The sequence below is a fragment of the Sphingobacterium sp. SG20118 genome, from assembly GCF_044740685.1.
In the GTDB taxonomy this organism is placed as follows: domain Bacteria; phylum Bacteroidota; class Bacteroidia; order Sphingobacteriales; family Sphingobacteriaceae; genus Sphingobacterium.
The window spans coordinates 1,787,818-1,845,488 of sequence record NZ_CP172826.1 but is presented as its reverse complement, the minus strand read 5'-3'; the positions used below and the strand labels follow the sequence as shown (position 1 = coordinate 1,845,488).

Sequence of the window (57,671 nt, the reverse complement as noted above, 5' to 3'; positions counted from 1 at the left end):
GCTTTTATGAGATAAACTTCACTTGTGGTGAGCCCAACGAATAGATTCGCCATTCCATTATCATAACTCCCTTTAAAACTATATGAACCTAATGGATAAGTATTCTCTTGAAAGAAAATAGCCTTCCGCAGATCCGTAGATTCATAGCTTCTATACAGCATCGTATCAACCAAACCATTATTGAGACTCATTGGGCCTGCAGAAGCCGATATAGCCGAAAATAAGACCTCTACATTGAATCGATCAATCGGAAAATCCCTGTATTCATCTAAGTCGTTAAAATCCATCAGGTCACCTTTCAATTGTAAACAAGAATCCGCATAAGCGTAAGCCTGATCAAATTTCCCCATCACCAAATAAGTCCTGGCCAAACCGGCATAAGCACTGGCTCGAAAAGGCCTACCTTTAATCCCTTCGTTAAGTGGCAGTTGATATGATGACTCTTTGTAATCCTTTATAATTTGACCGTAAGTTTCCTGTACCGATGCGCGGACAGAAGGCTCATCAATACCTGGAGTCAATCGTAATGGAATACCCATTTCAGTAGAAGCTGTTGCTACCTGATATGCAGGAGCAAACACTTCCACCAATTGCTGAAAGGCAAATGCGCGAAAGAAATACGCCACCCCCAGTAGGTCTTTAGCTTTCACGGTATTCTTCCCTTCTTTAATAATGATTTCTATAGCTTGATTGGCGTTGAATACTGCTTTGTAAGGTCTTTGCCACTGGGCTACATCATCATAAATCACTTCCATCCATATATAAGTATTACGTTGATCAAAATCTAGCATACTATCGAATGTTTCAGACGCTACATAATATTCATCCGCAGAAAGCTCACCGTTTGCAGGATATCCCATATTCATTGTAGAATAATCATTGAGTAAAAGCTCAGCGTCCTCCAAACTATTCGGAATAACCATTTTAATATCTGGTTTGACTTCTAAAAATTTAGTGCAGCAACAAAAAAGCAATATCGCAGAGATGCCACAGGTGGAAATATATATTTTCATGATTTCTCGAATTAAAGATTAAAATTGACACCTAGGGAAGATTGCAGAGCATCAGGAATATTGAATCCATACTCCGTGTCTATCCCCAACTTATTGCCGCGCCAGATAGTACCAACATTTTGCACATAAGCATATATCCTACAGTTCTTCAATTTAAACGAATTAGCAAATGGAACGTTTATACTTAACTGTATATCCCGCAATTTAATCTGCCCGCCATTTTCCAATAAGGCAGACGAACGCATAAACACTTGACTACCTTGGTCAGATGGGTATTTAAAAGCAGGTACATCAGTTTTCAACTCATCTCCTGGCATTTGCCAACGCAAAGCATAATCCTTGTGCCCGATATCACTGTTTAAGAAAAGTAGATTGTCAAAGGAATTACGCAAGAACTTATGGCCCAATTGATAAGAAATATTCCAAGAAAGCTCCAAAGCTTTATATCGAATACTGTTCCGCCAGCTCCCTGAATACAAAGGCACGGTCGAACCGTAATTTTCAAGATCATGCACTTTCATTGCTAAGATAGCGCTATAATCTTTGGACACCTCCCCATTCAGATAAGCGCGTGCCTCACCCGTTTCAGGATCCAAACCCGCCCACTTATACCCCAAGAGGCTGTACAAATCCATACCTTCAATGGCCGTCCTTGTAGTAGATTGCGCTGAACCGATAAAATCTTTACCATTTTCATTCTCGATATACGATTGTAATACTTTGGTACGGGCATAAGTAAAAACGAAATTATTGTTCCAAGTCCAGTTCTTGCTTTGAATAGGAATAGCATTTAAGGAAATCTCCCAACCTTTGGTGCGAATATTCCCACTATTGATCATCAAGGTCGTAAAACCCGTACTCGGATCGACGCGATCTGGAGCGATCAGGTCTTTTGCATTTTTCACATAATACTCCACACTCCCCGAAAGTTTATTACCTTTTAAGGCAAAGTCAAGTCCTAGATTGGTGATGGCTACCCGCTCCCAACGTAAACCCGGGTTGGGAGGTGTAACGATCGTCCCATAGTTTTCATTGGTGATATAATGTGCTTCACTCTGGATGGAAATAACTGGATAAGCTGAAACACTATTGTTCACATTTCCATTATAACCATAAGTACTTCGTAACTTCAGAAATTCAAATGAGCTGTGTTCCATAAAGGGTTCGCTAGATATTATCCAAGCTCCCCCAAGTGACCAAAAAGGTTGCCCACGATCATTACTTTTAACCCCAAACAGATTGGAAGCATCTTTTCGATACGAACCACTCAACAAATATTTAGTTAAATATGTATAGCCAACATTGGCGAAATATGAATAAAAGTTATTTTGAAATAGTTCATAATGATTTGAATCATCAATCTTAGAAGTTCCAAGCATCCCATTCAACATCGGCAATTGCACACCAAATGGTACAGATATATAGGATCCTGTCTCGGGAACGAATCCATAATATTGACTGGATGTTACATTTTTCTGAATTTCCCGAATCTCTACACCAGAAAACAGGGAGAGTTCATGCCTATCATTCCATTTTTTATGGTATTCTGCACTCCCACGACTTTGATGTGTGCGATTATTCCATTTTATAATTTTTGAATAATCACCTTTAGGAAGATTCCAGATAATCGAATTTTCATCCCAACTGGCAAAACCATTAATAAGTTCTCGTTGTATCATTGAACCAATACCTCTCCAAGTATCGATTTCGGTAGAAGAACGCTGATACGCATACAATAGGCTTAATTTTAAACCAAAATCAAAGTTATAATCGGCCTTCATCGTGGTGAAATACTCATTTATTCTCTGTATTTCCTTCGTCTCATCCAATTCATTCAAAGGATAATATGCCCAATCCAATAAGCGACCGCCGGCTACTGTATCCTTGAAAACGGGGTTTAAACCGCCCATATTTACTTCAAAGGGATTTCCTGCATCATCTGCTAATTGCATATAAGGGTAATTTTGAATACCCTTTGCCAGTCTGTTATACCCAACACCCAACAAGGACTCTTGATTTTCACTTTCAGTATACAGTACACCTATATCCAATACCATATTTTTAATGGGTTTGAACTGGGTATTCGATTTCAGATTCAAACGATTGTTAGAAGAAGTAATCTTATCATTTAAGTTCTTATCATAGCCTACAGAAAAGAGTGTATTAACTTTTTCACTGCCCGATTGTAATTGTGCATGATATTGCTGGTTGAGGGCATTCCGATAGATGTATTTCAAAAAATCATCCCGCAAGTCAGTGTTCTTCATATTTGCAATTTCTTTATCGAACTCCAATTCAGATATATCCTCATTCCTTCTATTATACATGACCCATAGCGCTGGTTGCGGATTTTTGAACTTATTCCTAAACCAGCTGTTGTATTTACCTTGTTCAAACAAATATTGTTGCGCATCGATATAATCGGAAGTTGCCATCTGTGGGTAATAGTATAGATCTGGCTTAGCCTTGATGCTGATATTGGAGTTAAAGCTCAACTGTGTACGTTCATTAAACTTCCCCCTTTTTGTCGTAATCACAATGACCCCATTTCCAGACTGCGCCCCCCATATAGAAGATGCAGCAGCATCTTTCAATACGGTAATACTCTCGATATCATTCGGATTAATATTATTAAAGGCTCCTTTGCCATAGTCAGCATTTCTATTTTCATATGGTACACCATCTATGACGACGAGCGGCCAACTTTCTGACCTCAGGGTGCTTAACCCTCGAACATTTATGTTTAATAAATTGCCTTTATTTTCCGGGTAAATTTTAGAAGACGTTATGCCCGGTACCACATCCTCTAGCCTACTCACGAAATCCGTTGACACTTTTCTATTAAAAAGCTTGTTGTCTACAAATTCAAATGAACCCGTAGCACGTTCTTTCGGGATTTTCTGAAAACCAGTTGATACTACTTCGACTTCTTCGAGTGTATTATCTTCAGGTATCAATTTCACGCTTAATGATACTCCTGCGGTATAATTAAGTTCTTGGCTTTTGAAACCAACGTAACTGAACTTAACGAGTCCCTTTCTATGCTCGACGTTCATGCTGAAGGTTCCATCTTTCTTGGTGGAAGCTCGCCCCTTTTCAGCTTCGACTTTGATGGATACACCTTCGAGTGGTTTACCGTCTACTGCTGATAAAACAGTGCCTTTTAGTAGGTAATCTACTTGTACTTCCGCCTTATTTGCTCCATGTGCATCGTGTACACCTTGTACATCGTGTACATCAGCCTTACTTTCAGCATGTACATCTAGTACAACACCAAACATGGATATGGGCAGTATCAATAATAACATCAACATTTTGCTGATAACCAAAAGGCTTTCGCCTCCTGGTTTTAAGAGCGTCTGGAGATATTTCCAGAGCTTGTTTATATGGTTTATTTTTCTTTTCATAATTTGTTTTTTTAGGCATAACACTCCCCTTACCCTTTTTCAGGTTATATATTACTGTTGTATTACAGGGGGTCAAAAAGCTTATGATCCTTTTTCCTTAAATACTTGCAGCCAATCTATTTTCTATTGATGCTGCCACTAGTCCACGTTTCGTACGCATGATCATCGTTGGCTGCTCTTGCCAGATGAGCTCGACGGACTCTCCGCGTTTGGTTATGATCTGCCGACTGTCTTTCACGATGGAAAGCTTTTCTACTCGGACATCCAACTGAAAGTGTTCGTTCAGATCGTTGAGCATCCGTTGTCGGTATTCTTCCCTTTCTGTATTTGCTGGAACGCTTAGCTCATAATCGTACAGATGCTTTTCACTTTGAGGGCAGATCTTACATGGAATGTATTTGGTTCGTTCGTATCCATAAACGATGATCTGCTCTGTCGGAAAGTTGGCAGGAAGTCCAAGTGCAAACAGGTAGCACTCATAGATAGCCATGTGCGTAAGTGTTATCCGGAGTACATCGCTACGGTCATCACGCACGACGGCACTGTAAGAACTTACCTGTTCTTTGGACGGATTCAGAAACGAATAATAGCGTTCCTTTGGTCTTACATTCACAAGACTCTTCAGTGCATGTGCATGACGTCCTTCATAAGGGACTGGTACTGGTCTCTTCAATAATCGCATGGGTAAATCTGTTATCATAATTGGTTTTTTGATAATTGAAACACATTTGTTAAGCATAATTGAAGACAGTTCTTCCCTTGGGGATAGCGCATAGCTCTCCCCTGTGCAAGATTTTTGCATTTTTTTAGAGTTTAAATTGGTTCCCTTAAGACCTTACTAATTGGACATAGCATTGGCCTTTAAGGAAACCAGGTTAAAAAAATAAATAAGAAAAATGCAATTTTAAGTCTTCGTCAATTGGTTATAATAGGGTCTTCGTTATTGCATAATTAGGGTTAAAGAACTAAACCGACTATCCATTTTTGGTGTATCACAATAAAAGGTGACGACAATAATTTGCTTTAATAAAGGAAAGATTGTACTTTTAGAGTTACGAATTGCAAAAGTAACAACTGATTCCGTTTTATTGTATACAATATTGTCTACCAATAGAATATTATCAGTAACATAAGCCATATTTTGATGGGGACAAGCTGATATTAACCTATCAAGGGTAAGACATCTTTAGTTTTGAGTCTGGTGTATACGCCCTACTTAATTGCTAATGACCTCGCCTTTTGAATTGGTATGAGCTCCTCCTATCCTATTTGGACTATGTTTAAATTTAACGGCTTATTGCGGCGCGCAAAACTTGTTCTTTAAAATTTGGCAAAAGCCGAACCGTGGACTCTGATCCTGGATCAGGTGTGGGATGGTTCTTTGAATGGTGACTTTTCGATTCATCATAATTCTTTTTTATGGTTATGAAACGATGTGACCCTATAAAGTTTAAGGATAGCAACTGGTAAAAAACAATACCAGTACGCGTCCTCGCAACTTAAGTTCATGGTTCCGCCAGAAACCTCCTTTTCATCATAAGATTCAAGGTTGCCACAGAAGTTAACGAGGAACGCCATACTGGAATATATCACGAAGATAGAAAATTCCAGCAATAGGCGATCACTCAATCAACTCGTGGCAATCTGGCGGATTTAGAACGAGTCGACATCGTTAGTGTAGGATTGCTCCATCACTTAGTGTCGCTTTAAATTATAAATCAAAGATAATTAATCATTTCCATTTTTCAAAGTAAAATAAAAAATGGAACTCATATTTTTTTAACATCATGAACATACCTAATTCTTTTATCAAAAATGTGAGTATCGCACGAAAGCATATAGATCTTTCTGAGGAAGACTTGGACAATTTACTTCGTGAAGTCGGGTTAATATACTCTGGCATTGAAACTATGGCTAAAAAATCTGTATCGATAGAGTTAGCTTATCACTTATCAAAAATTTTCAATAAAAACATTGAGTATTTTATTTGTGATCATTTTACTCCCTTAGATTTAGAATACGTCAATACGAAAACCCAAAACTATATTAAACAAAATAAAAAGACGAATAAAGACCCGAAACTAGTAACGAAGTTTATAAATGCTTATGTAATAATATATATAAGAGATTTTGCAAAGGGAACAAAATTTACGAATACGGATATAATCCCAAATCTACCACCTATTTTAAATTTAGAAACCTCGATTGATTGGAGCAGTGGATTACTAAAAGGGCTAGTGAAAAATACAAAAACATATAGAAAATCTCCAGATGATATTGACCCAAAGAACCGAGGAGAAGTAATCTATGTATTAGAAGACCAAGTTCCTGATTCGATAATTGAAAAAGCTATAAAAAAAGTAGATGCGGAATGGTTAATTCAACAGTACGAAAAATCAGACAAATAACATTTGTGATAGTAAAACCACAAAATATTTTTTTATGATTGAAGATATACATTCAGATTTATTTAAAACAATTGGTTCTAACCTTAAAAATAAACGGATAGAATTAAAGCTATCTCAACAGGATCTGGCTGATAAAATCCCTAAAATGGATAGAGCAAAAATCAGTGATATGGAAAATGGTAAAGAGGATTTTGTTTTCTCAAAACTTTTGAAACTATGTGATGCGCTGGAGTTAACATTAATAGAGGTTATAAAAGAATAAAACTGATAAAATACCATCAGGACAAAAAAGAACCGAAGAAGAAGCCTGAGGGGTCCCCTGTCCAAGTTAATGGTAAATGTAATCATTGAAATATTTTAACCTACTTATTATGGCTGAAAAAGGTGAATCCAATACTGAACTAAACAAAAATATATGCATGTTCATCAAACAGAAATACTTTGCCCCATTTAAAATTAATGGTAGAGAAGCTACTCAAAATAAATATGCTGAAGCTTGTGATTTATCATCATCAACTATTTCAAAAATTAACAAAATTTCAAAAGATTAATTTAGATAAATTCTTTACGGAATTTTTAATTGAGTATCCAAGACACAGAGCAGATTTAAAAACAGAATAAGGGGTAAGAATTTTATAAAAACTTTGCTCGAAGCGTGGAAAGATAATCTTGATTATAAAGAATCAAATTTTTGCGTAAAAAATGGCTTCACAACTGAAAAATTGTAAATTGAGAATTAACAACTTCTTATTCCTATACCGCAACAGAATCTGGTAATGGATTTTAATCTGAAACAGAACGCTGGTTATTAGACTTCTGGATTCTGATTATGAAAGACCTGTCATAAAGGGTAGCTTCTAAGAAGCTACCCTTTATATGCGATGGGTAAACAAGAAGGTTTTACCCAACTAACATTACAAAAATAATCATATTTCAAACGTATGATAAATTACAAAATACTAATAAAATAAGATAGAATGTCAAAGTTAAAAGAACACTTTATAAATTCATTCGCTACAGAAATCGGACAGATCAATGGAACTGATTTCGAATATTTATGCAAACCTTTATTTGCTCTTATTACTAGTCAGGATGTTTTGCACAAAGGACATAATTTAGATACTAAACCTGTAGGTTATACTGCAGACTTTATTTCTTCTGATTTAAAAATATTTGGACAATGTGGCACAGATCCTAGCTATTTCACTGATTTTGACAAACCATTTCATGATATAGAAAGAAGTTTAGAAAATCATAAAAGGTGCGATAAAATAATCTTGTTCGCAAATAGAAGAGAAACAGGTGGACAAGTTTCACAACTTAACATCTTAATTAATGCAAGATGGCAAAACCTATTAGTTGACACATATGATTCTGAAAGGATTGCTAATTGTATTTTAAAGCATATGCATAATACTCCATTAGTGGAGGAAATTTTAGAATATCTACCTAAAACTTACGAATATTATAGAATCTTACCTCAAACAAATAAATTACCGTCATTTAAAACTAAATATTTTCAAAGAAAAGAAGAATCAGAAATAGTAGAAAAGTTAAATAAGCAAGATTGTCTTCAAATTTATGGTATTAGTGGAATTGGTAAAACAGAAGTATCAATCAGTGTTGCTAACATACTGCAAGAGGAATTTGATAGTGTCCTTTGGCTTGATGGGAGTTCTTTTGGAACTGAATTTCATAACTTATCTTCAGTTCATATAAGTAAATTCAAAAACACCTTAAATCTTGACTATTTTCTTCAAGAATGTAAGGTTTTAATAATTGTTGACAATCTGAATGTGAAAGTAAAAGATTTTGTTTCACTATTTACAGCTTCTAATAACAATGGTTCAAAATGCCTTATTACTTCACTTCAACGAAATCTAGAATCTATAAGCTCATATAATCTCTCATTTATAGAAACAGAAATAGCAGAAAAAATACTCTTAAGTGCAAAAAATCGACCAAGCGACAGTCAAATAAAAACTATTGTAAGTGAAGTATCGGGTTATCCCTTGGTTCTCAATTTAATCATTTCTGCAATAGACGTTGACGATTTTTCATGGAACGATATTATTAACGAATTAACAAATCTAAAAGATTTTCCCGATTCAAAAAACAAAAGATTATCTGAAAGAATTATTGGAAAGTTCAAAAGTGTCATTAGTAATGAATTACAATGGTTAAAGCAGATAAATAATAGAAAAATTAGTAGACATTTTTTATCAGAAACTATAGGTAAAAAAAGTGTTTTAGAACTCGAAAAACGATCATTAATCAGAATTGAGGATTCATTCTTTTTTGATACACATCAATTAATTCTCGATTCCATTATATCTGAAATCACAATAGAGAATAATATATTTATTTTAGTAGGCCTAGAAAAATATTTATCCAAATTCAACGAAATAAAAAATATTGACTATTTCCATTTCTTGTTGAATCATAACAGTTTAGTTCGAGAAATTTATGCAGGGATATCTTTTACAAAAAATTTAAAGAAAACCATTCTTTATGCACTAATACAAGCAACTGACTCCTTTAATTCTGCAGTGTGGTTTCTTAAAGAGTTAAACCAAATAGAATATGAACCTAAAATAAATTATTACGATCTATTATTACTCATCGAAAAATCAGAAATTGAGTTATATCAACTTGACAAATCCTCTGATGTTTATCGAGATAAATGTCAAGAAATAATTAATGAATTAACAGAAGTATTAAATGATGTAAAAGAATCAAACTTCAAAATCGTATTGAATCACCATATTGGGAAGTTTTTCTCAAGACTTAAAGATGAAAAAAAAGCAATTGAGTATTTCAACAAGGTAATAGCAGAAGACATTAATGCAGATTATAGCAGATTGCAACTGGCAAGAATTTACCTAAATAAAAAAAACATTGAAAACGCAAAAGACGAAATTAAAAAGGTCTTTTCTAGGGAGATAGATTTTCAAAATCAGTCATTATCAATTTTACTTTCATTCTATGAGCTATTATCTCGTAACGAATTACAAAATGAGAGAACTAAATTTCTTGATGATAGAATAGAATCATTTATAAAAGTAATACTCAATTCAATTGACTCTAATTTTGAACAACCATATATGGTTCTTGAAAAATTATCAAGCCATTTAGGCTATTTACAAAAGGAATCATTCAATGAAATTTGTGAGGCATTGCCTTTTCCTTCAAATATTGATGAAAATAAAAGATTAAGATTAGCATTTGCTAGAATAAAACTTAGTCAATATAAAATGTTGAAATACTCTGACCAGTTATCTAAAGATAATATGGAGGTAGTTTTAAGTGTTGCTGAAAAGTATTTTAACTCAATTAAATTTGAAAATGATATCGAAAGAAAGCAACAACTTGACCTTTATATTGCTTCTGAACAATATGACAAAGCTCTAGAATTTGCAGAAAAGTTTGAAGATAAAAATGAGCCGTTTTATTTACAGAATTTAAGTAAAATATTGCGTGGCAAAAATAATTTAGAAGAAGCATTAATATCTATTGAAAAAGCATTAATTAATGACAAAGTTGTGGCTAATTATTATAAAGCTGCTTTTCTGAATGATAAAGCTGAAATATTGTTTATGAAACGAGATAGATCCTGTATTGAAACTTTGAAAGATGCTATTAATAACCAAAATACAGAAAGGACAAAATTAAGCTGGAAAGCTAAAAAAGAAAAATGGCTAGCAGATTTTGAGAAAAGAGAAAATGAAAAATAAGTTATCAATTCATTTTAAAAACCACACTATAGGTCATTCTTAATTAGATTGACAAGGTAATGATATCTTTAGAACCAAAATTTTATGGAAAAATGTATTTATAGGAGATCCATTAGATAATCAATTGAAAACGAAAATTTCAATGTTGTTTATAAAACCGAGGAATATTATAAAGGAGAAGCAAGCCTTTAACAGTATTATAAGCATTTAAACCATATTATTCATTAACGAACAGCGAAATAATTTTATATAAAAACCATGACCGGATTTAGACTTTTTAGCATAACTCTTGAAACTAAAACAGTAATTACTAATAAAATCAATTTAATTGAAAATTTAGACAATATCGAAGACAACTACTTTTCTTTAATCGTTGGCAACAATGGAACTGGCAAAAGTCGAATTTTGAGTAAAATAACAAGGTTTTTCAATGACTTAAATCTAGACACTCATCGCAACTTCCAATTTAATGACCAATTGTTTGAATATAATAAGCTCCCTTCCAAAATAATTGCGATAACAAATAGTATATCCGACAAATTCCCTATTGATCAAGGCTTTAGACGTTCCAGTCGAGCAACTCACCCTACAAAACACAAAGATTTTATATACAACTATCTAGGGACAAGAAATACACTTAATAGCTTTTCAAATCGAGCGCTTATGAATCGAGCACTTGAAATAGTTTTCGAAAATTATTCTGAACTTGATGTCTCAAGAAGCTATAGACACATATTCGACTACCTAAATTATGAGCCTGTCATAAAGTTGAATTATAAGTTCAAAAATATCTTCTTCAAAGATTCTCAAGAAATGACTCCAGATTTCTTAGTGGACTATGCATATCACAAAATGCGTCCATCATATTACACAAATGATAGACTAATTGAAGAGATAAAACTTCGAGCTAATGAAATCTGCAATTTCCTAACCCAAAAAGTACTGTACGACAATATGTCTGAAAATGAGATTACAATAAATTTTTCAGAAAAAAACATAGGTCGTATGAAGGATGACAATTCATTATATTTTAATAATGTCAATGAATATGAGATAATCAACTTACTTAAAAAAATGGATTTAATCAGAAACGTGGAGATTCAAGTTTTTAAAAAAGGAGGTTTTGCGTTCAATTTTAGAGACGCCAGTTCTGGGGAAGCAAATATACTATCTACTTTACTTTCGCTAATACCCTTACTAAAAGATAATTCTTTAATTTTGATTGATGAACCTGAAATAAGTTTACATCCGCAATGGCAAGTTAAATACATTGATTTATTAAATAAGATTCTGGAAAAGGTTAAAGGTTGTCATGTAATTATTGCTTCACATTCTCCATTTCTAGCATCAGATTTGAAGCCTGATAATTCATCCGTTATTTCACTAAAGAACAAAAAGGGAATAATTTATTCCAATACAATTGATAATTCAACCTATGGATGGTCGGCTGAAGATATTTTATTAAACGTCTTCGAAATGCAAACAACAAGAAATAATAAGCTATACCAAAGCATATCTAAAGCGCTAATTCTATTATCACAAGACGACAGATCGTATGAAGAATTGAGAAGTATACAAAACACTTTAAAAGAGTTTTATGATTCAATACTGGAATCTGATCCAATCAAATCGATTATTAAAGCTATCATTAATGCATCCTAATGAATAACATATTAATTCCCTACCCATTCAACAAATCAGAAAAATCGCTTATTGCAATACATAGTAAGACACATGATGATTGGACTAAGACAACATTTGATGCAATTAAGTCAAACATTATTTCACACTTAAGATTGCAACAAAGTAATCTATGCTGTTACTGTAAGTATCCATTAGGATTCGATATAAAACAAGTCGATATTGAACACATTGTGCCAAAATCCCAATATCCAAAATTTAGCTTCCACTGTAAGAATTTAGCGTTAAGCTGCCCTGCTTGCAATACTAAAAAGAGTACAAAATCTGTTTTGAATAAAGCTATTACAAACTATCCTCGAAACGGAAGTAATTTCAAAATAGTACACGCTCACTTTGACGACTATTCAACCCACATAGATATTTTTGATAACTGTGTCTTCATTGCAAAGACAACCAAAGGTAGCGAAACCATAACTTGTTGTGAACTTTTCAGACTATCTACGGTGGAACAAAGAGTAAAAGCTTTTAAAGTACCAGAAGAAAGTCTAGTTCAACGGTTAATAGTCGAGTTAACAGATGAAGGCTCTAATGCATTAGATAGTCTAATATCCATTATTAGACCACTATTAAAATAAGATAAGAAGTTCGGTATCCTAGTGAATTCCGAACTTCCTCTGGTTCATTTTTTGTTGTATCGTCCATTGACAAGAATACCAGATCAACTCCAGCATTGCTTTTTTACGCCGTTTGGATAGATTATTTCAATCTTTTGGATCGTATTGTTTGTTGGTAGGACCTCAATAAAACCTGACGAGCTATTTTCTTCTTTGCTGACACCGATCTAATAAGATAAAGTATGAAGCTTAATGCCGTAAAAAAAACAAAACTCTTGCTGTATCTGTCTACTGCCAAAGCCACTTCTCAACTAAGGAGAGTATCTGACTCCGTTTTTCTTGTGCTGTATTCATATTAACAAAAGTAACAACCACTAATGGTCATTCAAATATGTACTTGCTAGGAAGGATACGTTTATCCGAAGATTTGGCTTCCTTAATCCCAAACTGCTTGTATTCATATCAACAAAAGTAACAACCACTAATAGTCATTCAAATATGCACTTGCTAGGACGGATACGTTTTACTCTTGTTTAACTAGTTTGAATTCGTTATTTTCAAGTATTAAAATAGCGTCCCCACCGAAATGCGTCAAACCACCTCGTATTCTTCCCTCTTCATATTTCAATACAATTGGATCCATTAGTGTGTACGAAATAGCATCATAGTTATCATTGTAAAGTCCGTCTCTGCTAACAGGATAATTATTGAACATCTCTTTATTGTAAGATGGTTGCATTGCTTTTATTAAAGCCTTCTCAGCGTCAAGAAATACTACTTCTTGTTTTGGGTAATTTTCTCCGAGCAATGAAGACACCATATCCTTAATGTCAGCTCCTTGTCCAAATGATTGAATTTGCAAATTATCTTGAAACTCAAATGGAAGAATTACAATTTCATTTGCTGGTAATTGTTTTTCAGTTACAGGTGATTCCAATGAAAGAATATCTTGAAATGTCGAATGTCCTCTCAACCGATTTAATATACTTTGCTTTGTCGCTTTACCAACATAATGAACTTTATAATGTAAAAATGATTTCCAATCCCCTTCAATTTCGCATTCAATTATTCCTTTCCACCAATTCTGCAGAAGTTTTTCAGGTGAAAACCAAATAAGAAATTCTTTTTCTTATTTTTTGTGCTTTAATAAGGAAAACCCATGAATGTTATTAAATGATGTGTTAGTTTGCTTAATTGTCTTGTCCAGATAATTAAATGCTACGTCAACCACATTGTCCTCCATTAATCCAAATATTTCTTGGTCAAAAGGTAATTTACATTTTAAAATATTAGAATTACCTCTTTGATGAATTTCAAAGTTCAATTGGTAAACTGTTTCGTCGGGAATTACATTTTCAAAAGTAATAACAGGTCTTTGTCCAATTATATAAAGACCTGCTTTATCTAATGCCCTTTGAATTGATTTTTCATTCTTAACTACGGCGAATTCATAAGCTGTCAAAGGAGCATAAGCTAATTCCAGTTGATTTAATAGACTTTTTCGGTTCATAAAATTGTAAATACGATTTGTAACTACCCGTTGTTAATGATTTAAAGACACTTCATAGTCATTCAAGCACAAGCTTTAAGAGATGCAAAAAACTTGATTTATTACTAAAGATCATTTAAGAAAATGTAGTTGAATTTTGCACTTCATCCCATCTGACGTCCATGTGACAATATTATTTATTTGTTGTAATTATATTTGTCTTTAATATACTTCGCATAATCTTCAAGTTCCGGAAATAATGTACTATTGTTTATTCCTAATAAGTCAAGTTCAGTAAGAATGTTCTTTTTTGCTTCTTTTGGTACAATTACGCTCTCGCTATTTGGTCTTAAAATCCATTCGGCATTTATCTCAGCACAGTTTGTTTTTCCACTCATCCCTTCATCACTTTTTTGTATTCCGAAAATAAGGAATGCACCATTTTGTTTTATTATTCTTGGATTGTCAAGTTTTACTTGAACAGCAAATACACCCTCAATATCTTTGGGGTTTATTATATCGTAAAAATGTGGCTTGTCTTCTTTTATTGAGTGTAGTAAATATCCAAAATAGGTGTTATTAATTTCTGCTACATCGTCATTATTAATATAATCAATATCATCATTAAAATCAAAACCAAAATCCACTTTTTGTTTTGCGATATTTGCTAAAATAGTAACCTTATCACTGTCGTAAAAACGTACAGATTTGATTGGTATATTTAACAAAATAACCTCTCCATTGACGTTGTCGTTTTCGCAACAAGCAAAATACAACGCCACCAATGGATTTCTTGTTATATCAAGAAGTCTTGTCGGAATCCCGTAATGTTGCATTTTCACAAGGACTTCGATTGCTTTTTTACATTTATAAAATTCTTGTGGACTGTTTACAATAGTTTCTTTATAAATATTATCTTCATTTATGTAAAAATTTTCTTTTCTGTATAGATTTGGTTTAAGCTTGTATGTCTCATCAGAATGCCCTCTAAAAAAAAGTTGTTTATTATCGATTTTAGATAGAACATTAATATATTCTGATATGTTATTTATTGTCATAATAATAAGTCCAGTACAATATTTCACAAAAAATAGAACCGTAAAAAGCACATTTTAATGATTTTTCCAACATGATTTGGTCCACGCACGTCCGCAATACTATCCTATTTAAAGCCCTAAACTAGGTCGTATATACTCAAAAACAGGAGAAGCAATCAAATTTGAGAATACACCAAGACCGATCTCCTTCATTAAAGAACCAATATTTATAAGTTGAGGTTGTATATCTTTATCTTTTACAAGTTGAGTTGATGCATAGTTTATTTCTAAACAAAACTCTTCTCTAATTTTTTTGTCTAAATTTTGTATATCTTTTGACAGAAGGTCAAAAAATGTTTTAATATCATCAAGTTGATATTGGTTATGCTGCGTCTGAACCGAATTATTTGAATTTTGTTGAAATTGTATCGGAGCGTTAATGTTACCCATCTGGATTGTATTGTTAACAATTGAATTTTCTCGTGGTACCTGCACTGAAGGTATTTTCATTTCAATCCATTTTTCCAATAAATCAATGCGAATTTCACCATCATTTACCTTTCTCAGATACGGAACAATTACGTACATCATGTGCTTGATGAACTTGTCATTTTCATTTTTTAAGTTTAAAATATAAAACTTATAGTGATGATCTAATAAACGATCTAACTCATAAACAGGAGTAAATTTCATTACTTTGTCTACAAACAATTTATCATAATCTTCCGGTACAGTGTTGGTGTAATGCGTAGAAACTACCGCCTCCCCGACTTCCTATCATTGCAAATATTTTTCTCGGCCCAAGATTACGCAATTGATAGCTATCATTTGACAAATTTTCGTCATTACTTATATCAAAAAATGTATTCATTAATATTTTATTTTATACACTAATATAATGAATCACGTAGTAGAAATAACCTCAGAACAATACAAAATAAATAAGCACCTCGAAATAAGCTAATTAAATATTTTTCAGTCTTTATATAATTGTCCCCGAAACCTTTACAAAAAATGAGCATCATAAAGCATGAAAAGTCTTCCGTTAAATTTGTAAATTATAGAATGTTCGTCAAATTGGGAATACAGACTTTAAGCTATCAAATAAACAAATCAGGTGAAAGCTGAACCTCGTCCAAATAAGATTCACCCCCCACACTGCTTTTAATTAACTCTACTTCAGGGACAAGAGATTCAAATGCTACAAAGTCAGAAAATATTCGTCTTTAATAAGAGGTTTCACTCGCGTCCTATATAATATTAGAGAATGTTCAATAGTCTCGAAGCAATTGCTTTTTACTAATGTATATGACGATTCTGTTCAGAAAGACAAAGACTTCTCCAGATGTAGGGTTGTGCTGCATACCCGAAAACCAAGCCATATAGCCCGTCAAAACTCTTACGCATATCGCAATGGCCTTGATAAAGGTAGAACCTGTGCGGTGAACCTAAGGAAAACATACTTAATAAAGGTGGATAAGTTTGGATACCAGGTTCAGATCAACTCCAGCATTAACTTTTACCCCGTTGGGATAGATAACTTCGATCTTTTGGATCGTATCGTTTGTTGGCAAGACCTCAATAAAACCTGACGGTACTTTCTCTTCTTTGCTCACACCGATCCAATAAGATAAAGTATGGAGTTTGATGCCGTCAAAAGAACAAAACTCCTGTAATGTCTGACCACTGCCACGCAACTTTTCAACCAAGGAGAGCATGTGAATCCTTTTCTTGTGCTGTATGTATAGCAACAAAAATAGCAACCACTAATGGTCAATCAAATATGTACTTGTTAGGACGGATACAGTGAAAAACCAAAAGTAGACTGAAAAATAAAATCAGCTAACTAAATAACGGAACAAGTAAGTAGGTCGTGCATACTAAACACTTACTTGTTCCGTTTCAGCTATTATAATGGTTTTTTTAGACCAGCTTCGCCCTTTCTTGGGAGCGGCCCAAAAGTTTGCCTACTGTTTGCCTAAGCCATCCAGAACAAAGGGTGAATATGGTGGTGAACTACTTTTGCTAAAAATTGATGAAAGTAAATTTGCTATTTACAATTGTATGCACTTAACGATCCAGCACTTGGTTTACAGGCAGATGCAGTTCAAACAAACTTTAAACTGTGGATTGTTCAAAATTTCTTACTCAGTCCTGCTCAGGCAACTGTCCTGACAGGGATCGATGATCCGCTTCACGTTACTTCGCGCAACAGTGTTCCATTTGCTTTCAGCACAGGCTCGAAATTGACCTGATTTATCTCTTACCTCCTATTAATCAAGGATACGTCAAGTGGCCTGTCTCAAACAATACGATAAAGGTTGAGGTAGATGGTACAGGCTAGGTGATCGCATCTGGCGCACTTACATTTACGATGACTTACAGATAAGGTCAAATTTCTTTTTAGATGAGGCTACTGGAAATATTCGGTTGCCTTTTTATATGGAGAAATCGAATAATGACTACCATATGTAATTCTCTGATTAAACTTTCGTAGATTTAACAGCATTAATAATCAACATATTAACCAATTTTATAATAAGAAAACCCTAAACATAGAAACATGATAAAACTTTACAAATTACTTACCCTGTTCCTGATCAGCACTTGCTGTTACGGACAAAGCAAAACAATGGTCATTGAACTTGATCCGGCATTGTTCCAAAAGGACTTTGCAAAATATGAGTCTACTACGGCTTTATACTGCGGCCAGCTATCCGAAATGGCTTACTGGAAGAGCGATCTGGTGACTGAAGCTTATGAAAAAATAAAGAATACCTATCCAGAAAACAACCTAAATTTCACCTTCCTTGATAATATAGAAACACATGCTCAGGCACTACTTTGGTGTACAAATGAATTTTTGGTCATTTCCTTCAGAGGTACCGAACCTTCAAAAATAAAAGATGTGATTACGGATATCAAGCTATGGAATTATTCAAATATTCCCTCGGAAAATGACAGATATGCCAATATGCCTTCCGGACATGGTGGATTTCGTAAATCCTTGATGGAATTGATTCGTTCAGAAAATATTTTTGATGAAATCGACGCTATAATCGCCAAAACTAATCCCGATGCTAATAGATCCACCTTTCCAATATACTTGACGGGGCATTCATTAGGAGCCGCAATTTCGCAACTATTCATTGAGTGCCTGAACTATAAAAAATATAATTTCTCTGGAGCATATCATTTCGCTCCACCATTGGCAGTATCATGTGAAATGAATGAATATATGCGACAATCATATGGTGATAAAGTGTATGATATTGTAAATTACAAGGATTACATTCCTAGAGCGGGTAGAAATGGAGTGGCACACTTTGGACAATTCCTTCGGATTTGCAATGACGGTTTTCTGTACAAAGAACGTAGTGCTTATGTGAAATTTACAATAAAAGAATATTTTTCAGCCCTGAAGTATCATAAATTGGATAATCATCTGATAACGATACGTGATCCTGAAAATTCTTTAACGAATATAATAGATCGTTCAACGGGCGAGTTTCCGTGCATGGGTGACAATATAAAATACATTAATCCATGTTCACCGATTGTTAATAAAAATTAATCATCACCTTACTTCTTTTTACGATAGAGCGTAGCTTTTTTTGAAAAAATTTGTACCTTTAGATGAAGTCATTTTTCGTACAATAAACAATTAGAATCTAATTATTATTTTGAAGATGACTTTTATAATATCCTATTTAACTTTAACGCATATTCGATAATTATAACATTTTGAATTACAGCTTCCCTAATCCATCATGAGAACCAACGTATATAATGAACAGTAAATTTTATCAGCAAAAATTTGAGCTTAGCCAAGAAAGAGAAGAAAAATTATGGAATGACTCCGTGATAGTATTTGATACATCTGCTCTCATAGATTTTTACTATTATCCGGAAGATACTCGAAAGGAAATTTACAATAAAATTTTAAAAATACTGAAGGACAGATTATGGATTCCACACCACGTGCAATTCGAATATTTAAAAAATAGGAAAAACGTAATAAGAAAACCTGTTGAAGAAAAATATGGACCCCTAAAAAAGGAGAAAATAAAAAATTTGATTGGTGCGAAAGATTTGATAATGCAAATTTCAGAACAGATTCATAAAGATACTAAAAAGTCAGAAAAACACCCATTCTTACCCCAAAATAAGATTAACGAATTTCTTCATTTTACAGAAGAAATCGATGATAAGGTAAAACAGTTTGAGAAAGATCTCCTTATGGAGATAGACAAACAAGAAACGCAAATCAAATCTTTACTGGTTAATGATACAATTTTATCAACTTTTGAATCCTTTTTAAAAGTTGGAGAAGAATTTAATTTTTCTAAAATAATGGAAATAGTGTCTGAAGGAAAACTTAGATATGAGTTCAAAATTCCACCTGGGTATTTAGATGCTAAGGATAAAGTGGGGACACAAATTTTTGGAGACCTAATTGTATGGAAACAGATATTGGAATTCTCTAAAAGTGAAAACAAAAACATCATATTTGTCTGCAATGATCTAAAACTTGATTGGTGCTATACAGATTCAAGAAAAAGGATAGAAAGCCCTAGACCAGAATTAATAAAAGAATTTTATGATTATACCAGTAAGGAATTTTGGATGTATGATCAGTCTCAATTTCTGGTCAAAGCGAATAATTATCTTAAAACCAATGTAGAAACTCGTAAAATAGAAGAAATCTCAAAAGTTATAGATACGAGAAACGAAGTTGATCTAAGTTTTAGGTGTGGAAATTGTGGACATATTAATAAGATACCTTTCGAACAATTGAATTTAGATTTTGATTGTGTTGATAGCTCGCCAAGAAATATGGGAGCTGAAAACCAATATCAATCAGATGAGACATCATTATGCGCTAAATGTGGACATCAGATCGACATTTTTTTACAGATCTGGGAATATCCAGAAGGCGTTCATAATTACGAAAACATAGAAATAGAAAATGGAGAAATAATTGACAGTCCAGGTTTTGTAGGTCATTTTTGGAAGAATTATTAAATTCAAATAAACGCATGGAACAAGACCGATGAACTGTTGGTAGAAAATACCGTTCAGGACGTTCCGTCACACGCTTTCTTTCATCTTAAAACTGGATAGCTCAATGAATCTTTAAATCCGCATTTACGACGATAGTTTTATAGATGTTATTTAATCTTAAATCAAAGTTATGAGATGTATTGGAATCGATGTGAGCAAGATCAGTTTTACAGTTGCTTACCCTACAGAAAATGCCTATCGTTTGGAAATCTTTAAGAACGAGAATAAAGGCATTAGAATGTTTATCACCACACTTCATGAAGATAATTACCATTGTGTCCTAGAAGCTACAGGCACTTATAGTACTCTTTTGGTCTATTTGCTCCAAGAAGCACAGATAGCTGTATCTATGGTAAATCCTAAACAGATTAATCACTTCGCTAAGATGATGCTAAGTGTCACGAAAACCGACAATCTAGATGCAAAGTTGATTGCTCTGTACGGAGAAAAAATGAAACCTGATATCTATAAGATGCCAAGCCTGACCATTCAAGGGCTTCGGCAAAAACGGACTCTACTTAGGCAATTTAAGAAGCAATTACGTATGCTTTTAAATGTTCAGAAATCATTCCTAGCACTACCTAAAGTCGATAATACGGCAAACAAAGCTCTAAAAAAGAGTATTGCTTTCATTGAAAAGCAGATACAAGAATTGAATCTTGATATGGTCGCCGTAACCCGTGCTCAATTTTCAACCCAGCTGGATCACCTTACATCTATTAAAGGTATAGGAAATGGGGTTGCGACGGCACTTATAATGGCAACAGGTGGTTTTGAGTACTTTGATTCAGCCAAAAAGTTTGCAAAATACATAGGCGTGTTCCCCAGCTATCAGCAATCGGGAACATCAATAAAAACTAAAGGATTCATTACTCGACATGGCGACCCAGAAACTTCGCTCGCTACTTTATATTGCCACTTGGTCAGCAATCCGATTTAACACCCCTTGCAAAGAATTATACGAGCGCTTAAAAAGCAGAGGCAAACCAAGCAAAGTGGCGTTAATGGCCGTCATAAATAAGCTATTAAGACAAGCCTTTGCAGTGATTATATCGAATACGGATTACGTTGACAATTATGCTTGTTCAACAGAATAAATAGCTGTAAAAAAAAATGGAATTTAATATAGTTCGTACTGTAATAGCAGAGTATATACTATCAAAAACATGCATGCATTTATCATAAGTACGCTTGTGAGGTCTATCTTTTCAAATATTCGTGAGTAATTTTATATCCTACTTTAGGATTACTTAATCAATTTACTCTTTATTTCGGCGCTCAACTCATAGATTTTTCTAATTTGAGGTTGGAGCTCTTTATCTAAGATATCAATTTCAGACTGAACGAAGTATAGGTTGCTAAATTTCAGTTCATCTAAAAGAGTAGTCATCAAACGTAGCTCATATATAAAATACTGTACTATCTCTGATGGTGCCTTTTCTTTTATTTCTTCGAACATTGAATGGAGTTGCTACATTTGAGTAGACAATAAGTTAAGAGAATTTGATAACTTAACAGAAATTATGTCACGAGAGAGAAAAGCATACCCAAGAGAGTTCAAGGTGATGAGCGTTGAATTGAGTAATACCCGCAGAGATTTGGGGGCACTTGCCAAAGAACTGGATATCAGTCCAGCGTTATTGTACCGCTGGCGGAAAGAGTTTTCAAGCAAACAAGACCGTAGTTTTCCAGGAAATGGAAAAGTCATACTCAGCGCAGCTGAGCAAGAGTTGGCATTATTGAAGAAAGAGCTACGTGAGACACAGATGGAGCGCGACATTTTAAAAAAGGCTATCAGCATTTTCTCCAAGGGCGACAACAAATATTCGGGTTCATAAAGGATCATAGCAGGGTATTTTTAGTTGGGAAGATGTGCTCAGTATTTAAAGTGAGTAGAGCTGGATTTTACAAATGGTCAATCAGCAGTCCATCAAATAGAAGCATTGAAAATCAAATGGTTGAAGCAGAGGTTTTACAGGCTTTTGAAAATAGTAAAAAGATATATGGTAGTCCTAGGATTACCCTAGAGCTTCGTAAAAAAGCGATTAGGATATCCAGACCAAGAGTTGCCAGAATCATGAGAAAAGCAAAGCTGAGAAGTATTGTGAAGAAGAAATTTAAGATTACTACAGACTCTAGTCATAAATTCCCTGTGCCGGATAATGTATTGGACCGCGATTTTAAACCAGGTACTTTGGGCGCTGTATGGGTATCGGATATTACTTATATCAGGACTAAGCAAGGCTGGCTGTACCTGACAACGGTGATCGATCTGGGTGATAGAAAAATCATTGGCTGGGCATTAAGTACGACGATGAAAGCGAATGATACGGCAATCCCGGCCTTTAAAATGGCGCAATCAAGAAGACCGGTTACTCAGAAGCTCATTTTTCATTCTGATCGTGGAGTTCAATATGCCTGCAATGAATTCCGAGGGTTACTGGAAAAAAATCCATTGATCACCAGGAGTATGAGCAGAAAAGGTAATTGCTGGGACAACGCGGTGGCAGAAAGCTTCTTTAAGACACTAAAAGCTGAATGTGTATATCAGCACAAGTTTACGGATAAAGAACAGGCTGCCCGCATCGTTTTCGAATACATTGAGACTTGGTATAACCGTAAAAGACTACATTCTACACTGGGATACATGTCCCCAGAGGAATTTGGAAGAAACTTAAATAAACAAAATATTGCAGCTTAACCAAATGTCTACTTTATTGTTGCAATTCCAACAAGACAATGCAAAAGAGTAAATTAAAGTGAACAATATTTATTACATATCAAATAATTCTATGGCAAAAATACTTTTCAGTGTATTATCGTCTTGAATTGAAACTTCCGATAACTTACTAATTGCCGCTTGTGATAAATAATTATGTACTTTGGAATTAATGTCTTTATAAAAAAGCTCTAAAGAACTTATGTCTTTGTCAGTATTGTCAAGATAATTATAAGATGTGTAGCCCATTTTATCTCTTTCAAAAACCACATAGTCTTTCTTTAATAAATATGAAGAGTCTATACCGGCAATAACATCCGGAAGATGCTGAAAAGTATCATGATCGAATTTCTGGTATTCAGTAGAATGTTTAAAAGAGTGAAAGTAATCTCCTAGCCTACTAACATCTGCAGAATTATAAATGAATAGATATTTAGAGGTATTCGAGTGCAATTGTTTTGATATGGAATTAAAATATTTGATTATATCATGAAATGCAGTTTTACTTTTAACAGTAGTTTTTACTTCAATGATTGCAATTACTGAATTATTTGGTACAATTACAATATTGTTAATTCTATAAAATGGCGCAAACAATTGACTATCATAAATTATTATATCAATCTGCTTTGAAAGCACCCCCGCATTGTCTACAACAAAACCTTGCTCAACAGAAACTCCCTTTGGCAAATACGTCAGCAAGAACTTCCTAAGTATTTCTTCTGTTAAAGTTCCTATTGTTGGATTGTGTTTTTTAATAAATGTCTTTACCTGTGACAGTTCATTAAGTAGTTCTTCAGTTTTTAAGCGATAAAATTCATTGAACATATTGATTTACAATTAATCAGTAAAAATATTAAAAGCAATTTAGTTTTAATCAATTCGATGCATCACTGTTAAAGACATCTAAATAAAGTTCTATATTGCTGGATTAAATGTTCTGAAACCATATTTCCTCTCTCTTTTCTTGAAAGCTTCCTCTCCACCTTCAACGATATCGGCAATATGTTCCTTGATACCCATTGATTTTAAAAGATCAGTTTCATTTATGTCAAATAAAACCGAATTCTCAATAGAACCATTTATATAATCAAATTGATAAGGGCTTGTAGTTTCTTTATCATTTTGTCCTTTTTGATTTGCCACAATAACATTCTCAGCGTCAGCATTAACGACAACATTCGCATTATGAGTTACAAGGATTATTTGTCTTTCAAGTTTTTTATTTCTCAAATACTCGACCAGATTTTTAGTTATTGACCGATTATCCAAATTATCTTCTGGTTGATCAATTAGTATTGGAGATTTAGATTTACTTAGTCCAACGATTAGCATCAAAATTACGAAACTAGCTTTACCGGTCGACATTTTTTTAAGTTCGTCGTCATCATAAATAACATCCCAGTAATCAAAAAAATAATCATATAAAAGTGTCTTTACTGTTTCTTTTAAATCAGCTTTACTAACAAACGGATAGTCCTCCTTCTCTACCATAGATTCAAAAACTATCTTAAGATCAGAAACGATTTGATCGATCTCGATTATCTCAAGATTATTCTTCCTTGGATCCAGAATATTAAATCGTTCTGAATTCAATTTTCTGCCATCGGTTCTCTGAAATATACGTTCTCTCATTTTGGAAAAGTTATATTTAGGTGTCCCAATTATTTTTAAATTATCATTTTCAAGCATTTCCGCTCTTTCTTTAAGGTCGGAGATTACTAAATCGTATTCTTCAAAATTACGTTTGAATGTATTGAATAATTTGACCTTCTCGACTTCCATTGCTTTAGAATTTTTACCAATTTCAATAGTTAATTGATTAATCCCATTAATTTTTTGTTTGTCTGAAGTCACTAAAATCTCTAAACCTTCAATCTCCTTTTTAATTACTTCATTCTGTAGAAATGGCTTTAAGTCTGTTCTAAGTTGACTTGATCGTTTTCCTCTTTGTTGAAATTGATCTTTGAAAATATTTTCCGCTATAAAGCGTCGGTTGTCATCGAGTTTAATTTCAGCAATTAGTTTCTCAATAGCTTCAAAAGCATTGTCAAGCACCTTATATGTGACCTTTAATTTCTGCCCAATCTCTTTGTTTTCTATAGATGCCAATAACTGAATTTTCTTTTGAATCAACCCGTCTAGAGTATTTTTGGTATTTGTATTAAATGAAAATACTTTACCATAATCGGAACGAATTTTAGTAATTTCCAACTCTATTTGTTCTGACTCTTTACTTAGAATACCATATTCATTTATCTCCTTGGGCGATAAACCTGCCTTTTCATTCAGATTCTTAATCTTGGCTTCATTTGTTTCAACATTTGTTTGCAGAACAGTTTTGTCACCTCGTTGAATCAAATCGACCTTTTGCAAAGCAATTTGATCTCTAATCTCAAAATAGTTATTAATGATACTTTCTCTCTCTAAATCATTTGATTTCAAACGACTTTTAAATTCATTATATAACAAATTTGAATCTTCATCCTCTAGTAGTAGACCTCGAACAAGTTTCAGAAGTTCATTTCCTTTTTTGTTTTCTGGCTCAGCTAATTTGGAAAGGTAATTCTGAGGAATGTATTTAATTTCAGATAGTATACTAGGTTTCTTCATCACCTCTATTAATAGTCTGGGTATGTCCAGAAGCAATTTTCACTTCGAAGTCAAAATCAAATGGAAATTCGTACTTATACGAATGACCACTATTATCACGTTTTAAGATTGACCTATCTGGTAAAAGAGTTTTTGCAATGGCGAAAAGCAAAATAGATTTACCTGAAGACTTTCCTCCAATTATTACATTAAGATTTTTATTAAGCTTAATAGATTTTGGGGTGAAGCTGTTTTCTTTAGTAATAAAGCGGACTTCTTCTATAACTAATTTATCCTCTTTTAAATCTGGTTCAACATCCTGAATTTTCACTCGTTGATCCGGCTCATAAATAATCTGTTTCAGTCCTTGAAAATTTAGCTCTCCTTTAATCCAGGTAAATCTATTGAATAATACACTTTCATTATGCGCGTCACAACCAACAAGGCAAGCTTTAAGCGAACCCCTCTCCTTGATAACTAATTGTCTTTCTGCAATCTTTTGTACCTCTGTACAGCTTTCATTTTCATCCAAACGTTTCCCCAAAAAATATTGGATATCTTTATCTCTAGCAGAGAAAATTGCGTCAGAAAGTAGATAGATTGAATTTCTGACACCATCAAGAGCTCCAGGTTCCCCTGAAAACATTTCATAATGTCCTTGAGTACCTGACGCTCCGTCTTTATTTGAGTTACTGATAATAACGATAGTATTGTCTCTCAAATTGGGCTTATTCTCAAACAGAGTCTTTAGCGTCTTAGGATCTATTACATAATTATCTACACCTAAATTATAGAGTTTTTTAATGTCTGAAGTTGTAGAATCAAAAGTTTTCCCATAAGCTATTAGGTCAGCTCTGTTCATCTTATAGCCTGCTTGATTTTCGATAGAATTGAAAAAATCATTTTCTAAACAATCAAAATAATCAGGATTGAATATACAATGGATATTTATTAACTTTCCTGAGCTAGTAGAAGGTAACATTCTTAATTCTACATTGGGAAGAATAAATATTTTTTGAATCAATTCGCTCTCATTTTTAGTAAAAGCAAATTCTCCCCCGGACATCTTACTATTTATCTCTTTTAAAAATTGAACAGCAATTTTATAATTATCAATTGAAAAATAATCCGTTATACCAATTGCATTAATTCCATTCTGCAAGGCAGCTTTAAAAAAATGAATATAAAATGCATCAGGATCTCGTAAAGAGAATTGATCATTTTTATTTGTACCTACAGTATGAACATGAATATTCCATTTATTCCATTGTGAACCCTTCATGAATATTTAATTAAATAGGATTATTAAAAGTTTGTTTAAAATCCTAAAGTAATAGTTTTTATTCATAAATATGGTATTTAAAGTCACCATATTTTATATGAAACTATTAATAATTGTACTATAGAATAGTAAATAAAAATCAAAAAAATGGATTGAAAATCGAGGAGGATTTTGCAACTAAAATGGTATTCAAACCTCTGACTGTCCTTTTTACTTTACCTTTTTTAGGTCCGAGGCTCATGAAGCGAGATCTTCAGAAAGATGATTACCCAGTTCATCTTCCATCATGGATGCCAGTAAACACCTCATTAATAGAAATAATGCACCATCATCTGGAGGTAAACTTTTGCCTCTATAATGGCTCTGCATAGCTTCGTTTTTAAAGCGCTCGGAATGGCTAAGCCCTCTATATTATCCCCCTTCGCAAAGTCTAGAATATCCTATTCTAATACTTTTAGCATTGATAAGTACTTTATCCTTATCAGATACGTAAAGAGTAAGACCAAAATTTCAATTTATTTCAAGCACCTATCCTACCTGGTGTCCCAAAAGGAACCCCACGATAAGTCCATAGGGAGTAAATGTAGCCGGTATCGTTCAACAAGATTTTCATTTTTCTTCTTTTAGCCGCAACGAAAACTTAGTTGTTAGCGATTATTATATTCATCGCATAAAGTTCTTTAGTTTCTGTTTTATTGTTTCTTCGTCAAATTTCGGATTTCTTTTTATTCGCTTTTGTTTGTCATAGTTAAAGTCAGAGAACGAAATTTCAACCAAGATGATATTATGTTTAGGTAAAATATACCGTCTACGGTCATCATAAATTTTTCTTTGTTTCCCTCGATGAACACCGCTGACTGTCATGCGGTTTGGTTTATCAAAGAAGTTTACACTTTCTGTATGTTGTCTTTCACGATACTCAACAACAAGATTAAATTCTTCATAGAAACTATCAACTGGAAGTTTAGCTGAAATGCCTCTTGAATTTGGATCGCCAAGCAGAAAATCAAACTTATATTGTCGTAAAGAAGTTAATCCCAAAATCTTGTCACAGAAGTCAAGCACATAATGTTCATCCTTGTCAAAAACTTTCGGTGTCTTTGAAATTAACATATTTGAATCTTTTACTACTTTAACTAACTACTGTTCTGCAAGTTATGCACGGTAAACAATTTCTAGTCTTTAGTTTAAAATATTAAACCTAAATTTTATAACTGTTTTTTTGGAAAGACTGACTTTATATAACGCATACATAAATCTCCATCTTTGTGACAAGATATATTCAAATTTCCATCTTTATCTGACACAAAAATTCGCATATCCGAATTTGTAAAAGCACTCAAATCAATCGGTACTCGTGCATAAGGATTTACAAACAGACGTAATCCATCTGTCAAAGACTCGTTATAATTAGAAATATTTTCTTCGATTTTTATTGGGGTAAAATTATCTTTAATTCGAATTGCATAACAGGTGATGTCACCATTTACGCGACTTAAGACCCGTGCCTTACCGAATGTCGCTAAAGAACTATACAAAACTGCACTAACATCCTCAAATGCATTTGATCTAAATAATCCAAGATTTACCTTACTACCATTACTTTTTAATATAGTCTCCTTTTCTAAAACATCATATAGGAGCCATTGTAAGGGTACATCTCCATGTAAATTGAAATCCTGTCTAGTGTAATTTGAAATGGCGATGATAAATGGTTTATCTTTTACATGATTTAGATGTGAATAGCTTTCTTGAAACTTTTTCACCTTAGCTACGAACGCATTCGATAATCTGATAGCAGAAAGTCGAAAAACCTCAAAAGAATTTTCACGACCAATCGTTTTTATGTTTTTTTCCCATTCTGGCACATCATCCTGAGCATGATTTGCTACAGTGGCTTCAATTACGATACCACATTTACTAACAAAATCAGGCGCAGAGTAAGAAAAATCCATTTCCATTTTCAGCTCCTTCAATACTGCATATAAATAAAGTTCCCAAAAACTCGAATTGTATGTAGTTTGGAATTCTCTAACAAATTTACCATCTCTGTCTTTAAAACCTTTAGCCCAGTTTTTAATAACTTCCCTAACTCCAGAAGCATGTGGAGCAAGTGTGGCTAGAAAATTTGGGTGGAGTTTATCTCTTTGAAGTATAGGTGTGAAAAGATCAAGCATATGTAAAAAATTATATAACGTTTAATGATTACCCATTGATCCCCCTTCAATAATATAACCCACATAACACTTTGCCGGGTAAACATCTAGATATAAAGATGTTAAATGGACTTTGAATCCGAACTTGCACGTTATTGCGCGTTGGTATTGAACTTCAAAAGTGTATTCCTTATCCACCTTGTCCTTTTCGTCTACAATTTTTAACAAACTCCTTTCGATTTCATTCTCCGGCACCAACGTTATGTGACATTGTAAATGCCCTGTCTTTGTTATTTCATTTTTAAGTTCTTCTAAGTACAGTAAAATAAATATACAAAACTTAAAATTCTTTTCAAACATTAAAAGACTACTAAAAGTGAATATTCCGGAGAAAATACACCACCCATTCCGAGCGAAAGTGCACCAGATTTAAGAATTCCATTGACTCTTTCCGCAATTGGGTTCCCATAGGCTTCCCCACTCTTAGTCATACTGATTTTGATACCAGCTTTTTTTAATCGTATAATATATTCGAAACAACAATATTGTACCCCACGATCTGAATGGTGGATCAAGGAGTCTCAAACATCTAAATCGTCAGCATAATCACAATCATTGCATTAAGACCGTAAATTAGCACATTGGCTTTCTCCAATGCTTTTTCAAGATCCTTAATCCGCTACTTCAATAAAACCGTGTCGTTGATCTTTGGCTTTTCCATAGGAACTAAAGTTACGGCTCATTTTTTAATTTACTCTTGTAATTGTTAATCCAGTTGATCAAAATATGAATGTTGGGTAAGTCGTATTTCTTAGCGACTTGTGCGGCTGATACGTTCTTGTAAACAACCGATTCTACCAGCTTGTAAACAACCGATTCTACCAGCTTTTCTTTAAATTCCTCAGGGAACTCAAATCTTGATAATGACTGTTCTTTCATATTGCTTTAAGTTTTTCCAGAAAACTGTAAAGCAATACGCGGATAAGACTCAACTTATCATTGTAATTTTACAATAAACTTTTTCACAAGCCATTTTCTTTCAAAAAAAACTTGTACTTTTGTTATTGTAAAATTACAATAGAATTTCAAATATGTCAGAAAAGTATTTTAATGTTGATGAACTCTTAAGTAGTCTTTTTCCAGATCAAAGTTTAATCACGCTATTTGATGATAGAATACAAGAACTTGGTATTGCTCCTACAAATGCCTTAGAAATCATGGATATCGAATTTAGAGCATTGCAAAAAATATTAAAAGGAACCAGTCCAAGAGTTGATACCAGAAATTTAATGAAATTATCTAATTTTTTGAATCTTCCCCTTGAGCGAGTTGTAAAACTATTTTATAGGGCCTTGGAATCAAATTTCCCTGAGATGCAAGAGTTTCCTCAAGATAAAATCGAATTTATTAATAAGAATTTTGATCTTGCTATGTTGAAAAGAATGGGTTTTATCAAAGACTTAGCAAATTATCAGCATATAGAAGATTGCATATTGCGTTATTTTGGATATAAATCTATATTTGAATTTAAACTTCCTGATCAAGATGTTGCTTTTAGTGCGGGAATAAGACCTCCAAAGAGTATTCTTTCAAAAGGTTTTTGGATAAAATCAGCTATAGATACTTTCAATATTTTATCAAATCCATATGAGTACAATAGAAACAGTCTAATGGCTTATATACCAGAAATAAGGTGGCAGTCAACTAATGTGGAAAATGGGCTTAAAAATGTTGTTAACGATCTTTATAGATTAGGTGTTACCGTTGTTTATCAAACCTCTGTCCCCTCTCTACATTTGAAAGGAGCAACTGTTATAGTTAATGATAAGCCATGTATAGTTTTGACTGATTATATGGGTTATTATACAACACTATGGCATACGCTGTGTCATGAACTATCTCACGTACTCTTTGATCTAGAAGATATTCGAAAAAGTAGATATCATATATCAGAAGATAAAAATAATGAGCTCCCTATCCAAGAAAAGGAAGATGCAGCAGATTATTTTGCTCGGGAGTTTCTTTTCTCTAAAGATAAGCTAGAACTAATCAAACCCCACATAAATAATAAAAAGTTTATTGAGGAATATGCCATGCGTAATCAGATACATGAAAGTTTTATTTATACTTATTATGCTAAAGAGCGTGGTAAAGAAGATTTAAAAGCCTGGGCACGAGTTAAATTAAAGGATCCATCATTTAAAAGTATCATGAAGTATATAGAGAACCCTTGGGATCATTTTGATCCAATTGAAAAGCATATTGAGAATCTAAAAAATAACGGTATTTATAATTAATTCAGATAGTAAGGCATGAAACAAAAGAAAGAAAAAGCGATTAAAAGCGATAATGGACAAGAAGCTGGAGAATTATCAATAGTTGATAGACAATCAGCATTAGACCTCTTTAAAGATTTAGCCGACAATAAAGCTGAACAAGTTTATCTAGCAAAACTAAAGAGAGATAAAGAAATTATTCAGCTTATTGGAGGTGGTAAAACATCTTTGTACGAAGAGCAAAGAAAAAAGGCTAAATTAATTGAAAGTTTTCCTCAAGCCTATGGATCAAAGTTCAGTCAATTCTTTGAGGAGCTTGCTAGTTTAGCAAAATGGACTGATGAACAGAAAAAATCGTTTCATAAGCCTCAAATTGCGCCAAAAATTATTAATAATTACATATATTCAAGGTTCCCCCATGAAGTAATTTCTCATATGCTGGAAAAAAACCCTTATGTTAAATGGTGTTTGAGACAGCATAAGCATTACTTATTTTTAGCAGAAGATGGAATTTTAATGCTAGAAAAATTTATTGATGACACTGTGACAGTAATGAAGGAATGTACAACAGTCTACGAGTTTGAGAAAGAATATTCAAGACGATTTGGAAAAGGATTTCAACCTGTTTTGTTCGAAAAATATCTTGGATTGATAAGTTAATTAGTTTTTAATGTTTATCTAAAAGACTTCTGACTTCGAATGCTATTGAAATAGTTATTGTCGAAGTATATTAAAAAAAATAAAAGTAATAAATCTACTTTTATTACAAAAGAGTAGCAAAAAAGGATTTTGAGTTAGACAACCTATAAAAAAAATAAATATGAATATTAAAATGATGATTGTATTAACTTAAACTTTGCTAAGTTAATACAATCATTTTTAATACAAATACCTCTAATCAACCATTCTTCTCTTGAGCAGCGCCAACTCCCCTGCTATCATATCTGGCCATCGTACGAAGCCCTGCCTAATGATATACTCACCTTCCTCTAACGTGAACAATTTGGAGATGCTAAAAGCGGACTCTCGGATCCCTGCAATCTGTCTAAAAGTTAGCTGTGCTCTGCTTTTACTTGTTTTTACAGCTGTAGGATGCTTGAGTATATATTCTTGGTGTATTTGCTTTAAATTCATCTTTCGTCGTTTTAAATTAATCGGTCATCAATTAGAAAACTCGTAAGAATTTTCCTTCTAACACTACTTCAGGCACATCTAGAATCTGCTCGATAACTACGGTAGCAGAATCCTCTTTAAACTCACCCATAAATGCCCATAGGTCATTTACTTTTGTCGGAACAAAATGCTGGACAACATCGTCCACACTGTTATCTGACTTCAGGATATTGTATCCTTTACTTTTAAGGTCCTTCAAGATTTCGATAGTCAATGGTATATGCCTCACAATTATTATTTATCTTTTCGCCTATTTCCAACAGAGTTACTTTTCTGTATAAGCCACTTTACTATAAAGTGAACTTACAGAACCCTCCCCGGCTTTAATTTAACAATATTGAACAGATTGGGCACGCCAGAATGTTGAGCAACCGGTTATCTTGCAGCGTGTCCATCCTTATTCAATATCCAAAGATAAATAATAAAACTAAATATATTAGTTTTATTATTTGCTATAAATTTTAGCTTATGTTTTTTAATTATTTAAAGTATCTGGGCTTTGGAAATACGGTTTCCCGTAAATATTTAATAAGGCTTTGATTTACATTCGCGAGATCTTAAATTTAAATTAAATAACCATATTATTAAAAATCAAGATGATTTGCTAAAAATTGAAATATAACAAAGGTTAGTACAAAATTTTTTAAAAAATTATTCTCAATAGTTTACAGAGCTTATCTTGAACATAGGAAACCCTTCCTAATTCAATGGTTCAGAAACTATAACCAAAAATAACATCAATAAAATGACAGAGCAACACCAAATTTGGTTTGATAAACTAGCGAAAGACCGAGAAGAAAGCGCCATAACACTTGAAAAGCCTTCTATGCGTGGCATTAAAAATAGTGTCGTAGAAAAATACAGCGACCAAGCACATTTTATCTATGAACTGTTGCAAAATGCTAATGATGCCAAGGCGACACAATCTTCACTCGAACTAACAACTAACGGATTATACTTCAAACATAATGGAAAAGTCCTTTTTAGTGTTTCAAATCCTGACACAGAAGACGAGGACAAAACAAATAATACTCTTGGGCACATTAATTCCATTACGGCCATAGCCAACAGTAACAAGACAGACTCTTCCATCGGAAAATTTGGTGTTGGTTTTAAAGCTGTTTTTCAATACACTGAAACACCTCATATATACGACCCGAACTTTCAATTTAAGATTGACAGATTTATTATTCCTGTGAAATTGGAAGATGATTTGCCAGACAGGCAAAAAAACGAAACTATCTTTTATTTTCCTTTCAATAAAACTGAAGTGTCCCCAGAAAAAGCACACGCAGACATTTTAGAAAAATTGAAAAAATTGGTTTTCCCTACACTATTTTTATCCAGTTTACAAGAGATAAAGTGGAAGGCAGAAAGTGAAACAGGTGAATACACCAAGAAAAGAAGTAAACAAAAACTAGCTGACGACATTACTTATGAAAAAGTCGAACTCTATCAACAAATTGGATTAAACCAGACCAACGAAAAAGTATATCTATTCACTCGCTCTACAGAAGAAAATCACAGCTATTCTATCGGCTTCTTTCTTGATAAAAAAGGTAAGCTAACACCAAAACAATTTACTGCTTTTTGTTTCTTTCCTACTAAGGAAACGACTAACTTAAATTTTATTCTACACGCCCCATTCTTACTAACTGATAGCCGAGAAGGTATTCATCGTTCGAAAGATCACAATGCTAACATGGTGGAGTTGCTTTCACAACTCGCTGCTGACAGTTTGTTGATTTTGAAAGAAGTAAAATTAATTAATGATGATATACTTGAAATAATCCCATATAAAAATATTGAATACGGTCACGATAGTTTTTTTAACGTCTTCTATCAAAAAATAAAGGAAACACTCAAGACAGAAGAAATTCTACCGGCACAAGATAGATCCTTTGCTCATAAACTAAACGCTTATTGGGCTGATGTACCAGATTTAGCAACTTTATTCTCCAATGAACAACTTGCAGATTTGGTTAAAAATGAAAATGCAAAGTGGGTTTTCTCAACCATCGGAAGAACAAAAGACAAAGAAATCACAGAGTATATAGATGGTGGTTTCTGAAAGATCTTGGGATAAAAAAGAACCTAATTTGATAAAATCAAATTTAGACTTTGAGAATAAGATTGCTGAGCTAATAACTAGTGATTTTATAAAAAGACAAGCAAATGAATGGTTACATAAATTCTATGAGTACTTATCTGAAAGAAAGTCTTATCAAGATAAATTCAAGACAAAGCCAATTTTCAAGGATACACACGGAAGTACGGTTTCAGCATTTGAACTAAACGGGAAAGAATTACACGGAATCTTATTTTTGCCATTAGATGAAGTGCACTCTTCTTACAAAACCATTGACGTTGAATTATTAAAAAATGAGAAGACAAAAGAATTTATTGAAAACTTCGGTGTAAAAAAACCAAGTTTGAAAGATGAAATTTATAATCATGTATTGCCTTTATATGTGACAGATGATGACATCGACACACGACCGCATTTTGAAATATTTTTTAAGTATTGGAAAGAAGAGGGACGACCAGAAGATTTTGTGAATCTGATAAGGGATAAATCATTTATTCTCTACAAAACAAATGATGATGAGACAAGATTTAGAGGTGAAGCAAGTGACATATATTATCCATCATCAGATTTAGAAAAGTATTTTGAGACAAAACCTGAAACAAGATTTGTTGACTTAGAAAACTATTACTCTTATATAACGGACGGAAAAGAACAAGAAATTCTGAAAGATTTTTTGGTAAAATTAGGTGTAAGGCTATTACCAAGAATATTTAAAGAAGTAATTATCGATTCGTCTATAAAACAGCAATTAGAGCTTCGTCAATCCACTTACGGCTATAATGACAGAAATACAACTATTGATAAAGTTATAGAGGGTTGTAAAGAAGTTCTAGAAAATATCGACATTGACAAATCTTTGTTGGTATGGAGGTATTTAGGTAAACTTCAAATATCGGAATTGAAAGGTCAGCATAGGTATTTTTACTACTCACAACAATACCAATCTTTTGAGTCGACGACACTTACTTTGCTAAAAACAAATAAATGGCTTTTATCTGATTGCGGTGAATTCGTAGCACCAAATGAAATCACCATAAATGAATTAGCTGATGGATATGAAAATAATCTAGAATTAGAACATCTACTTGGGTTTAAGCCATCTATTATTTTGACCGAAGCTGAAAGAATTGCTCAGAAGTTCGAAAATGAAGACGAGGCTGAAGAAGCCAAAAAAGCTCTCGCGGAAAAAAGAGAAAAGGAAAACAGAAAGATAGAACGAAAAATATCGGGGGCAAGTATTGAATATGATACAGATGATTTAGAAGAAGCTATCGAAAGCTTGGACAACCTCTCAGAATCTGTAACAAAGTTAAAAACAGAAAAGGAAAAAACAAACGCATTACCTGATTTTGACGAAGATGAAGAACTCGCAATAGGTATCGAAGGTTTAAAAAGACAGCTTGAAATTAAAAAAAACAGAGTCGATCTAGTTGATAACATTAATAAAAGCGTAAAATACTCTTACGATTGGTTTAAATCTTATTTACAGTTGCTGACTACGTATGTAGAAAAACAAGACACGAATAAACAAAAATCGATATCATTTCAAGAGATTAAGCCTTATAAAACCGGAAATAAATACTTTTTGCTATGCGGTGCAAGTAGTTACATATCACCTGAAATTGAAAACGCTAATGATTTTAAAATTTCCCTTGTTTATGGAAATGGTAAGAGAGAAAACATCACTGTTGAGGGGGTTTCTAAAAAGGGACAAGATTTGTTAATCTATTGCCGTGAACCGTTATCAAATAATACCCTTTACAGATTCTCAGAAATATTTAAAGTTGAAATCAATTTTACGCCTGTCATTGATTTACTAGACAGACTATACAAAGCTTTCACAAATGACAGTAATATTGATAAGTGGGAAGATATACAAGAAGCAATGCCTTCTCTAAATTTCATTTATGGCCCTCCTGGAACAGGAAAAACGACCACAATATGTAATAAAATAAATGAAATTTTAACTGAAAATCCTAAGGCAAAGTTTTTGGTTCTCACGCCGACCAACAAAGCTGCGGATGTCGTTTGTAAAAAACTGCAAAGCATCAACACCGCTATTTATACCATTCGTTTAAGTCGTCCCACAGATTCGGACTTGGAAGATAGTGGTATTTATGTAGATTCATTAGATAGTAAATCTCTAAAGAATGTCAATGTGGTCGCTTCAACAATTCATCGTTTACCTTATTTTGATATACATGGCGAAAAAGACGGAGAAAGCTTTGAATACAAATTCTTTAAACACAGAAAATTTGACTACATAATCTTTGACGAGTCCTCAATGACTGGATTGCATTATATTACATTCGCAATTATGTCGCTGTTCAAGACAAATAAAAATACAAAATTCATCGTGGCAGGTGATCCTAAACAGATTCCACCAGTTATAGAAATAAATGACAAAGAGTTAGAAAACTTCGACTTTCAAGACGAAAACATATACAAAATGATGGGGCTTGAAAGTTTTGACCCAAAAGAACAGAAAATTAGAGAGAATGACATAATTCAAAACCTTGGCAAACAATACCGTAGTATTCCACAAATCGGACAGCTTTTTAACGAGCTCTCCTACTCAGGTCTATTAGAGCACGACAGAGCAACGAATAGAAAAGAAACTAAACAATTGCCAGAAAAGTACAAAAAGTTGTTCTCATCAAACGTGACATTTGTTGATGTTCCCTTAAATCAAGAAAATTCTATTTATAGAGTCAACAAGCTGTTTTACAGCTCATATCATACTTATTGTGCTATATTAGTTTCTGAAATCATAAAGGATTTTGACAAAGTAAACAAGGATGAGCAGTGGACAATCGGACTAGTTACTCCATATAAAGCGCAGGCAATTTTGCTAAGTAAACTGATCACATCTTACGGTATTTCTGAAAATATAAAAGTGTTCTCTGATACCGTTCATGGTTTTCAAGGAGACGAGTGTGATATTGTATTATTTGTTTGTAATCCAAACGGATATCATTACTCTGGACACGAAAAAGCACTATTATCAAAAGAATACATCTACAATGTAGCAATCAGCAGAGCAAAAGACCATTTGATTATTTTGCACCCATATACCGCTATTAAAAGCAATAGTTTCATTAACAAAATTGGGGGTTCGTATAAAAGCAACTTTGGTAATGCAAAAATATTAAGTGCAAAGGATATCGAAAGATTACTGTTCAATGACGAAAAATACATTGAGAAAAACAGCTATGCATCAGGGCATGAAAATGTTAATGTTTTTGGTACATCTGAAATGAAGTATTTTATCAAAGCAAACGATACGGCAATAGATATACAATTAGACCATTTAAAGAATTCAAAATAAAGCTTTACAGTCTCAGTAAATAACAAAATTACTGAGACTGTATGTATCCTGTTAAGCAAGTCCATATTTGAATGACAATTAGTGGTTGCTACTTTTGTTGATATAAATACAGTACAAGAACAACGGAGTAACATGCTAACCTTAGTTAAAAAGTCGCGTGGGAGTGGGCAATGGTCTTTACCAATACATAACTGGGGTATAATCTTAATTCAGTTCTTGACTTTATTTGAAAAAAAGTCCAACTATAAGATATAATTGAATTCCTTATTTTGTATTTACACATTTTATGGGACACTGCCTATTTAAAATCAGTAATCCAATCCTGAGTTCTCTTCTTTTAAATACTCCAGTTTCTTGGGAGGAGGTGCAATGATCCACCAATCCCTAATCAAATTGTAAAATGTAATTATTCATTATCTATATATACCACCCTGACAATTGTAAATAGCATCTTTTTTCATTACTATCGGGTGACCACCACCGAGCCAATGATACCCTAACCAAAGTTCCTAAAGGAATTATTTCCACAGGCTCTTGTAATCCAACGTAAGCTAATTTATTTTCCCCAAGAATATATTTATATTTTGGTTTAATATCACTTACACTCAATCTTAATTCACGATTTGACATCCAAAAACCAACACTATTTTCTGGGACTCCTCTTGCTTCACAAATATACCCGCTCCCATTTTTTGTCCACTGTAGTTTACCATCATATAATTTATCAATATCTCCAGCCCAAAATTTAACATCGACATTTTCAAAGAGATAGTCAACCATTTTCTTTATAGATTGGAAACTGGATTTATACACCAAGGTATTTACCAAAACATCTTCAATATGAGGTGGTTTTTTATCTTTTCGTTCAGTAAAAGTTATACTATAGACATCACCAACTTTAATCTCTGTATCAGTATCTTGATTATTACCACTTTGATTAAGTAGTCTTACAGCGCGCCCGTTATCTAATATACCACCGATACAGAATGCATTAGCCATACGAGTTTTTGAGACTATGATAACATCCATACTACAAGTGTGTAATCTTATAACCAAGTTGTTTAAGTCTATTGGTAACAATTGACCTATGACAAGCCTCTGGTTTCTCCTCTACACAAAATAATACGATACGTCTAGCGCCTATATCTTCTAAATTTCCAATAAATCCATCAAAATCAAACGATCCTATTACTTTATCATTATACGCTAGGGTAAATACATTTCCCAGTTTGTTTCTATCACGTTTTAACTCACCTTGTATAGCATCTGATTCTTTTTGAAGGTCTCGTATCTCAGTTGTAGGTGCTAAATCAATAAAATGTCCGTATTTTATCTGAAGGTCTTTCAGTTTTTCTTGCAGGCGATTACTATTAACAAAAGCATATTGTACCCCTCTAACTCCCCTACGTTGTCTGATATCACAAAATGCATCTATGTTGTTTTGAGTGAGCTTATTAAAATATTCCTTCTCAGTAGAATTGTAAACTCCAACCGTAAAAAACTCCATAATTTAAAGATATACTTTTCTAGAAGTTCGGTTTTCAGGTTCACCAAATAAATTAAATTCAGCAACACCTTTATTAAGTTCGTTGATAACTGTTATCTGATCTTTTAATTTTCCTTTTTCATCAATGTGCTTCATTGGAATATCTTCTAAGCTCAAAACACGGCCTATTAATTTACTGCGATGGCACTCACACGGCTTGCTTTCACTGCACATAATCACTAAAGGGATATTTTTATTGTATGCCGTTTTTAAACGCTCAATACCTTCTTTAAAAAATAATCTATTTTTTACTATTTCATAATTCACTTTGCCTTCTGTATCGTAGCATGAAATATCTTTCGGTCTTCCACCGATGCTATCGCCCATAAAAACATATGTAATTCCATTATTTTCCAATAATAGTTTTAAATCGCTTTGATTGTATTGTGGATTAAATTTTGAGTAAGGTTGTGAGCGAACATCAATAAGATATAAAACTCCAACCTCTTTTAATAAGTTCAAAAAATCATCAACCTTACGATTTCCGTGTCCGATAGTATATAATGGATACTTCTGCATATATCAAATGTACAAATAATCTAATAATTGTTATAAATATCTACTTTTTAGTTCTTTAAACAACTTATCTAATATATCTAGTGGTATTTTTGGTTCTATTTTACCATCACCAGGTTTTTTACCATAATTGTAGAAATGTTCTATTACATTGGAATTAGACGGATCTTTACCTGCATATGCTCCATTTGTTCTATACTGATCCATCACCCAATTAAATTTTCTCTCAATACTTACTTGTAGATCCTGTGGTACTAATCTTTGAATATAAGACCAAGCTTTGGGGTCGTTGTAAATAAAATTCTCCTCTCTTAAAGATGTAACACGATGATTATCAAATATATTGCAACGAACATTTATATCCATTGAAAGCTGAGATTGCTGTTTTTTATTCTTCGGTTTTATTGATTTTGAAATAGCTTTTATTAATCCTTTTTGACCTTTAGTGGAATTCCATTTTATAGAATTAGCTATTGTCTCATTCCAGTACTCCAAAGAATGAATGTCGTTTTCAAAGAATTTTCCAATAATCTCCGTTTGAATATTCGTATTCAACTTGTTGTACTCTTCAAATGTTGCTAATTCCCCTTTTAATCGCTCAGGAGTGACATTGCATATTCCAATATTATCATTCAGCTCAATATTAGATTCAATATGCTCTCTCTTCCTTATATTAAGCTCGCCCTCAAGTTTAATTCCATGAACTTGTTCGTAAATGTGTCTATAAACCTCACTAACATAAGCTAAATCGTCCGATAAAAACAAATAATTGGTAAAAGTTTTTGGCATATTTGCAAAACCAAAAACGGATCCCCACAAGCCATAAGCTATACGAAAATCACCTATTTCATTTGAAATCAAATAATCTTCTAGTCTATTTAGATCAAAATCGCCCTTTTGGCAGAAAGCCGCAAATGATTTCAAAGTTAAATTCTCCAGACTATTGATGTCAAAAGCAGAATGTGTATTTAAATTTTTTAATAAATCATTTATATACTTTTGCCACTCACTATTTTCCCATTTATCTATTAACTCTTCCCTAAATACAACTCCTCCTGCCTTTGCGAATTCATATCGTGACTGCATGAGCTCTTCGCTGTTAAATCCTTCTTCTAAATATCTATTTAATAGCCTTGTTAGAAATTTCTTTTGTTTGGGAATATCTATTATTTTTCCATTCTGAAGTAAAGGCAACATAGAAGAACCACTGTTTAATTTACTCTCATTAGATTCTACCTTTGAAATTTGTTCTTCTAAAGGATAAATATACGCTTCTAATGTGCTGTTAGTTCCATTAGAATTAAAAAATGGTCCCAGTTGATATGGTAATTTTACATCTTGCTTCTTAAGCCAAAGATCAAATAATCCTTCTTTTTTAATAGCCTCAACAAAACTTATGTTAGCACGATTAATGGGATATTCTTTATTTTTTTCTTCAATAAGAAACTCAACTTTCTGTTGATAATTATCTAATTTAAGTAAGAGGTTGTTAATTTTTTTGTTCAACGACATCAAATGTGAAGCTTGTTGTGAACTGGCTCTGCCACCAGGGTTTGTTACCGTCGCAGAGAGTACATTACGTAACTCTTTTGTGAACTTCTTCAATGCAACGACATTAGAAGAGAGTGATTTGTTAGAGGCTATCAAATAGCTATACAGAAAACCTTTCAATTTGTTGGTAATCCTATCCTTTGAAATATAATTTGAGAAGTCACCTTTAGACTCTTCTAAACTGGTAAAACCCAGTTTAGAAGAGTCTAAAAGAACTGGTTTTAACAAAAAACATGGATCATAAAGAGAAACTAACTTTGATTCAACACTTTGCTCAACATTTGACAATGTCCTTAATTTTTCTTGTTCATTTCTAAAAAAAACGTTAGTCGTAAAAGGATTTAAATATATAGTTTGTTCACTAAAATAAATATTTTCGTGTTTTTGAATAATATCCTCTGCTATATATTTCGTATTAATTTCAATAATCATCGGATAGTTTTCCAACTCTTCATCGACAATATTAAAATCAGGATATTTTTCATAAAGTATAATGCGCGTATCTAAATTATTTGGTACTACTTTATAAAAACGTTTATAACCAAAGCCCCGTCTTTCATAAAATTTGGCAGGAGAAATGGATTCACTCGACATAATATTATTGAAATTAAGTGTCGTAGTAGCAATATATAATTTTCCAGGTATCATAATAATTCTGTTTCAACAGATAAACTCGTTTCGAATATTGTTGTTGGAATATCATCGAAAAAACTAGATAAAGTTCCAGAATGCATGATATATAATGATTGATAAGTTCGAGTAATGGCTACATACAATGCATTTCTATTGTCTTCGTCTGACTCCAAACAATCTGGCACGAAAACTGCCTCAAATTGAAGTCCCTTCGCACTATGATACGTCATTAGTTTTGGGTTCGTTGAATTAAAATTAAGTTCAACATTTTCGTTAACTTTAGCTTCAATATTCATACCAATCTTACGTAAATATTCTGCAGCATGAATGACTTCCTTATTTGATCGAAATAAAACTCCGACATCCTCAAACCCTCTATTTTTAATAATTTCAGCAATAGCATCTAATTGTTCATCTATTGACAAATATCGCATTATTTTAGGTTTTTCCACACCTTCATTTCTACATCTTCCTTCTAAATCATCAGGCGTACCACTAATAAATTCTGCTAATCGTGCTATCTTTTTAGGTAATCTATGATTAAAAACCAACTGCTCCATCTGTAAGCCAGCTACATCAGCAATTTCTTCCATAGACTTGAAAATATTATCTTTCCGGAATGAGTAGAGTTGTTGCGCTGCATCACCATATAATAATAGCGCTTTATTTGCGTAACTTTTTATTGTTAGCAAATCCTCTTTAGTCAAATCTTGAACTTCATCAATTATTATGTAATCATAGGTTCCTTTTTTCCAATCTCCTTTTTCCCAAATACCATCGTTATTAGTCCAATGAAAACACTGATTAAGGCTCTGCACATTATTTGGTGAAAGTCCAATCTGATTAATACCATCTTTCATATATTGAAGAAGTGCCTTAGCATATACAATAAATAAAAAGCTTCCTTTTTTATCGTCTTGTATTTGTTTGGCTTTCCAAAGAGCAAGAATAGATTTTCCACTACCAGCACACCCTTTTACGATAAATGAATTATCAGTTCTACGGTTTATAATTTTAACTTGATAATCATCAAGCTCCGACTCTCTTATGTAAAAATCTCTTTTAGGCATATGTAACGATTCATTAAAATAAGTTTAAACGTATATTAAGCATAATGGCGTCATCAAACTAAACTTGACATTTTCGTCCAAATCCTTAAGGTGGAATTTTTTACATAAAAATACTGATTTTTGTTGATATTCAACGGTAAACTTTCCTCTATTTTAGATAAAAAATGAATGATTGGACTAATGATATATTAATGTCTTTTCTTGAACAAGATTACAATTTTTCTATATAGCTGCATCAAGAAAAGACAGTTTAAGTTGCAGTCCCTAAAGATTAATTAATTTAACATTTCAAGCATTTTAAGAAACCATCCTTTAACTTCGCCGTTGGAATCCCTTTCTTGAATCATTCGAGAAGTCATTTTTGGAAAAGCTCTTTCGGCTAGATAACTCTTAGAAGTATTGTCTTTAAGAACTCCGTCTAATTTTTTTTCCTTTGAATACGCAATTCCAAATACTTTTGGCAAAGAATGACCATCTCCATTTATTCCATCTAAAACTTCGACATCAACGCCACACCCTTCTTTGATTGCATCAGAATGTAAGTAACATTCCATTTCAAGTTTTTGCGTCAATATGCCATAAGAACCATCTCCTCTACTATTTACATCATCTATTGACTTTTTATATGTATTAACATCCGAATCATAAAGGTGAAACTCTTTACAGTTCAATGCCCTTAGGTAATTTTCGTTGACCCAATGTTTTAGAGTTCCTCCCCCTAACGGAATAAACGCAAACCTATCGTCGATAAACAAGTTTGGCACTTCAGTATCTTCATCATGCAAAGCCTTACTTAAACATCTTAAAGCATCTACATCATTTGGCCCCTCAACACAAATAAGTAACTTCACCCTACTGTCTGCTATAACTCCTAAAGTGTTTGCCACATCGCGAAAGACATCGTTATTCTCACTGATTCTAATATTACCGTCAAGCTGATGAATATATCTTATACTGTCAACAGGTAATTCAGACGCCAATCCAGGACTATGAGTGGTCAACAAGACTTGACACCCATTCTCCATAGACAAAGATTTAAATGCATTAATTAGTATCTTCTGATTATTAGGATGTTGAGCGGTCTCAGGTTCCTCTATTGCATAAATTATACTTCTTTTATTTGATGTTTTTAATCTTCTCTCTGCTTCGGCTTTAAAAAAGCTTACTAAAATCATTCTTCTTACCCCACTTCCACGCTTATTAAGAGAAATCCCATCATGCGTATCCATCTTTACTTTAAACAAGCTATTCCAATTTGCTGGCGTGGGTGGTGTAAACTGCGGTTCCAGAGACTTAGCCATCGAAGCATCTAATTTTTTTAATGCTTCATGGGTATTGTTCGCTATCTCAATCGCCTTTTCTTTCACTTTTTCCTGAATTCTTCTTATCTCATCTTGAACTTCTGCTAAGGCAGTTGTTATAGCCACCTTCATTGGATCTTGAACTTCATTATCTCCATCCTTACTACTACGATCACTTTGGAACAATGCATAAAAAGGCAAATAAGAGTCAATCTGCTCCCAAAGTCTCTTTCGATCTTCTTTGGCCTTTGATACAGGAATATCTACCTCTTTCAAACTGAGATCACCTACGCTCGCCCAAATAGCTTTTCTCATTGAGGGATTACCTTTCAATGTAGTGTCTAATCCATATTTCTTAACTAAAGCCTGTAATTCCTTTTCTTTTAGTTCTAATAGATTATCGAATGTTTCAATAGATGGATGATTTGCTTTTATATAAATCTCGGAAGTTGGCGTCTTTTTACTACAATCATATACTTTCTTAATCTCTAATCGCCCAATATTATTAAGTAAGTACTCTTCTTGAAAATTTGTAACCGCACCAGAATCTAAAATAACAGAGCTTGGTAATTCAGAAAATTCGCAAGTTATCGTAACTTCACTAAATTCTGAATACACATTAATATCAGAAATATCAATTTTCACACTGTTATTATTAAAGAAAATCTCTAGAGCCTCCAATATAGTTGACTTACCAGCGTCATTTTTTCCTACAATTGTAGTTAAATCGCTAACATTAATTGCTATCTCATCTTTGTAGCACCGAAAGTTTGAGATTTTGACTGTTTCTAATTTCATACATTAAATAATTTTACTTGATTAATTTCATTCCAGCATCAGTTAATTGCTCGTATACAGATTTTGCAATCTCTATGGAAAGTGCTTTGTCTAACGCTAAGTCAATTAGCTTTCCTTTTAATAGCTGAGACCACGATTTCTTTGAAAGTTTGGTATGTAATGATTTAAGTTCATTAATTTCATTAAAAACAATTTCTTGACCATACCCTAATTTTGTCAGTTGACTTAACACCAGATCAATTTTTACACTTATTTCATCATTATATTTACGTACTTGTTTAAGTTTATTTTTTCTTTCAATATAACCTGCACCTTTTACTGTAATCCGAATTACGTCTGGAATACTGTATTTATCCGGTCGAACAGCATACCCTCTTTCACAAAGATCATGAGCTAGTTCATCCGGCTCAGCATATGTACAGTCTATATTGTTAACGTCAAAGATGCTTTCAATCGAAAAAAAATCATCACTATGAAGGCTATTTAGCTTGTTCAGAATAAAATCTTTCTTGTCGGAAACTGACATTCGATCTCGCTTCTCCATCAAATCCCCTATATTATCAACTATGGAAAGATATTTGCCCAACCTGGAAAAGCTTTTATAAAACCGCTCCAATCGTACAATTTCTTTCTTGATTTCTGGTAAATGATGACCCGAGTACTTACTATAAAAATTATCCAATACTGTTGGGTAATCCATATTCAACCAATTAATCAGCTCGTCTCCTTCTAGCCCAATATACCGTTGTAAGAATCTTTTCACCCCCTCAATAGTGCTATTAGTATACGCTCTAATTTCCAAGTCTACTTCTCCCTGTAATATCTTCTGCATCTGTTTCTCATAAGATTGAAAACTTTTAAAGAATACTTCAGGAGTTATATTTTTCAGCTTATATTTCATTTTATTTAAGAATTGCTTTTGAGAAAGGAACACGATATCGAATAATTATACTTCAACAACATTCCATCCTGAATCTCGATAGCTCCCTATGTCGTTCTCTACATTCTTTTTTCGAACAGCAAAGCATAACAAATGTGTAGGTCTAGAAAAACCGACATACATCATCTTCAGTGCTTCATTTGATCTAACATTAGGTTTGTCAGATATATTTTGCGTTTGAAAATACAGAGGATTATTTGCGAAAATAGGTTGCTTAGTTTTTGAACCTTTTTTAAGTTCAACTCTTAGCTTATGTGTTTCACAACTATAGTATTCCGTTTCAACATACAAAGTAGCGCAATGCGTCTGCCCTTTTACAGAGTGAATAGAAACCTAGCTTTAATGAAATTTGATCTTCATCATTTATTTTCTCAATTTGTTCTGGAAGCTCTACGAAAGAAAATTCTTGATTTATAAACACATTAGATTTTTCAATCTTAAATTCTGGGATTAATTCGACAAGGCTATATTTAATGTATTTATAATACTCAATATATACTTCTTCATAATTACGAGAAGTAACGATTGAATAACACCAATCAAACAATTGTTCTTTAAATGATTGATAGAAGTCCTCTCCTTTACTCTTAATAAGCTGTATAAAGCTAGACTTTCTGAAATGCTTTTGTAATTCTTTATCAATATAAATTTGTTCTATTCTTAAAATCCGAACGATTCCATTCAACAATGCTTTCCTAATGGACTCAAAGGTCTTTTTATCTCGATCAAACAAAAACAGATACTTTCTCAAACAATCAAAATCCTCTTTCTTTTGCTTAGATTCTCTAATATACTCAGGAAAGAGCTTTCTTAGATGCCATTTATCAGACCCCTCTTCTTTATCTGTAGTCCATGCAATAATGTGAAAACCTCGTGCTTTATTCTTTTTACTTTTATCTAATTCAAAGTGCTTTATTAGTTCCACAAATTTGTTTTTCAACAACTCTGCATCGGCTTCGTCTTTATAGACTAGAAGATATGGAGCGATATTTTGATTCTTAGAATCTCCCACGACTTCATATCCTTCATCGCGAGATAACACAAAACCATCTACTAACTTCCCGATAGTTTCTGTCAGTCTGTGTGACTTATTTAGACTTAGGTTTTCATGGAATCTTACGGGATCAAATTCGTATCTAGTTTTCCAAACTGTTTCACTATTCAAGGAAACACTTGAGTAAATTGCTTGATTTTTATCGCCTATTCTCTGGATTATATTATCCGAATCAGTGGTAAAGAAAATGCTTTCTATCAAATTTACTTGCTCGTGATCTAAGTCTTGCATTTCGTCAATAAAAACGTATTTGAATCTACTTTGTAAAATAGTTTTTATAAATGCCGATTTGGGATCTGTGAGATATCTCTTCGCAACATCAAAACTATCTCTATAAGATAGAATTCCATTGGACAATAAACCAATTTTCCATTTTTCTAATTCTAAATAGTACTCTTTATTTACACCCTTAAATTTAAATTTTGTTTGAGTTCCAATTATTATCTTCTTTTCATCAAAGTCAAAAAAACACTTTTTTAGAAATTCAACCACGTTTAATTCTGCATCCTTAATGCTATCTGTTTGCTTGCCGGCATTCACAACCCCCAGTAGTACATTTTTCAAGTTCTTAGGTATATTCCCCTTCCTAGAATAAAACATACTAGAAAAAAAACGTACCGCCTCATAAAAATACATTTCATCATCGTTTTTTCTAATATAACTTCCATACAACTCGAAACAAGCTTGGTTTGCAATAAATTTGTTTGCGAAACTCTGAATCGTACCAACAAAATTGGGATAGGAAAAAAGTTGAGGGCATATCGGCTTCAAAACTTTTTCTATCTCTTCAACAGCATGATTAGTATGTGAAAGAACAAGAAGCCCAGCATTATCTTTAAGAGGCATTTGCTGAGCAATACAGTATAGCTTTGCCAATAGGGCTGTAGTCTTTCCACTTCCTGGTACAGCTAGCAAATCTATAGTATCAGTGCAAAAAATAAACTTCTTTCTCTCCTCATCAAACTCCTCTCCGTCTATTAAGAGATATTCAGCTTTTTTAAGATGATCTGGATTAATCTTCATATTAGCACACGTGTTTAATTGCATTAACTAAATATGTTAAATAAGGATCTTCTTCAATCATTTTTTTTGAAATAGATATATCCTTTTCTAAAAGTTCGGCAAATACACTAGCGAGTTCAACTTTACTAATTGCCGTCTCCCCTTGCTTTTTAGATAGCTTAAAAATAAGTTTTTGTTGGAATTCTGGTTTATAATTACAATTAGCATCTTTCTTAAACTCGTTAGCTCCTGAGTGTACTTGAGCAATTGCTTGCTTAAAAAGTTCAGACAAACAAGATTTGAATAAACACCATTCTAAAGTCCACTCTGAAGCTATACATATCATTACATCTGAACCTACTAAATCTTTCCTTAATAATTCTAGATTATCAAATCGTGTTTTAAAGGTTTTATCTTCATCAGCGAGAAGTTTGAAGGTACCGTCATCGTCTGGTCTATTGTCTAAATCGGTTACTATGGAAACAGCGGTATTCATTTTTGCGCCATCCGCTCTCAAAAATATCTTTGCAAAATGTAGATATGCAGTAGAGGCTACATTAATAATTGACACTTCACTTTTTGTAAGATTAAGGCCTAATTTCTTAGCTATAACTGGTAGCAGAATTTCCTCAGACCAGCCCTCAACTATTATATTTCCTCGGGAAAAAAACAAATTACTTTTTGTTACATCTAAAAAGCGTTCTAGATATTTATAACTGTCTTTTTTAAGTTTTGTGCTCCCTTCCGATAACGGAAACACATCGTCATTCCTACATATGATAATATCTTTGAGATCTGCCTGTGAACTGATATTAGGGCTGTGGGTTGTGAGGATAAACTGAACTTCGGACTCTTGTTTTAACCTGTTAATAATCTTCAATTGGGCTTGAGGATGTAGGTGCGCTTCAAGCTCTTCAATCATACACAATCTTAAGCCATTCCAATCCGGTTTTCGAAGGTGTAAAAGTTCGGCTGCCATAAATAACCTATTCATTGTGCCCAAACCGAGGTTTTTCCCACCAACTACACCAAGTGACATTTTCTCCAGTATATGGTTTATCTTGGTTAATCCAAGATCAAAAGCTGATTCGACTAAATCATCAATGAATGATGTAACAAAATCATCAATTACATTTTTAATATTTTTATTATATCCTGATTGTGCATCACTAAACTTCGCTCTAATATCAGTACTTGTTTTCTCAAATAACTCTTCAAACTCATGAAGACCATTTTCGTCCCTTTTGCGAAACTCGCTATGCTCTTTCAAAATCTGCGACAACCGGGAGTTCTTCTTAGCTGCAAGTTCGCTATCAGCATCTCTTAATGCTTTCAGAAAGGTACACTTTAGATAATCTTTTGCTTCAGCAGTCAACATATTACCGTAGCCATCCATTCCTGCCCTAACATCTGTTGGGATTATCCTATCATCTCGTCTTTCTACCTGATATATAAGATGCAGCTTAGGCCTCCTCTGTCTTTCGATTTTATCCTCAACATTGACATCTTCATCTTCTGTTCCGCACCATTCGGTAAAATTTGCAGCTTCTTTGTTTGTTATTCCTGAAAATTCAATTTCTATCCTCAACGTCTCTGCTATTACACTCCCTTGAGTAAAAAAATCACTTTCTTCTACCTTAATCCACTCGTATGCATGAGTTTTCAGAACCAATTTAATTGCATCAATAATAGTGGTCTTACCGGAGTCATTCTCTCCTATCAATATATTCATCCCTTTATTAAAAGGGACTGTTAAATCGGGCTTTTTAACATCGAAATCTTGAGATCCATATTTTCTGAAGTTCCACAGTTTAAGTGTTGATATATACATTATTGATCTATTTAATTAATTAAAAAATATTTGAGGATACAACCTGGCTAATAGATTATTACAACTTTCTTCCTGTTGAACTATTTCAAGATTAAACTCTTTTATTTTAACATCAATTGTATTTTTCTTATCAACTATTCTCAGTTCTTCCCCTAGAGGTGTTCTAGCCAACACCAACTTAGTATATTTCCATAGACTTTTATAGTTGTACATAATTGGCATCATATATTGAACCCAACTCTTAACCTTGGAATCCAATCGATTCATATCTATAGCTGATTTGATGAAACGTATATACCTGAAATTATTTTTAACAAATTCAAGCTCATAATCATTATTGCAATGAGAATAAGTATTTAACAACATACATTCGTATTCTCCATTAGCTGTATTGACAAGAACAAAATCTTTATCATGTTTAGTTAAAACATATCTCCGTTTGAATAGCAACGGCAATAATTTATATAAATATTTACCAAGATCTGGGTTACGATAAAGATATTGAATGACACCATCATCATTTTTATCTTTCAAATTGATATTAAATTTTAAATTTTGACAGATAAATATTAGTTCAATAAGAATTGATTTAAAATCACTTGAAAGCTCCTTATAAGACTTTATAAAAAATAAAAATTGTGGTAAACCCTGCATTCTTTTATTCAAATTGATTTGGCGATTAAGTTCTTCTATTTCTATATTACTCAAACAATTTATTTGATGAATTAAACTATAAAAATTATAGTCTTTACTTCTCCAATGACCAATTTTTGCTCTCAAGGAAGTTATAAGTTCAATAGCATTTTGTTTTGCTAGCTTGTTTTCTACATCTGCAAGACGTAAAACTTCTTCTTGTTGCACTCTTAAAATTTCTGTCTCAACATTTGTTTTCATCCACAAGTAATCATAGAAAAAACAGGAAATCTCTACTTTATCAAATTTTAGTTTATCCAAATTAATTGAGGTTTCATACCATTTTTCTTTATATAAACCATTGTCATTAAAAGGCGTCTTGTAATGACAAAGTAGTTCTAAGCGGCTTACTTTATGCTCATTCAAGATAAAAAGGTTTTGATGTTTCCAAATATATTTCACATCCCTTTCAAAAGATTTTAAGATAGTCGCAGAACCTTTTATATCCAGTATCCAGATTAGATAAATATTGTTCTTTTTATAGAATTGATACCGATGTTGTATATAATGCTGTGGTAATGGGGATAATTGGATTTCAAAAGCAACTTCTTTATTATCAAATTTACAATATACATCAGGCCTCCTTCTCTCTCCACCCCTCATTAGAAATTTGGTATCTATATCAATAGAATCTAGTTTCAACGTTTGGTTCATCGTACAATAATTTCCCAATTAGATTTTTCAATTCCTTATGTCTCGGGCTTTCTTTTGCTAATCTAACGTCTTCATAAGCATTCAGTAATTCATTACTGATATTTTCATCTTTATAAATACAATAAATAAAACTTGACTTATGACGAAAATATACATTATCCAAACTACTAAAGGAAACAACTAGATTTTGACAACATTCTACGCATGAGTATCTGTCTAAATCTTTATTATATAAGCTTCTAATATCAAATCCTTCACGCTGGTTTCGAATTATTTCATCTACATCGAACGCTTTATTTAAAATATTATCAAAAATTCGTTTTATAGCTCTTTCTTTCATAACGTACAATTCTGCTTACACTCTAAGTATTTCCTTGATACTTTATAATTACTATTTAAATAGGTCAACAGCAATATGTCTTGAGAATTAAGCATTAAAAAATAAAATAGTTGGTTCCATCATTAAATCCCCTCAATAACTTGCAATCTCCGATTAATCAGTTTCTTCACAGAATCGGGTTTTACATTATCTCGCCAAATTTATATTGGCAATCGATATGTGTTTTATCAGAATAATACCCTTGAAATATCTCTTCGTATGGAACATTAATACTACCAAAAGACCAGGTCAATGACTCCCTAGGGTCATTCATATGCCGTAATGAATTGGTCCTTATAGTACCACTTGGTCATATATAGGACATAAAAGTTTCAAACCTGGTATAATGATAAATAAGCCCCATATTTTATAGTATATTCAATATCGCACGAAGATATCATTAGTGAATAGGCACTGTTTACGGGAAACCGTAAAAGCAATATCTTCAAAAGCCTTACTCGTAACATCAGTCTGTTTTCCTACAATATCATTCATCGTTTCTAGTTCAATAGGTATCATTCGTTTTATTTGGTTCTGTTTGTATTATTAAGTCGTGTTCAGTAAATGAATTTATCTACAGCATGCGATATACATGCATGAAAAACTGATTCACAATCGACCATGAATAAAATCCATAAAGGATTCAACATTGCTAAGCATTAATACGATACATGTTTTTGATTTTTAGAAGTGAAATGGTTAACTCTTTATTCCTTTCTATAACGATGCAAATGCAGCTCATAAAAAGGTATTTAGATAATTGGCTTAATATTTTCTTCTCAAAATCAACTACAATATAAAGTGAAAATAAAATATTACAAAATAAAACGTAAAATAGTTTTACACAGTTTGAACTCGAGTAAAGTTTTAGAAATTACGTTTTCGAAATATCAACCTATATATGACACACTTACACCTACTAAACTCGTGCAAATAGCAGACCGAAAAAGCTTAAGAAAATATAGCATAACCTAACCCCTATTTTGTTCTGAAAAGAAAATTATGTAGATTGAGGTATCCAATTTCGTAGATATAGAGCTCAAAAAAAGAAGTGAAACCATGTCTATAATTATATGAAAACATACCTAGCACTACCTTTTTGCTTTTTAATGTCCTGCCCTGTTAATCTAGTTGATACTAAAGTCAAAATAAAATGAAAAAGCAATTTTTAAGTATTTCAGCCCTAATTGTCATGATGATAGGATTAATAATATTTATTGAACCAATAATGGCACAAACATCGAAAAGAGACATTAAAATTGACCTCCATCGATTGAGAGTATACAGCGCCAATTACGATGCTTATAGAGAATTCAACCAACATGAATATGCTGAAGTGAAAGAGGGCCATAGGAAAAAATATATAGACCAAATAGATAAAATTAAACGGGGGCCAAATAGAGATCTCTACATTCAATTTTTAGATGAAGCGACTGGTAAAGATTCATTAGAATATAAAAACCAAATAGGAATGCACTATACTTATGCTAATCCAATAATGGTTCATAGAAGAAAAAATATGACTAATATGTTTGAATATTTAAAAGTAGTAAAATATTCATTGTTTACTATGGATAAAGATGAGCTTCTGTTACCCAATGATGTACCTTTCTTGAAAGGTACCGGCAAATACTAATAGCTATTTAGTGTGAGGTCCTGCCAATTTCAGGGGTATTCTAAAGTAGAAGAATCGGCTATTTTGGTCTGTTTTTCAATAAACATTTCAGGTGTCAGCCCCCCTAAACAGCTATGGAGTCTGAAGGTATTATATTCGTCTCTCCAGTCTTCAATTTTCTGTTTGGCATCCTCAATGACCCTACCCCATCCTCGGGTCTATACAAAAGATATCACGTAGTGCTAAGAGGTCTTCGGTAGCCATCTGATTGTAGATGAGCGAGTCGGTAGGCTTATCCGTAGAAATACTAGGAACCTGCTCGTATTGGTCTACTATCTTCAGGATTGCATCTTGGTCAAAGATACTGATATCGGACTCGAGTACTTCTACCCTCTTGGCAGTCATCCACTCTCGGGCTTGCGCTCTATCGAGGCAGATCAACCGCTGGGTCAGATATTCCAGATCTTGTATACCTGCTATGAGATGTTCTGGGTATTGTACACTGAGGTATTTGAGGTATAAGGATTGGTCGCCACTGTGCAGGGCATGGTTACGTAGCAACACCCGCTGTGGGTCGTAGGCATAATCGAACCTGTCGAGGTCTTTGGCGAACTGATAATGCTCGTTATATACAAAGAGCCGTTGCTGCAATTTCTGCTGATGGTCGTCTTCGATGAATACCTCGCCGATAAGCTGCCAGTTTTCTATATTCTGAATAGCATCATCGATGACCAGGATGGCAGGCTCTTGCAATGGGACGAACTTACCCTCGCTATCTAGTTCTACGATGTATTCCCAAACGTCGTCAACCTTTTCTGGATACCAGGTTGGGTTTTCGTCATCAATGGTGTTTTTGGAGGTCAATATGTTGTACCCTTTGGTCTTGAGCTGCAACAATAGGGTCTGAGTTAAGATGGCGAACTGCATAATATATGGTATGGCTATCGGTTAGAATAAACTTTGCTGTATAGGCCCGTCTTGGCCCAGTGGTGGCAGGTCTGACCAGGTATAGGGTTCGTAGCGATGCTTGCCGTCTGGCCTATCGGGGTAACCCCTTAACGTGTAGACAGGATAATAGTCCAATGTTTGGTCGGAGATCTCATAATTGAAGATGGGCATCAGGGCTTCATCATCTTTTGCGGATAGCCATTGCTGCTCCAGCTCTGGTGTGAGGAATAAGGGCATCCGTCTTTTGTTGGGTCCATCGTTATGGATCTGGCCCATGACGCTATTGGCCTCACGTGTGAGCATACCGAAGCTGCCGACTTTGTGGAGTTCGCCATTCTGGTCAATATGCTCGTGCCATTGGTACAGTCCCGGGATGTAGAATACTTCTCTCCCCTTTTCGCTGATATAATAGGGTACTTTCTTTTTCCATCCATGGATCTTACGGTGCTCGAAGGTGCCGGATACGGGGATGAGGCAGCGCTGATTTTTCAGGCGGTGCCAGTAGGACTTGCCATCGGAAAGGATGCGCTCGCTGCGGATATTGACCATATTGCGACGGCGATCGTCCTGCTCTTTGGGGTCTTGGATATAGGTGGGCAGTACGCCCCACTCCATCTCTTGTAGACCGAGCTCTTCTCCTTCTTTGTCCTTGTAGATGATGGGATAGGCTGGAAAGGTAATGGCCTGCACATTCTCGAAATAACGGTAGTCGTAATCGAGTTGCTTGCGCTCGTCCCGTAATTTGGGGAAGGCTTTTTTGATGATATCAACATCCGAGTGTAGTGAAATGTCCCAGCACATAGTATATGGTTGAAGTAGTATATAGTCCTTTTGAAATTAAACACGTTGAGGTGTCCATTTGTTTTGCCGATGATGGTGGTTTTGACTAAGCGATCAGCTCGATGGCGCGCACTTTCTTTTGGGTATTCCCATCGGTAATGACTGCCCAAACGCGCCCATGCTCGAGGGTGAACAGGATGTCTATTGGATTCTTGCGCTTGAAGGTGGTGTTGCTACGGAGGTAATTGATGATCTTGCCTTCATACATGCGCAACATGCGCTTGTTCCATTTTTCTTCGCGAAAGAGGTTGATGAAGATGCGATAGCCCGAATTGACCTCTAGCATCTGCTGTATGCTCTGTGCATCTGCCGGTATGCGAATAGCTTTACCTTCTTTGGGGCCAAGTTTCTGCAGCATGGGCATGTGCTTCTTCTGCCGTCCAATAGGGCGATAACATGAATCCGCTGCCCTTGCTGAGGTCGGGCCACTCGAACCGTTGCAGCACAAAATCGCGGTAGCCCTGCTCCAAGAGATCTTGTAAGTTACTACGGGTCAATTGCTCGAAGGGATTGTACAGCATAAGCGGTGTGGCGTTGGTTATACCAAGATAAGAATAAAAAAGCCATTCTTGTCAGAATGGCTTTTGGTGTTTGAAAATTGCTAAACTATCATCCATAGCGAACTGTGCCATTCGATGAAAGCCAAAAAGATCAAGTGAACTGTTGAGACTGCAATAAAAAAAGCTCTAGCTGTTCTCGCTAGAGCCTTAGGTATTAACTAATAAACACTTCTATGAAAAAAAGAGTTTATTCAAGATAATGAATTATTGGTTGTATCGAAAATATAACTCAAACTTTATCAGCTTGATATCTTATGTAAGTGGTGTGGATTGTCCCTTAATATTCAAATAAAGTTAAAGTACAATTTAGGGGTATGGCTCATTTTATGAAAAGGCCTAGTTGAATCAGTAACTTATTTCTGAGGTTTGAATTCAGCTTCGTAGCTTTCAAGCTTTGTTAAGATAGCTTGCAGCTCTTCATTTGCTTTATTGACCCACTCGGCACGCTGCTTGATGGCAACATAAGGGCTTTTAACAGCAAATTCTTTATTGTTACTCAGCCCTTTCATACCTTCTGTATACAATAATGTCCATTGCGACATAAATTCATCTGGCGTGTAAAATATCCTTGTACGGATATGATAAATCCAACAATTGTTTTCCCGTGCTAAATTTGTCAGCGCTCGTACATCAGAAGGTATTTCTCTTTTTTTATCTAACCATGCGGGTACCATATATTTTTCATAATAAATAACTTCTTACTACGCTCTAATCTACCAATCTCTTATTGAGCAGCGCCAACTCCCCTGCTATCATATCTGGCCATCTCGCGAAGCCCTGCTTAATGATATGCTCGCCATCCGCTAACGTGAACAATTGGGAGATGCTAAAGGCAGACTCACGGATGCCTGCAATCTGTCTAAAAGATAATTGTGCTCTGCTCTTACCTGTTTTTACTGCTGTAGGATGCTTGAGTATATATTCTTGGTGTATTTGCTTTAACTTCATCTTTCGTCGTTTTAAATTAATCGGTCATCAATCAGAAAACCCGTAGGAATTTTCCTTCTAACACTTCTTCGGGCACATCTAAGATCTGCTCGATAACTACGGTAGCAGAGTCCTTGTTGAACTCCCCCATAAACGCCCATAGGTCATTTTCTTTTGTCGGAACAAAATGCTGGACTACATCGTCCACACTATTATCGGACTTCAGGATATTGTATCCTTTACTTTTAAGGTCCTTCAAGATTTCGATAGTCAATGGTACATTCATCGCATTTATTATTTATCTTTTTCGCCTATTGCCAACAGGTAGTTCATGTAGGCTGCTTTACTTAAACTCGCCTATAACCTACTGCCCTGTTTTGATTAATAATATTGAACCGGTCGGGCACGCCAGAATGTTGAGCAACCAGTTATCTTGGAGCGTGCCCTCCCTGATTCAATATTCAAAGATATATAATAAAACTAAATATATTAGCGTAATTTTACTATTATTTTTAGTTTAATTGATACTCAATATTTTAAAGTTTTTAGTACCAACTCCTTTTATTGTTTTACGGTTTACCGTAAATATTTCTTTTGATTTTCAGTTATGTTCACAAAAATTTATAATATATAAAGCGGTAATTAATAGCCCGCTTGTTCCTAACGGAAGGAGCAATATGGAAGAAGGAGTTTCCTCATCACGTAAAAATATATAATGACCAATTCAAAGAAATCCAATGACGACAGATAAAATTTTAGAAATTGGTATTGACGACAAAAAGCGACTTTTT

General features: G+C 33.7%; 55 protein-coding genes and 1 pseudogene (2 of these 56 only partly in view). 18 read left to right on the top strand and 38 right to left on the bottom strand.

What is annotated here, in order from left to right; all coding sequences use genetic code 11:
* The 3 genes from ACFX5U_RS08700 to ACFX5U_RS08690 all read right to left on the bottom strand — a co-directional run.
* Positions 1 to 1,013, bottom strand: partial view of a RagB/SusD family nutrient uptake outer membrane protein gene (locus ACFX5U_RS08700; protein ID WP_400263130.1) — the 5' portion only. It extends 340 nt beyond the left edge of the window; 1,013 of the gene's 1,353 nt are visible here — the first part of the coding sequence; it begins with the start codon at positions 1,011 to 1,013; its stop codon lies off the left edge, out of view.
* An 11-nt stretch (positions 1,014 to 1,024) separates the two neighbouring features.
* On the bottom strand, positions 1,025 to 4,420 hold the full coding sequence (locus ACFX5U_RS08695) for a SusC/RagA family TonB-linked outer membrane protein (RefSeq protein ID WP_400263129.1): 3,396 nt from the start codon (positions 4,418 to 4,420) through the stop codon (positions 1,025 to 1,027).
* Positions 4,421 to 4,517: 97 nt separating this feature from the next.
* Positions 4,518 to 5,222, bottom strand: a complete 705-nt coding sequence (locus tag ACFX5U_RS08690; RefSeq protein WP_400263128.1) for a hypothetical protein — start codon at positions 5,220 to 5,222, stop codon at positions 4,518 to 4,520.
* Between the two features lie 985 nt (positions 5,223 to 6,207).
* Here ACFX5U_RS08690 and ACFX5U_RS08685 point away from each other — a divergent pair.
* The 6 genes from ACFX5U_RS08685 (at position 6,208) to ACFX5U_RS08660 (ending at position 12,838) form a co-directional block, all read left to right on the top strand.
* Positions 6,208 to 6,828: a hypothetical protein gene (locus tag ACFX5U_RS08685; protein WP_400263127.1), complete on the top strand. Its 621-nt coding sequence runs from the start codon at positions 6,208 to 6,210 to the stop codon at positions 6,826 to 6,828.
* A 34-nt stretch (positions 6,829 to 6,862) separates the two neighbouring features.
* Positions 6,863 to 7,090 (top strand): helix-turn-helix domain-containing protein, encoded by a 228-nt coding sequence (locus ACFX5U_RS08680; RefSeq protein ID WP_400263126.1) that lies wholly within the window; start codon positions 6,863 to 6,865, stop codon positions 7,088 to 7,090.
* A gap of 109 nt (positions 7,091 to 7,199) precedes the next feature.
* Positions 7,200 to 7,379, top strand: coding sequence for a hypothetical protein (locus tag ACFX5U_RS08675; protein ID WP_400263125.1), 180 nt, complete (start codon positions 7,200 to 7,202; stop codon positions 7,377 to 7,379).
* A gap of 426 nt (positions 7,380 to 7,805) precedes the next feature.
* On the top strand, positions 7,806 to 10,562 hold the full coding sequence (locus tag ACFX5U_RS08670; RefSeq protein ID WP_400263124.1) for an NB-ARC domain-containing protein: 2,757 nt from the start codon (positions 7,806 to 7,808) through the stop codon (positions 10,560 to 10,562).
* A gap of 258 nt (positions 10,563 to 10,820) precedes the next feature.
* Positions 10,821 to 12,224, top strand: a complete 1,404-nt coding sequence (locus tag ACFX5U_RS08665) for an AAA family ATPase (RefSeq protein ID WP_400263123.1) — start codon at positions 10,821 to 10,823, stop codon at positions 12,222 to 12,224.
* The gene (locus ACFX5U_RS08660; RefSeq protein WP_400263122.1) at positions 12,224 to 12,838 is read left to right on the top strand and encodes an HNH endonuclease; all 615 of its coding nucleotides are present in this window, start codon (positions 12,224 to 12,226) and stop codon (positions 12,836 to 12,838) included. The genes ACFX5U_RS08665 and ACFX5U_RS08660 overlap by 1 nt, the downstream gene beginning before the upstream one ends.
* Before the next feature lie 502 nt (positions 12,839 to 13,340).
* On the opposite strand, the gene ACFX5U_RS08655 is transcribed toward ACFX5U_RS08660, so the two are convergent.
* The 5 genes from ACFX5U_RS08655 to tnpA form a co-directional block, all read right to left on the bottom strand.
* Positions 13,341 to 13,790 carry a hypothetical protein gene (locus tag ACFX5U_RS08655; protein WP_400263121.1) on the bottom strand — a complete coding sequence of 150 codons (450 nt, stop codon included), beginning with the start codon at positions 13,788 to 13,790 and terminating at the stop codon, positions 13,341 to 13,343.
* 156 nt (positions 13,791 to 13,946) lie between these two features.
* Positions 13,947 to 14,327: a hypothetical protein gene (locus ACFX5U_RS08650; RefSeq protein WP_400263120.1), complete on the bottom strand. Its 381-nt coding sequence runs from the start codon at positions 14,325 to 14,327 to the stop codon at positions 13,947 to 13,949.
* Between the two features lie 176 nt (positions 14,328 to 14,503).
* The gene (locus tag ACFX5U_RS08645; RefSeq protein ID WP_400263119.1) at positions 14,504 to 15,364 is read right to left on the bottom strand and encodes an FRG domain-containing protein; all 861 of its coding nucleotides are present in this window, start codon (positions 15,362 to 15,364) and stop codon (positions 14,504 to 14,506) included.
* 108 nt (positions 15,365 to 15,472) lie between these two features.
* Entirely contained in the window at positions 15,473 to 16,036 is a 564-nt protein-coding gene (locus tag ACFX5U_RS08640; RefSeq protein ID WP_400263118.1) for a hypothetical protein, read from the bottom strand.
* A 770-nt stretch (positions 16,037 to 16,806) separates the two neighbouring features.
* Positions 16,807 to 17,061, bottom strand: coding sequence for an IS66 family insertion sequence element accessory protein TnpA (tnpA, locus tag ACFX5U_RS08635; protein ID WP_400263117.1), 255 nt, complete (start codon positions 17,059 to 17,061; stop codon positions 16,807 to 16,809).
* Between the two features lie 342 nt (positions 17,062 to 17,403).
* On the opposite strand from tnpA, the gene ACFX5U_RS08630 reads away from it, so the two are divergent.
* The 4 genes from ACFX5U_RS08630 to ACFX5U_RS08615 all read left to right on the top strand — a co-directional run bounded on the left by ACFX5U_RS08630 (position 17,404) and on the right by ACFX5U_RS08615 (position 21,347).
* On the top strand, positions 17,404 to 17,598 hold the full coding sequence (locus tag ACFX5U_RS08630) for a hypothetical protein (protein ID WP_400263116.1): 195 nt from the start codon (positions 17,404 to 17,406) through the stop codon (positions 17,596 to 17,598).
* A 308-nt stretch (positions 17,599 to 17,906) separates the two neighbouring features.
* Positions 17,907 to 18,917 (top strand): hypothetical protein, encoded by a 1,011-nt coding sequence (locus ACFX5U_RS08625; RefSeq protein ID WP_400263115.1) that lies wholly within the window; start codon positions 17,907 to 17,909, stop codon positions 18,915 to 18,917.
* 215 nt (positions 18,918 to 19,132) lie between these two features.
* Entirely contained in the window at positions 19,133 to 20,368 is a 1,236-nt protein-coding gene (locus tag ACFX5U_RS08620; protein WP_400263114.1) for a PIN-like domain-containing protein, read from the top strand.
* Between the two features lie 169 nt (positions 20,369 to 20,537).
* A complete protein-coding gene (locus ACFX5U_RS08615) occupies positions 20,538 to 21,347 on the top strand; it encodes an IS110 family transposase (RefSeq protein WP_400263113.1) in 810 nt (269 codons plus the stop codon).
* 306 nt (positions 21,348 to 21,653) lie between these two features.
* Here the strand turns inward: ACFX5U_RS08615 and ACFX5U_RS08610 are convergent, their stop codons facing one another.
* Positions 21,654 to 21,866 carry a hypothetical protein gene (locus ACFX5U_RS08610; protein ID WP_400263112.1) on the bottom strand — a complete coding sequence of 71 codons (213 nt, stop codon included), beginning with the start codon at positions 21,864 to 21,866 and terminating at the stop codon, positions 21,654 to 21,656.
* Positions 21,867 to 21,930: 64 nt separating this feature from the next.
* Between ACFX5U_RS08610 and ACFX5U_RS08605 the strand changes: the two genes are divergently transcribed.
* Both ACFX5U_RS08605 and ACFX5U_RS08600 read left to right on the top strand, forming a co-directional pair.
* The gene (locus ACFX5U_RS08605) at positions 21,931 to 22,245 is read left to right on the top strand and encodes a transposase (RefSeq protein WP_280565118.1); all 315 of its coding nucleotides are present in this window, start codon (positions 21,931 to 21,933) and stop codon (positions 22,243 to 22,245) included.
* Positions 22,230 to 23,108 carry an IS3 family transposase gene (locus ACFX5U_RS08600; RefSeq protein ID WP_400263578.1) on the top strand — a complete coding sequence of 293 codons (879 nt, stop codon included), beginning with the start codon at positions 22,230 to 22,232 and terminating at the stop codon, positions 23,106 to 23,108. Before ACFX5U_RS08605 ends, ACFX5U_RS08600 begins: the two co-directional genes overlap by 16 nt.
* Positions 23,109 to 23,180: 72 nt before the next feature.
* Here the strand turns inward: ACFX5U_RS08600 and ACFX5U_RS08595 are convergent, their stop codons facing one another.
* From ACFX5U_RS08595 to ACFX5U_RS08560, 8 genes and pseudogenes are all read right to left on the bottom strand, one after another.
* Complete coding sequence (locus tag ACFX5U_RS08595; protein ID WP_400263111.1) at positions 23,181 to 23,954, bottom strand: DUF6602 domain-containing protein; 774 nt, start codon at positions 23,952 to 23,954, stop codon at positions 23,181 to 23,183.
* Positions 23,955 to 24,044: 90 nt separating this feature from the next.
* Entirely contained in the window at positions 24,045 to 25,739 is a 1,695-nt protein-coding gene (locus tag ACFX5U_RS08590; RefSeq protein WP_400263110.1) for a hypothetical protein, read from the bottom strand.
* Positions 25,726 to 27,000, bottom strand: coding sequence for a hypothetical protein (locus tag ACFX5U_RS08585; RefSeq protein WP_400263109.1), 1,275 nt, complete (start codon positions 26,998 to 27,000; stop codon positions 25,726 to 25,728). The genes ACFX5U_RS08590 and ACFX5U_RS08585 overlap by 14 nt, the downstream gene beginning before the upstream one ends.
* Positions 27,001 to 27,237: 237 nt before the next feature.
* Complete coding sequence (locus ACFX5U_RS08580) at positions 27,238 to 27,369, bottom strand: hypothetical protein (RefSeq protein ID WP_400263108.1); 132 nt, start codon at positions 27,367 to 27,369, stop codon at positions 27,238 to 27,240.
* A 294-nt stretch (positions 27,370 to 27,663) separates the two neighbouring features.
* Positions 27,664 to 28,113: a hypothetical protein gene (locus tag ACFX5U_RS08575; RefSeq protein WP_400263107.1), complete on the bottom strand. Its 450-nt coding sequence runs from the start codon at positions 28,111 to 28,113 to the stop codon at positions 27,664 to 27,666.
* A gap of 95 nt (positions 28,114 to 28,208) precedes the next feature.
* Positions 28,209 to 29,177, bottom strand: coding sequence for a hypothetical protein (locus tag ACFX5U_RS08570; protein WP_400263106.1), 969 nt, complete (start codon positions 29,175 to 29,177; stop codon positions 28,209 to 28,211).
* Positions 29,178 to 29,584: 407 nt separating this feature from the next.
* Positions 29,585 to 29,728, bottom strand: a pseudogene (locus ACFX5U_RS08565) (IS3 family transposase); the annotation flags it as partial.
* A 160-nt stretch (positions 29,729 to 29,888) separates the two neighbouring features.
* Positions 29,889 to 30,095, bottom strand: a complete 207-nt coding sequence (locus tag ACFX5U_RS08560; RefSeq protein ID WP_400263105.1) for a hypothetical protein — start codon at positions 30,093 to 30,095, stop codon at positions 29,889 to 29,891.
* Between the two features lie 152 nt (positions 30,096 to 30,247).
* On the opposite strand from ACFX5U_RS08560, the gene ACFX5U_RS08555 reads away from it, so the two are divergent.
* Positions 30,248 to 31,453 carry an ImmA/IrrE family metallo-endopeptidase gene (locus ACFX5U_RS08555; protein WP_400263104.1) on the top strand — a complete coding sequence of 402 codons (1,206 nt, stop codon included), beginning with the start codon at positions 30,248 to 30,250 and terminating at the stop codon, positions 31,451 to 31,453.
* Positions 31,454 to 31,468: 15 nt separating this feature from the next.
* Complete coding sequence (locus ACFX5U_RS08550; protein ID WP_400263103.1) at positions 31,469 to 32,092, top strand: P63C domain-containing protein; 624 nt, start codon at positions 31,469 to 31,471, stop codon at positions 32,090 to 32,092.
* 234 nt (positions 32,093 to 32,326) lie between these two features.
* Here ACFX5U_RS08550 and ACFX5U_RS08545 read toward each other — a convergent pair whose 3' ends face one another.
* Positions 32,327 to 32,566, bottom strand: a complete 240-nt coding sequence (locus ACFX5U_RS08545; RefSeq protein WP_400263102.1) for a hypothetical protein — start codon at positions 32,564 to 32,566, stop codon at positions 32,327 to 32,329.
* A 31-nt stretch (positions 32,567 to 32,597) separates the two neighbouring features.
* Positions 32,598 to 32,834, bottom strand: coding sequence for a hypothetical protein (locus tag ACFX5U_RS08540; RefSeq protein ID WP_400263101.1), 237 nt, complete (start codon positions 32,832 to 32,834; stop codon positions 32,598 to 32,600).
* Between the two features lie 516 nt (positions 32,835 to 33,350).
* On the opposite strand from ACFX5U_RS08540, the gene ACFX5U_RS08535 reads away from it, so the two are divergent.
* Both ACFX5U_RS08535 and ACFX5U_RS08530 read left to right on the top strand, forming a co-directional pair.
* The gene (locus ACFX5U_RS08535; RefSeq protein ID WP_400263100.1) at positions 33,351 to 34,676 is read left to right on the top strand and encodes a sacsin N-terminal ATP-binding-like domain-containing protein; all 1,326 of its coding nucleotides are present in this window, start codon (positions 33,351 to 33,353) and stop codon (positions 34,674 to 34,676) included.
* Positions 34,663 to 38,022, top strand: a complete 3,360-nt coding sequence (locus tag ACFX5U_RS08530; RefSeq protein WP_400263099.1) for an AAA domain-containing protein — start codon at positions 34,663 to 34,665, stop codon at positions 38,020 to 38,022. The genes ACFX5U_RS08535 and ACFX5U_RS08530 overlap by 14 nt, the downstream gene beginning before the upstream one ends.
* 417 nt (positions 38,023 to 38,439) lie before the next feature.
* Here ACFX5U_RS08530 and ACFX5U_RS08525 read toward each other — a convergent pair whose 3' ends face one another.
* From ACFX5U_RS08525 to ACFX5U_RS08470, 12 genes are all read right to left on the bottom strand, one after another.
* Positions 38,440 to 39,051, bottom strand: a complete 612-nt coding sequence (locus ACFX5U_RS08525) for a dual OB domain-containing protein (RefSeq protein WP_400263098.1) — start codon at positions 39,049 to 39,051, stop codon at positions 38,440 to 38,442.
* Position 39,052: 1 nt separating this feature from the next.
* Entirely contained in the window at positions 39,053 to 39,529 is a 477-nt protein-coding gene (locus ACFX5U_RS08520) for a DUF488 family protein (RefSeq protein WP_400263097.1), read from the bottom strand.
* Between the two features lie 3 nt (positions 39,530 to 39,532).
* Positions 39,533 to 40,087 carry a DUF488 family protein gene (locus ACFX5U_RS08515; protein ID WP_400263096.1) on the bottom strand — a complete coding sequence of 185 codons (555 nt, stop codon included), beginning with the start codon at positions 40,085 to 40,087 and terminating at the stop codon, positions 39,533 to 39,535.
* 30 nt (positions 40,088 to 40,117) lie between these two features.
* The gene (locus tag ACFX5U_RS08510) at positions 40,118 to 42,283 is read right to left on the bottom strand and encodes a hypothetical protein (RefSeq protein ID WP_400263095.1); all 2,166 of its coding nucleotides are present in this window, start codon (positions 42,281 to 42,283) and stop codon (positions 40,118 to 40,120) included.
* Positions 42,280 to 43,338 carry a 3'-5' exonuclease gene (locus ACFX5U_RS08505; protein WP_400263094.1) on the bottom strand — a complete coding sequence of 353 codons (1,059 nt, stop codon included), beginning with the start codon at positions 43,336 to 43,338 and terminating at the stop codon, positions 42,280 to 42,282. Before ACFX5U_RS08505 ends, ACFX5U_RS08510 begins: the two co-directional genes overlap by 4 nt.
* 275 nt (positions 43,339 to 43,613) lie before the next feature.
* Positions 43,614 to 45,437, bottom strand: a complete 1,824-nt coding sequence (locus tag ACFX5U_RS08500; protein ID WP_400263093.1) for an ATP-binding protein — start codon at positions 45,435 to 45,437, stop codon at positions 43,614 to 43,616.
* A gap of 13 nt (positions 45,438 to 45,450) precedes the next feature.
* Positions 45,451 to 46,338 (bottom strand): hypothetical protein, encoded by an 888-nt coding sequence (locus tag ACFX5U_RS08495; protein ID WP_400263092.1) that lies wholly within the window; start codon positions 46,336 to 46,338, stop codon positions 45,451 to 45,453.
* Between the two features lie 319 nt (positions 46,339 to 46,657).
* The gene (locus ACFX5U_RS08490) at positions 46,658 to 48,454 is read right to left on the bottom strand and encodes a UvrD-helicase domain-containing protein (protein WP_400263091.1); all 1,797 of its coding nucleotides are present in this window, start codon (positions 48,452 to 48,454) and stop codon (positions 46,658 to 46,660) included.
* A 1-nt stretch (position 48,455) separates the two neighbouring features.
* The gene (locus tag ACFX5U_RS08485; protein ID WP_400263090.1) at positions 48,456 to 50,264 is read right to left on the bottom strand and encodes an ATP-dependent nuclease; all 1,809 of its coding nucleotides are present in this window, start codon (positions 50,262 to 50,264) and stop codon (positions 48,456 to 48,458) included.
* 15 nt (positions 50,265 to 50,279) lie between these two features.
* Complete coding sequence (locus ACFX5U_RS08480) at positions 50,280 to 51,611, bottom strand: DUF6035 family protein (RefSeq protein ID WP_400263089.1); 1,332 nt, start codon at positions 51,609 to 51,611, stop codon at positions 50,280 to 50,282.
* Complete coding sequence (locus ACFX5U_RS08475) at positions 51,580 to 51,951, bottom strand: DUF6035 family protein (protein ID WP_400263088.1); 372 nt, start codon at positions 51,949 to 51,951, stop codon at positions 51,580 to 51,582. The genes ACFX5U_RS08480 and ACFX5U_RS08475 overlap by 32 nt, the downstream gene beginning before the upstream one ends.
* A gap of 417 nt (positions 51,952 to 52,368) precedes the next feature.
* A complete protein-coding gene (locus ACFX5U_RS08470; RefSeq protein ID WP_400263087.1) occupies positions 52,369 to 52,509 on the bottom strand; it encodes a hypothetical protein in 141 nt (46 codons plus the stop codon).
* A 634-nt stretch (positions 52,510 to 53,143) separates the two neighbouring features.
* On the opposite strand from ACFX5U_RS08470, the gene ACFX5U_RS08465 reads away from it, so the two are divergent.
* The gene (locus tag ACFX5U_RS08465; protein ID WP_400263086.1) at positions 53,144 to 53,626 is read left to right on the top strand and encodes a hypothetical protein; all 483 of its coding nucleotides are present in this window, start codon (positions 53,144 to 53,146) and stop codon (positions 53,624 to 53,626) included.
* A 29-nt stretch (positions 53,627 to 53,655) separates the two neighbouring features.
* Here ACFX5U_RS08465 and ACFX5U_RS08460 read toward each other — a convergent pair whose 3' ends face one another.
* The 7 genes from ACFX5U_RS08460 to ACFX5U_RS08430 all read right to left on the bottom strand — a co-directional run bounded on the left by ACFX5U_RS08460 (position 53,656) and on the right by ACFX5U_RS08430 (position 57,166).
* Entirely contained in the window at positions 53,656 to 53,802 is a 147-nt protein-coding gene (locus ACFX5U_RS08460) for an integrase core domain-containing protein (protein ID WP_400263577.1), read from the bottom strand.
* Positions 53,803 to 53,806: 4 nt separating this feature from the next.
* Positions 53,807 to 54,532, bottom strand: coding sequence for a hypothetical protein (locus tag ACFX5U_RS08455; RefSeq protein WP_400263085.1), 726 nt, complete (start codon positions 54,530 to 54,532; stop codon positions 53,807 to 53,809).
* A 21-nt stretch (positions 54,533 to 54,553) separates the two neighbouring features.
* Positions 54,554 to 55,354, bottom strand: a complete 801-nt coding sequence (locus tag ACFX5U_RS08450) for an SOS response-associated peptidase (RefSeq protein ID WP_400263084.1) — start codon at positions 55,352 to 55,354, stop codon at positions 54,554 to 54,556.
* Positions 55,355 to 55,439: 85 nt separating this feature from the next.
* A complete protein-coding gene (locus ACFX5U_RS08445; protein WP_400263083.1) occupies positions 55,440 to 55,751 on the bottom strand; it encodes a hypothetical protein in 312 nt (103 codons plus the stop codon).
* A gap of 555 nt (positions 55,752 to 56,306) precedes the next feature.
* Entirely contained in the window at positions 56,307 to 56,627 is a 321-nt protein-coding gene (locus ACFX5U_RS08440; protein ID WP_400263082.1) for a hypothetical protein, read from the bottom strand.
* Positions 56,628 to 56,661: 34 nt separating this feature from the next.
* Entirely contained in the window at positions 56,662 to 56,901 is a 240-nt protein-coding gene (locus ACFX5U_RS08435; RefSeq protein WP_400263081.1) for a hypothetical protein, read from the bottom strand.
* A 31-nt stretch (positions 56,902 to 56,932) separates the two neighbouring features.
* Positions 56,933 to 57,166, bottom strand: a complete 234-nt coding sequence (locus ACFX5U_RS08430; protein WP_400263080.1) for a hypothetical protein — start codon at positions 57,164 to 57,166, stop codon at positions 56,933 to 56,935.
* 451 nt (positions 57,167 to 57,617) lie between these two features.
* On the opposite strand from ACFX5U_RS08430, the gene ACFX5U_RS08425 reads away from it, so the two are divergent.
* Positions 57,618 to 57,671, top strand: partial view of a hypothetical protein gene (locus ACFX5U_RS08425; RefSeq protein ID WP_400263079.1) — the 5' end (the start) only. 276 nt of this gene lie beyond the right edge of the window; 54 of the gene's 330 nt are visible here — the first part of the coding sequence; its start codon is at positions 57,618 to 57,620; its stop codon lies off the right edge, out of view.

Excerpts from the sequence above, each read along its gene's own strand:
- ACFX5U_RS08695 (WP_400263129.1), bottom strand. The coding sequence starts at position 4,420 with ATGAAAAGAAAAATAAACCATATAAACAAGCTCTGGAAATATCTCCAG.
- ACFX5U_RS08690 (WP_400263128.1), bottom strand. The coding sequence starts at position 5,222 with ATGCAAAAATCTTGCACAGGGGAGAGCTATGCGCTATCCCCAAGGGAA.
- ACFX5U_RS08685 (WP_400263127.1), top strand. The coding sequence starts at position 6,208 with ATGAACATACCTAATTCTTTTATCAAAAATGTGAGTATCGCACGAAAG.
- ACFX5U_RS08680 (WP_400263126.1), top strand. The coding sequence starts at position 6,863 with ATGATTGAAGATATACATTCAGATTTATTTAAAACAATTGGTTCTAAC.
- ACFX5U_RS08675 (WP_400263125.1), top strand. The coding sequence starts at position 7,200 with ATGGCTGAAAAAGGTGAATCCAATACTGAACTAAACAAAAATATATGC.
- ACFX5U_RS08670 (WP_400263124.1), top strand. The coding sequence starts at position 7,806 with ATGTCAAAGTTAAAAGAACACTTTATAAATTCATTCGCTACAGAAATC.
- ACFX5U_RS08665 (WP_400263123.1), top strand. The coding sequence starts at position 10,821 with ATGACCGGATTTAGACTTTTTAGCATAACTCTTGAAACTAAAACAGTA.
- ACFX5U_RS08660 (WP_400263122.1), top strand. The coding sequence starts at position 12,224 with ATGAATAACATATTAATTCCCTACCCATTCAACAAATCAGAAAAATCG.
- ACFX5U_RS08650 (WP_400263120.1), bottom strand. The coding sequence starts at position 14,327 with ATGAACCGAAAAAGTCTATTAAATCAACTGGAATTAGCTTATGCTCCT.
- ACFX5U_RS08645 (WP_400263119.1), bottom strand. The coding sequence starts at position 15,364 with ATGACAATAAATAACATATCAGAATATATTAATGTTCTATCTAAAATC.
- ACFX5U_RS08640 (WP_400263118.1), bottom strand. The coding sequence starts at position 16,036 with ATGAAATTTACTCCTGTTTATGAGTTAGATCGTTTATTAGATCATCAC.
- tnpA (WP_400263117.1), bottom strand. The coding sequence starts at position 17,061 with ATGCTCTCCTTGGTTGAAAAGTTGCGTGGCAGTGGTCAGACATTACAG.
- ACFX5U_RS08625 (WP_400263115.1), top strand. The coding sequence starts at position 17,907 with ATGATAAAACTTTACAAATTACTTACCCTGTTCCTGATCAGCACTTGC.
- ACFX5U_RS08620 (WP_400263114.1), top strand. The coding sequence starts at position 19,133 with ATGAACAGTAAATTTTATCAGCAAAAATTTGAGCTTAGCCAAGAAAGA.
- ACFX5U_RS08615 (WP_400263113.1), top strand. The coding sequence starts at position 20,538 with ATGAGATGTATTGGAATCGATGTGAGCAAGATCAGTTTTACAGTTGCT.
- ACFX5U_RS08610 (WP_400263112.1), bottom strand. The coding sequence starts at position 21,866 with ATGTTCGAAGAAATAAAAGAAAAGGCACCATCAGAGATAGTACAGTAT.
- ACFX5U_RS08605 (WP_280565118.1), top strand. The coding sequence starts at position 21,931 with ATGTCACGAGAGAGAAAAGCATACCCAAGAGAGTTCAAGGTGATGAGC.
- ACFX5U_RS08595 (WP_400263111.1), bottom strand. The coding sequence starts at position 23,954 with ATGTTCAATGAATTTTATCGCTTAAAAACTGAAGAACTACTTAATGAA.
- ACFX5U_RS08590 (WP_400263110.1), bottom strand. The coding sequence starts at position 25,739 with ATGAAGAAACCTAGTATACTATCTGAAATTAAATACATTCCTCAGAAT.
- ACFX5U_RS08585 (WP_400263109.1), bottom strand. The coding sequence starts at position 27,000 with ATGAAGGGTTCACAATGGAATAAATGGAATATTCATGTTCATACTGTA.
- ACFX5U_RS08580 (WP_400263108.1), bottom strand. The coding sequence starts at position 27,369 with ATGCAGAGCCATTATAGAGGCAAAAGTTTACCTCCAGATGATGGTGCA.
- ACFX5U_RS08575 (WP_400263107.1), bottom strand. The coding sequence starts at position 28,113 with ATGTTAATTTCAAAGACACCGAAAGTTTTTGACAAGGATGAACATTAT.
- ACFX5U_RS08570 (WP_400263106.1), bottom strand. The coding sequence starts at position 29,177 with ATGCTTGATCTTTTCACACCTATACTTCAAAGAGATAAACTCCACCCA.
- ACFX5U_RS08560 (WP_400263105.1), bottom strand. The coding sequence starts at position 30,095 with ATGAAAGAACAGTCATTATCAAGATTTGAGTTCCCTGAGGAATTTAAA.
- ACFX5U_RS08555 (WP_400263104.1), top strand. The coding sequence starts at position 30,248 with ATGTCAGAAAAGTATTTTAATGTTGATGAACTCTTAAGTAGTCTTTTT.
- ACFX5U_RS08550 (WP_400263103.1), top strand. The coding sequence starts at position 31,469 with ATGAAACAAAAGAAAGAAAAAGCGATTAAAAGCGATAATGGACAAGAA.
- ACFX5U_RS08545 (WP_400263102.1), bottom strand. The coding sequence starts at position 32,566 with ATGAATTTAAAGCAAATACACCAAGAATATATACTCAAGCATCCTACA.
- ACFX5U_RS08535 (WP_400263100.1), top strand. The coding sequence starts at position 33,351 with ATGACAGAGCAACACCAAATTTGGTTTGATAAACTAGCGAAAGACCGA.
- ACFX5U_RS08530 (WP_400263099.1), top strand. The coding sequence starts at position 34,663 with ATGGTGGTTTCTGAAAGATCTTGGGATAAAAAAGAACCTAATTTGATA.
- ACFX5U_RS08525 (WP_400263098.1), bottom strand. The coding sequence starts at position 39,051 with ATGGATGTTATCATAGTCTCAAAAACTCGTATGGCTAATGCATTCTGT.
- ACFX5U_RS08520 (WP_400263097.1), bottom strand. The coding sequence starts at position 39,529 with ATGGAGTTTTTTACGGTTGGAGTTTACAATTCTACTGAGAAGGAATAT.
- ACFX5U_RS08515 (WP_400263096.1), bottom strand. The coding sequence starts at position 40,087 with ATGCAGAAGTATCCATTATATACTATCGGACACGGAAATCGTAAGGTT.
- ACFX5U_RS08510 (WP_400263095.1), bottom strand. The coding sequence starts at position 42,283 with ATGATACCTGGAAAATTATATATTGCTACTACGACACTTAATTTCAAT.
- ACFX5U_RS08505 (WP_400263094.1), bottom strand. The coding sequence starts at position 43,338 with ATGCCTAAAAGAGATTTTTACATAAGAGAGTCGGAGCTTGATGATTAT.
- ACFX5U_RS08500 (WP_400263093.1), bottom strand. The coding sequence starts at position 45,437 with ATGAAATTAGAAACAGTCAAAATCTCAAACTTTCGGTGCTACAAAGAT.
- ACFX5U_RS08495 (WP_400263092.1), bottom strand. The coding sequence starts at position 46,338 with ATGAAATATAAGCTGAAAAATATAACTCCTGAAGTATTCTTTAAAAGT.
- ACFX5U_RS08490 (WP_400263091.1), bottom strand. The coding sequence starts at position 48,454 with ATGAAGATTAATCCAGATCATCTTAAAAAAGCTGAATATCTCTTAATA.
- ACFX5U_RS08485 (WP_400263090.1), bottom strand. The coding sequence starts at position 50,264 with ATGTATATATCAACACTTAAACTGTGGAACTTCAGAAAATATGGATCT.
- ACFX5U_RS08480 (WP_400263089.1), bottom strand. The coding sequence starts at position 51,611 with ATGAACCAAACGTTGAAACTAGATTCTATTGATATAGATACCAAATTT.
- ACFX5U_RS08475 (WP_400263088.1), bottom strand. The coding sequence starts at position 51,951 with ATGAAAGAAAGAGCTATAAAACGAATTTTTGATAATATTTTAAATAAA.
- ACFX5U_RS08470 (WP_400263087.1), bottom strand. The coding sequence starts at position 52,509 with ATGATACCTATTGAACTAGAAACGATGAATGATATTGTAGGAAAACAG.
- ACFX5U_RS08465 (WP_400263086.1), top strand. The coding sequence starts at position 53,144 with ATGAAAAAGCAATTTTTAAGTATTTCAGCCCTAATTGTCATGATGATA.
- ACFX5U_RS08455 (WP_400263085.1), bottom strand. The coding sequence starts at position 54,532 with ATGCAGTTCGCCATCTTAACTCAGACCCTATTGTTGCAGCTCAAGACC.
- ACFX5U_RS08450 (WP_400263084.1), bottom strand. The coding sequence starts at position 55,354 with ATGTGCTGGGACATTTCACTACACTCGGATGTTGATATCATCAAAAAA.
- ACFX5U_RS08445 (WP_400263083.1), bottom strand. The coding sequence starts at position 55,751 with ATGCTGCAGAAACTTGGCCCCAAAGAAGGTAAAGCTATTCGCATACCG.
- ACFX5U_RS08440 (WP_400263082.1), bottom strand. The coding sequence starts at position 56,627 with ATGGTACCCGCATGGTTAGATAAAAAAAGAGAAATACCTTCTGATGTA.
- ACFX5U_RS08435 (WP_400263081.1), bottom strand. The coding sequence starts at position 56,901 with ATGAAGTTAAAGCAAATACACCAAGAATATATACTCAAGCATCCTACA.
- ACFX5U_RS08430 (WP_400263080.1), bottom strand. The coding sequence starts at position 57,166 with ATGAATGTACCATTGACTATCGAAATCTTGAAGGACCTTAAAAGTAAA.